Annotated in this window: 52 protein-coding genes (1 of these 52 running past the window's edge); 31 read left to right on the top strand and 21 right to left on the bottom strand. The window is 71.6% G+C overall.

What is annotated here, in order from left to right:
• Positions 1–296, top strand: partial view of a CPBP family intramembrane glutamic endopeptidase gene (locus ISP_RS28045; RefSeq protein ID WP_013227313.1) — the 3' end only. Its footprint begins 337 nt before the window's first position; only the last 296 of its 633 coding nucleotides appear in the window; its start codon lies off the left edge, out of view; the stop codon is at positions 294–296.
• 38 nt (positions 297–334) lie between these two features.
• Here the strand turns inward: ISP_RS28045 and ISP_RS28040 are convergent, their stop codons facing one another.
• Positions 335–1,078, bottom strand: a complete 744-nt coding sequence (locus tag ISP_RS28040; protein ID WP_013227312.1) for a GAF and ANTAR domain-containing protein — start codon at positions 1,076–1,078, stop codon at positions 335–337.
• On the opposite strand from ISP_RS28040, the gene ISP_RS28035 reads away from it, so the two are divergent.
• The gene (locus ISP_RS28035) at positions 1,079–1,888 is read left to right on the top strand and encodes an RHS repeat-associated core domain-containing protein (RefSeq protein WP_013227311.1); all 810 of its coding nucleotides are present in this window, start codon (positions 1,079–1,081) and stop codon (positions 1,886–1,888) included.
• Positions 1,889–1,942: 54 nt separating this feature from the next.
• Positions 1,943–2,197, top strand: a complete 255-nt coding sequence (locus tag ISP_RS28030) for a hypothetical protein (protein ID WP_141748540.1) — start codon at positions 1,943–1,945, stop codon at positions 2,195–2,197.
• A gap of 299 nt (positions 2,198–2,496) precedes the next feature.
• On the opposite strand, the gene ISP_RS28025 is transcribed toward ISP_RS28030, so the two are convergent.
• Positions 2,497–3,180 (bottom strand): response regulator, encoded by a 684-nt coding sequence (locus ISP_RS28025; RefSeq protein ID WP_013227310.1) that lies wholly within the window; start codon positions 3,178–3,180, stop codon positions 2,497–2,499.
• A gap of 73 nt (positions 3,181–3,253) precedes the next feature.
• Positions 3,254–4,462, bottom strand: coding sequence for a sensor histidine kinase (locus ISP_RS28020; protein WP_230468392.1), 1,209 nt, complete (start codon positions 4,460–4,462; stop codon positions 3,254–3,256).
• A gap of 143 nt (positions 4,463–4,605) precedes the next feature.
• On the opposite strand from ISP_RS28020, the gene ISP_RS28015 reads away from it, so the two are divergent.
• Both ISP_RS28015 and ISP_RS28010 read left to right on the top strand, forming a co-directional pair.
• Positions 4,606–5,073: a hypothetical protein gene (locus ISP_RS28015; protein ID WP_230468391.1), complete on the top strand. Its 468-nt coding sequence runs from the start codon at positions 4,606–4,608 to the stop codon at positions 5,071–5,073.
• A complete protein-coding gene (locus ISP_RS28010) occupies positions 5,070–5,507 on the top strand; it encodes a hypothetical protein (protein ID WP_141748541.1) in 438 nt (145 codons plus the stop codon). The genes ISP_RS28015 and ISP_RS28010 overlap by 4 nt, the downstream gene beginning before the upstream one ends.
• Before the next feature lie 1,048 nt (positions 5,508–6,555).
• On the opposite strand, the gene ISP_RS28005 is transcribed toward ISP_RS28010, so the two are convergent.
• Both ISP_RS28005 and ISP_RS28000 read right to left on the bottom strand, forming a co-directional pair.
• A complete protein-coding gene (locus tag ISP_RS28005; protein ID WP_013227307.1) occupies positions 6,556–6,993 on the bottom strand; it encodes a pyridoxamine 5'-phosphate oxidase family protein in 438 nt (145 codons plus the stop codon).
• Positions 6,980–7,132 carry a hypothetical protein gene (locus tag ISP_RS28000; RefSeq protein WP_014467271.1) on the bottom strand — a complete coding sequence of 51 codons (153 nt, stop codon included), beginning with the start codon at positions 7,130–7,132 and terminating at the stop codon, positions 6,980–6,982. The genes ISP_RS28005 and ISP_RS28000 overlap by 14 nt, the downstream gene beginning before the upstream one ends.
• A gap of 320 nt (positions 7,133–7,452) precedes the next feature.
• On the opposite strand from ISP_RS28000, the gene ISP_RS27995 reads away from it, so the two are divergent.
• The 3 genes from ISP_RS27995 (at position 7,453) to ISP_RS27985 (ending at position 8,427) form a co-directional block, all read left to right on the top strand.
• Complete coding sequence (locus ISP_RS27995; RefSeq protein WP_013227306.1) at positions 7,453–7,974, top strand: flavodoxin family protein; 522 nt, start codon at positions 7,453–7,455, stop codon at positions 7,972–7,974.
• 8 nt (positions 7,975–7,982) lie between these two features.
• A complete protein-coding gene (locus tag ISP_RS27990) occupies positions 7,983–8,168 on the top strand; it encodes a hypothetical protein (protein WP_013227305.1) in 186 nt (61 codons plus the stop codon).
• 79 nt (positions 8,169–8,247) lie between these two features.
• Complete coding sequence (locus ISP_RS27985; protein WP_013227304.1) at positions 8,248–8,427, top strand: hypothetical protein; 180 nt, start codon at positions 8,248–8,250, stop codon at positions 8,425–8,427.
• Positions 8,428–8,441: 14 nt separating this feature from the next.
• Here ISP_RS27985 and ISP_RS27980 read toward each other — a convergent pair whose 3' ends face one another.
• A complete protein-coding gene (locus ISP_RS27980; protein ID WP_230468390.1) occupies positions 8,442–8,765 on the bottom strand; it encodes a hypothetical protein in 324 nt (107 codons plus the stop codon).
• 189 nt (positions 8,766–8,954) lie between these two features.
• Between ISP_RS27980 and ISP_RS27975 the strand changes: the two genes are divergently transcribed.
• The gene (locus ISP_RS27975) at positions 8,955–9,839 is read left to right on the top strand and encodes a universal stress protein (protein WP_013227302.1); all 885 of its coding nucleotides are present in this window, start codon (positions 8,955–8,957) and stop codon (positions 9,837–9,839) included.
• Positions 9,840–9,841: 2 nt separating this feature from the next.
• Positions 9,842–10,477, top strand: a complete 636-nt coding sequence (locus ISP_RS27970) for a CBS domain-containing protein (protein ID WP_013227301.1) — start codon at positions 9,842–9,844, stop codon at positions 10,475–10,477.
• Here the strand turns inward: ISP_RS27970 and ISP_RS27965 are convergent.
• Positions 10,453–10,719 carry a hypothetical protein gene (locus ISP_RS27965; RefSeq protein ID WP_034286126.1) on the bottom strand — a complete coding sequence of 89 codons (267 nt, stop codon included), beginning with the start codon at positions 10,717–10,719 and terminating at the stop codon, positions 10,453–10,455. The genes ISP_RS27970 and ISP_RS27965 overlap by 25 nt on opposite strands.
• Between ISP_RS27965 and ISP_RS27960 the strand changes: the two genes are divergently transcribed.
• From ISP_RS27960 to ISP_RS27945, 4 genes are all read left to right on the top strand, one after another.
• Positions 10,718–11,629: a universal stress protein gene (locus ISP_RS27960; RefSeq protein ID WP_013227300.1), complete on the top strand. Its 912-nt coding sequence runs from the start codon at positions 10,718–10,720 to the stop codon at positions 11,627–11,629. The two genes, ISP_RS27965 and ISP_RS27960, sit on opposite strands and share 2 nt — an antisense overlap.
• Positions 11,630–11,792: 163 nt before the next feature.
• The gene (locus ISP_RS27955; protein WP_013227299.1) at positions 11,793–12,404 is read left to right on the top strand and encodes a CBS domain-containing protein; all 612 of its coding nucleotides are present in this window, start codon (positions 11,793–11,795) and stop codon (positions 12,402–12,404) included.
• Positions 12,401–13,306: a universal stress protein gene (locus ISP_RS27950; protein ID WP_013227298.1), complete on the top strand. Its 906-nt coding sequence runs from the start codon at positions 12,401–12,403 to the stop codon at positions 13,304–13,306. The genes ISP_RS27955 and ISP_RS27950 overlap by 4 nt, the downstream gene beginning before the upstream one ends.
• Positions 13,303–15,648: a phosphoketolase family protein gene (locus ISP_RS27945; protein ID WP_013227297.1), complete on the top strand. Its 2,346-nt coding sequence runs from the start codon at positions 13,303–13,305 to the stop codon at positions 15,646–15,648. Before ISP_RS27950 ends, ISP_RS27945 begins: the two co-directional genes overlap by 4 nt.
• 168 nt (positions 15,649–15,816) lie before the next feature.
• On the opposite strand, the gene cydD is transcribed toward ISP_RS27945, so the two are convergent.
• Genes cydD through ISP_RS27930 form a run of 3 tightly spaced genes read right to left on the bottom strand, consistent with a single transcriptional unit; the run spans position 15,817 to position 21,587 of the window.
• A complete protein-coding gene (gene cydD, locus ISP_RS27940; RefSeq protein WP_013227296.1) occupies positions 15,817–19,164 on the bottom strand; it encodes a thiol reductant ABC exporter subunit CydD in 3,348 nt (1,115 codons plus the stop codon).
• On the bottom strand, positions 19,161–20,180 hold the full coding sequence (gene cydB / locus ISP_RS27935; protein ID WP_013227295.1) for a cytochrome d ubiquinol oxidase subunit II: 1,020 nt from the start codon (positions 20,178–20,180) through the stop codon (positions 19,161–19,163). The genes cydD and cydB overlap by 4 nt, the downstream gene beginning before the upstream one ends.
• A gap of 12 nt (positions 20,181–20,192) precedes the next feature.
• The gene (locus tag ISP_RS27930; RefSeq protein ID WP_013227294.1) at positions 20,193–21,587 is read right to left on the bottom strand and encodes a cytochrome ubiquinol oxidase subunit I; all 1,395 of its coding nucleotides are present in this window, start codon (positions 21,585–21,587) and stop codon (positions 20,193–20,195) included.
• Positions 21,588–21,751: 164 nt separating this feature from the next.
• Between ISP_RS27930 and ISP_RS27925 the strand changes: the two genes are divergently transcribed.
• Complete coding sequence (locus tag ISP_RS27925; RefSeq protein WP_034286123.1) at positions 21,752–22,390, top strand: response regulator transcription factor; 639 nt, start codon at positions 21,752–21,754, stop codon at positions 22,388–22,390.
• 55 nt (positions 22,391–22,445) lie between these two features.
• Here the strand turns inward: ISP_RS27925 and ISP_RS27920 are convergent, their stop codons facing one another.
• Positions 22,446–23,438, bottom strand: coding sequence for an Acg family FMN-binding oxidoreductase (locus ISP_RS27920; RefSeq protein ID WP_265049865.1), 993 nt, complete (start codon positions 23,436–23,438; stop codon positions 22,446–22,448).
• 184 nt (positions 23,439–23,622) lie between these two features.
• Between ISP_RS27920 and ISP_RS27915 the strand changes: the two genes are divergently transcribed.
• From ISP_RS27915 to ISP_RS27890, 6 genes are all read left to right on the top strand, one after another.
• A complete protein-coding gene (locus ISP_RS27915) occupies positions 23,623–25,317 on the top strand; it encodes a sensor histidine kinase (RefSeq protein ID WP_049878257.1) in 1,695 nt (564 codons plus the stop codon).
• A 172-nt stretch (positions 25,318–25,489) separates the two neighbouring features.
• On the top strand, positions 25,490–28,117 hold the full coding sequence (locus ISP_RS27910; RefSeq protein ID WP_013227290.1) for a bifunctional acetate--CoA ligase family protein/GNAT family N-acetyltransferase: 2,628 nt from the start codon (positions 25,490–25,492) through the stop codon (positions 28,115–28,117).
• Between the two features lie 14 nt (positions 28,118–28,131).
• Positions 28,132–29,217 carry an acetate/propionate family kinase gene (locus ISP_RS27905; protein WP_013227289.1) on the top strand — a complete coding sequence of 362 codons (1,086 nt, stop codon included), beginning with the start codon at positions 28,132–28,134 and terminating at the stop codon, positions 29,215–29,217.
• Positions 29,218–29,221: 4 nt separating this feature from the next.
• Positions 29,222–29,605 carry a hypothetical protein gene (locus ISP_RS27900; protein WP_013227288.1) on the top strand — a complete coding sequence of 128 codons (384 nt, stop codon included), beginning with the start codon at positions 29,222–29,224 and terminating at the stop codon, positions 29,603–29,605.
• Positions 29,602–30,318: a hypothetical protein gene (locus ISP_RS27895; RefSeq protein WP_013227287.1), complete on the top strand. Its 717-nt coding sequence runs from the start codon at positions 29,602–29,604 to the stop codon at positions 30,316–30,318. Before ISP_RS27900 ends, ISP_RS27895 begins: the two co-directional genes overlap by 4 nt.
• Before the next feature lie 2 nt (positions 30,319–30,320).
• Positions 30,321–32,984, top strand: a complete 2,664-nt coding sequence (locus tag ISP_RS27890; protein WP_013227286.1) for a cation-translocating P-type ATPase — start codon at positions 30,321–30,323, stop codon at positions 32,982–32,984.
• A 62-nt stretch (positions 32,985–33,046) separates the two neighbouring features.
• On the opposite strand, the gene ISP_RS27885 is transcribed toward ISP_RS27890, so the two are convergent.
• Positions 33,047–33,511, bottom strand: a complete 465-nt coding sequence (locus tag ISP_RS27885) for a universal stress protein (RefSeq protein ID WP_013227285.1) — start codon at positions 33,509–33,511, stop codon at positions 33,047–33,049.
• A 161-nt stretch (positions 33,512–33,672) separates the two neighbouring features.
• Here ISP_RS27885 and ISP_RS27880 point away from each other — a divergent pair, with 161 nt between their 5' ends.
• From ISP_RS27880 to ISP_RS27870, 3 genes are all read left to right on the top strand, one after another.
• A complete protein-coding gene (locus tag ISP_RS27880) occupies positions 33,673–34,659 on the top strand; it encodes an Acg family FMN-binding oxidoreductase (protein ID WP_014467269.1) in 987 nt (328 codons plus the stop codon).
• 387 nt (positions 34,660–35,046) lie between these two features.
• Positions 35,047–35,286: a hypothetical protein gene (locus tag ISP_RS27875; protein WP_013227283.1), complete on the top strand. Its 240-nt coding sequence runs from the start codon at positions 35,047–35,049 to the stop codon at positions 35,284–35,286.
• A 6-nt stretch (positions 35,287–35,292) separates the two neighbouring features.
• The gene (locus ISP_RS27870; protein ID WP_013227282.1) at positions 35,293–35,805 is read left to right on the top strand and encodes a universal stress protein; all 513 of its coding nucleotides are present in this window, start codon (positions 35,293–35,295) and stop codon (positions 35,803–35,805) included.
• Here ISP_RS27870 and ISP_RS27865 read toward each other — a convergent pair.
• From ISP_RS27865 to ISP_RS27830, 8 genes are all read right to left on the bottom strand, one after another.
• On the bottom strand, positions 35,714–36,046 hold the full coding sequence (locus tag ISP_RS27865; RefSeq protein ID WP_265049864.1) for a zinc-binding dehydrogenase: 333 nt from the start codon (positions 36,044–36,046) through the stop codon (positions 35,714–35,716). The two genes, ISP_RS27870 and ISP_RS27865, sit on opposite strands and share 92 nt — an antisense overlap.
• Entirely contained in the window at positions 35,976–36,140 is a 165-nt protein-coding gene (locus ISP_RS27860; RefSeq protein ID WP_230468955.1) for an alcohol dehydrogenase catalytic domain-containing protein, read from the bottom strand. The genes ISP_RS27865 and ISP_RS27860 overlap by 71 nt, the downstream gene beginning before the upstream one ends.
• A gap of 249 nt (positions 36,141–36,389) precedes the next feature.
• Complete coding sequence (locus ISP_RS27855; RefSeq protein WP_013227281.1) at positions 36,390–36,986, bottom strand: DoxX family membrane protein; 597 nt, start codon at positions 36,984–36,986, stop codon at positions 36,390–36,392.
• Positions 36,987–37,231: 245 nt separating this feature from the next.
• Complete coding sequence (locus ISP_RS27850) at positions 37,232–38,887, bottom strand: SulP family inorganic anion transporter (protein WP_013227280.1); 1,656 nt, start codon at positions 38,885–38,887, stop codon at positions 37,232–37,234.
• Complete coding sequence (locus tag ISP_RS27845) at positions 38,884–39,294, bottom strand: ArsR/SmtB family transcription factor (RefSeq protein ID WP_013227279.1); 411 nt, start codon at positions 39,292–39,294, stop codon at positions 38,884–38,886. Before ISP_RS27845 ends, ISP_RS27850 begins: the two co-directional genes overlap by 4 nt.
• Positions 39,295–39,403: 109 nt before the next feature.
• The gene (locus ISP_RS27840) at positions 39,404–39,643 is read right to left on the bottom strand and encodes an SHOCT domain-containing protein (RefSeq protein ID WP_014467266.1); all 240 of its coding nucleotides are present in this window, start codon (positions 39,641–39,643) and stop codon (positions 39,404–39,406) included.
• A gap of 13 nt (positions 39,644–39,656) precedes the next feature.
• Positions 39,657–40,667, bottom strand: coding sequence for an Acg family FMN-binding oxidoreductase (locus ISP_RS27835; RefSeq protein WP_013227277.1), 1,011 nt, complete (start codon positions 40,665–40,667; stop codon positions 39,657–39,659).
• A 313-nt stretch (positions 40,668–40,980) separates the two neighbouring features.
• Positions 40,981–43,167, bottom strand: coding sequence for a hypothetical protein (locus ISP_RS27830; RefSeq protein ID WP_013227276.1), 2,187 nt, complete (start codon positions 43,165–43,167; stop codon positions 40,981–40,983).
• A 211-nt stretch (positions 43,168–43,378) separates the two neighbouring features.
• On the opposite strand from ISP_RS27830, the gene ISP_RS27825 reads away from it, so the two are divergent.
• The 5 genes from ISP_RS27825 (at position 43,379) to ISP_RS27805 (ending at position 53,302) form a co-directional block, all read left to right on the top strand.
• Positions 43,379–43,708, top strand: a complete 330-nt coding sequence (locus tag ISP_RS27825) for a trypco2 family protein (RefSeq protein ID WP_013227275.1) — start codon at positions 43,379–43,381, stop codon at positions 43,706–43,708.
• Between the two features lie 247 nt (positions 43,709–43,955).
• A complete protein-coding gene (locus tag ISP_RS27820; RefSeq protein ID WP_413462985.1) occupies positions 43,956–48,854 on the top strand; it encodes an RHS repeat-associated core domain-containing protein in 4,899 nt (1,632 codons plus the stop codon).
• Positions 48,855–49,059: 205 nt separating this feature from the next.
• Positions 49,060–51,276, top strand: coding sequence for an ATP-binding protein (locus ISP_RS27815; protein ID WP_230468389.1), 2,217 nt, complete (start codon positions 49,060–49,062; stop codon positions 51,274–51,276).
• A gap of 84 nt (positions 51,277–51,360) precedes the next feature.
• A complete protein-coding gene (locus ISP_RS27810) occupies positions 51,361–51,933 on the top strand; it encodes an RICIN domain-containing protein (RefSeq protein WP_230468388.1) in 573 nt (190 codons plus the stop codon).
• Positions 51,934–51,967: 34 nt separating this feature from the next.
• The gene (locus ISP_RS27805) at positions 51,968–53,302 is read left to right on the top strand and encodes a TolB family protein (protein WP_230468387.1); all 1,335 of its coding nucleotides are present in this window, start codon (positions 51,968–51,970) and stop codon (positions 53,300–53,302) included.
• 120 nt (positions 53,303–53,422) lie between these two features.
• On the opposite strand, the gene ISP_RS27800 is transcribed toward ISP_RS27805, so the two are convergent.
• Positions 53,423–54,481: an NAD-dependent epimerase/dehydratase family protein gene (locus ISP_RS27800; RefSeq protein ID WP_013227270.1), complete on the bottom strand. Its 1,059-nt coding sequence runs from the start codon at positions 54,479–54,481 to the stop codon at positions 53,423–53,425.
• Between the two features lie 138 nt (positions 54,482–54,619).
• On the opposite strand from ISP_RS27800, the gene ISP_RS27795 reads away from it, so the two are divergent.
• Both ISP_RS27795 and ISP_RS27790 read left to right on the top strand, forming a co-directional pair.
• Positions 54,620–55,570 (top strand): NAD-dependent epimerase/dehydratase family protein, encoded by a 951-nt coding sequence (locus ISP_RS27795; RefSeq protein WP_235204788.1) that lies wholly within the window; start codon positions 54,620–54,622, stop codon positions 55,568–55,570.
• A gap of 55 nt (positions 55,571–55,625) precedes the next feature.
• Positions 55,626–56,351, top strand: a complete 726-nt coding sequence (locus ISP_RS27790) for a class I SAM-dependent methyltransferase (protein WP_013227268.1) — start codon at positions 55,626–55,628, stop codon at positions 56,349–56,351.
• Positions 56,352–56,487 lie beyond the last annotated feature (136 nt).

The following is a 56,487-nucleotide window of genomic DNA, read 5'->3' as shown; positions in this document are numbered from 1 at the left end:
TCGTCCTGCAGGGCGGCATCATGCTCACCGCCGCCTACATCGCCACCCGTGCACTCTGGATGCCGATCGGCATCCATTTCGCCTGGAACGTCGTCGAAGCGGGGTTCGGCACGGCGGTGTCGGGCAAGTCGAGCGAGTTCGGCGGCCTGGTCCACACCGCGTTGGCCGGTCCGCCGGCGCTGACCGGGGGCTCCTTCGGCCCGGAAGCCGGGGTGGCCGGCATCCTGTCCTGCCTCGTCGCCGCGGCGTTCCTGCTGCGCTCGGCGATCCGCAACGGCCGGATCACCGCTCGCTAGGAGGTGGCGGTCTTGTCGAAGCCCGGAATTGCTTGGGGTCACCGGCGGTTCGGGGACGTGACCTCGGCGACGAAGTTTTCGGCGACATCGCGCAGTTTCACGTTCTGCTCCTGCGACGCCTTGACGAGCAGGTTGAAAGCGTCGTCGGACTGGATGCTGTGCAGGGCCATGAGGATGCCCTTGGCCTGGTCGATCACCGCACGGGAGGTGAGAGCGGTGCGGAGTTGTCCCATGGTCTCGCGGGCGGCTTGGTGCCGGCGGGTGCTGCGCAGCGCGGATTCGGCGGCGGCGGTGTAGAGGTCCAGCAGCGCTGCGTCGAGCGCGCCGAAGCTGTTGCCGCCGGTGTCGTACAGGTTGAGCGAACCGTGGTACTGGTGGTCGACGAACAGCGGGGCGGACAGGTAGGCCACGACCGAGCACTCGTCCGCGGCGGCGGCGAACTCGGGCCACCGTTGTGCCGCCTCGGTCACGGTGACGCGTTGGAGTTCGCCGGTCCGGGCGGCCTCCAGGCACGGCCCTCGCCCGGCTTCGTACTGTGCCTGATCGACGCGGTGCGCGCTGTCACCGGTTGCTGTCGCTGTGTAAGGGGCGCCGTCGCGCAGCAGCGTGATGCTGGCGATCTCCGCGTCCGGTACCGCGTGGATGACCTGCCGGCACACTCGCTGCAGGACCACCAGCAGTTCCTCTTCTTCCGCGAAGGTGCCGGCCAGGCGATCGAGTGCGTCGGTGACGTCGTCCACTCTCCGTGCGGCGTCCCGCTCGTACAGCAGGTTGTCTTCCATGTGGTGCTCCAACGAGGTGAGGACTGGGCGTCCCGGACAACAGTAAGTGTCGCCTGCTCCATCCACCGGCTGCGGGAGCTGAACCGCCCCACGACAAGTCGGTGGTCGCTGCGCACCGACGGAACCCCGGACGCCAACGCCGTACCAGGCAACCAGCCCGGCAAGCTCGACTACGGCTGGCTCGGCCAGCACCAGCGCCCCTACGAACACGCCGGCGCCCTCCCCCTCGTCGAAATGGGCGCCCGTCCCTACAGCCCCGCCCTCGGCCGCTTCCTCTCCGTCGACCCCGTCGAAGGCGGCTCCGCCAACGACTACGACTACACCAACGCCGACCCCATCAACGCCACTGACCTCGACGGTGAACGCAGCCATCGCCACCGGCGGCCGGTCTACCGCTCGCGCAGGCACGTTACGCACCGCGCGTATCGCCGGGCATCGCACAGCGTCCGCCGCGTCACAAGCCACGCACGCTATCGCTCAGCGAGCTACAGCCGCAGCACTGGCGGAGCGCCCCCGCTGCCGCTGCCCAATACGTCGTCGGACTGTATTTATGCGTTCTGCAGCCATGGCATGCGCGATCATGGTTCGCACGGCAGCCCGCCGTCGTCCTGGCCGAATTGGGATCATGTCGGTCGGGATGCGGGAATCGGAGCAGCAACCGGGGCATTCATCGGCGGTGTCGGCGGTTGCGTAGTCGGGTTTATTGTGGGCCCACCAGGGTGCATCGCCAACGCCGGTGCCCAAGGAACCTTCTACGGTTTCATGGGCGGGGGTGCCGGGCTGCTGTGGGGCCTGTTCTTCGACAACTGAACTCACCGTGCCCTGTAACATGGCGACTCGGAACTGAACTGCTAGGAGGTGCCGATGAGCGGAAGAAATCTATTCGTCAAGATGTTTTTCAGTGAAAAAGTGAGTCGCCTGGTGCGGACAGTGCCCTGGATCGCGGGGTTTGTCTTCGTCGTCATCCTTGGTCTGTACCGTCCGCTGGTCGGTCTGGCCGCACAGTGGCTCGACCCGTCCGCGGGGGAAATCCATGTGTATCCCTGGGGAATTGTCTCCGCATTGGTGGCTGCTGTGATTGTGGCAGCCGGACTGACCTTCGCCAGGAGAAAGCGATGATTGATGCACCTCGGCCGTGCGCCGCCTTGATCGTTTCGGCTACGAGCAGCATGTCGCTCAGCTCGTGACGTCGGCTCGGATCCCGGTGGCGGACGGGCCGAGCCTCTCCGCGGCGAGCACCTGCAATTCCATGTGAACTTCGCCGCTCAGGCCAGGTGGTACAAGTGCGCGCGCTCCGTGTCGTCGAGCCGCCCGCGAGCGTCGCGACCTCGTTCCTGCGGAGCCCGGCCACCCGGCGTTGGCCGAAGTAACCCCGACGTCAGCTTGACCGGGAACTCGTGGTCGGCGATCGTTCCGCCCTACCGTCTGCGCGGCACGAGTCCGGCCTCGAAGGCGATGATCGCCAGGTGGACGCGGTCCCGGGCCTCGAGCTTGGCGAACAGGCGCGCGACATGAGTCTTCGCCGTCGCCGCGCTGATCACCAGCCGCTCGGCTATCTCGGTGTTCGACAGGCCCTGTCCCACCAGTGCCAGCACCTCGCGCTCCCGGTCGGTGATCTCCGCGAGGAGACCTGAGTCCGCGGCGGGCTCGGTGTCCGGTTCGGGGGCCGCGGGGCCGGCGGTTCCGGCGAAGTCCGCGATCAGCCGCCGGGTCACGCTCGGCGCGATCAACGCGTCGCCGGCCGCCACCACGCGGATCGCGTCGAGGATCGCGTTCAGGGCCATGCTCTTGAGCAGGAATCCGCTGGCCCCGGCGCGCAGTGCGCCGTAGACGTACTCGTCGTCGTCGAAGGTCGTCAGCACCAGCACCTTGGGCGGGTGTGGCTCGGCGGTCGCCCGCCGGGTCGCCTCGATCCCGTCCATGCCCGGCATCCGGATGTCCATCACCACCACGTCCGGCCGCAGCTCACGCACCAGGCGCAGCGCCTCGCGGCCGTCGCCGGCCTCGCCGGCCACCGCCAGATCGTCGGTGTCGCCGATCAGGATCGCGAGCCCGACCAGCATCAGCGGCTGGTCGTCGACCAGTAGCACCCGCACGCTCATGCGCGGACCTCGCTGACGCTCGGTCCGGCCTGAGCGGCCCGCGCAGTGTTGGATGATTCGCTCGCAGGCTCGCTCATGCCGGGAGCCTCGCCGCCACCCGGAAGCCGCCCTCCGGACGCCGGCCCGCGCTGAACTGGCCGGACAGCAACGTCACCCGCTCGCGCATGCCGAGCAGGCCGAAGCCGCTCCCGCCGGGCGCCGTCGAGTGCCTGGGACGGCCCGGCCCGCCGAGACCGTCGTCCCCGTCGTCCACCACCTCGATCGTCACGCCCTCCGGCTCGTACCCGACCGCGACCCGGCACGTCCGCGCCCCGGAATGCCGCACCACGTTCGTCAGCGACTCCTGGATGATCCGGAACGCCGACAGTTCGATCTCCGGCGGCAGCGGACACCGCTCGCCCTGCCAGGTCACGTGGACCCGCACCCCGGCGTCGGCCGTGCGTTCGGCGAGTTGCGGGACGTCGGCCAGGCTGCCGGCCGGCGCCAGCGGAGCGGCCGGCGGCATGGCGTCATCCGGCTCGGCGCGGCGGAGCGCCCCGAGCATGCGCTGCAGCTCGAGCAGCGTCTGGCGGCTGGTGGTCTCGATGCCGATCAGCGCCTGCCGCGCCTGCTGGGGCTTGGTGTCCACGACCCGCGCCGCCGCTCCCGACAGCACCGTGATGATCCCCATGCTGTGCGCGACGCTGTCGTGCAGTTCGCGGGCGATCCGCAGCCGCTCGGTGACGACGGTGCGGGCCGCGGTCTGCTCGTGCAGGGCGTCGAGGTATTCACGGCGTTTGCGGTACACCCCGCCGAAGACCCACGCGACCGCGAACCACAACGCGTACTGCCCGGCCCACTGGGCCGTGTCGCCGACGTTCTCCCCGGGGTAGACGTCGATGTTGTCGACGAACGCGGCCGCGACGGCCGCGACGGAGCCGATGGCGGCAGCCTTCGGCCGCCGGACGGCGAGGTGCCCGCCCAAGACCACGAGCACGACGAACACGGCCTCGGACCGCACGCCGAAGAGGTAGCCGAGGACCGCTTCGCCCAGGATCGCCGCGAAGACCGCCGCCGGCAGACGGCGCATCAGCAGCACCGGAAGGGCGAGCACAGCGCACAGAACCATCATCTGGAGGGGCCCGAGGCCGGGAAACCGGAACAGGCTGTCGTGGCCCGGAACCCGAGCGATCGACCAGCCGAGCGTCACCGCGTAGAAGCAGGCGGTGGCCAGCACCACGGCCTGTGACATCAGCCAGGTCACACGCTTCGATGTCGAGAGACGCTGGAGAAGCTCTTCCATGCGGAGATCGTATGCAGTGGCGTCGGTTCCGCGCGTCGTCCCGGGGATGTACGCGCCGGTACACCCCCGGGCCGACGGCCTGGGGAGCGGTGACATCCACGGGCCGACGCGGCGGATGGCCTTCTGTTCCTAGGTTCGTGACCATGATGAACACACCGATGATCCACGTGCGCTGGTCGGCGGTGCCGGACAGACCCGGTGCCCGACGCCCGCGACGTCTCGGCAGGGCCTTCGCCACCGCGGGCCTGATCATGATCCCGTGGGTTCTCTATCTGTCGATGTCGTTGCCGGAGAAGGCGATGGACAGTCACTGGGCCCTGGCCTGGGTCGGTCTGGACAGTGGCGAGGCACTGGCCTTGTTCGCCACCGGTCGGTTCCTGAAGCGGGCGGACAACCGCTGCACGCTGACCGCCACCGCGGCCGCTGCGCTTCTCCTGACCGACGCCTGGTTCGACGTCACCGCGGCGGCACCCGGGGGCGAGCTGGCTATCGCGATCGTGATGGCAGTGTGCGTGGAAATTCCCGTCGCCATCGTGTGCACCGTCTTGGCCTTGCGACTGATCCGCCACCCATTCCCACGGTCCGAAACCGTTGAACAAGAATCACCGTGAACGCCAATGTCAGCCGGATGCTGAACTGCACCTACCCAACACGCCACACCAAGATCGCGGCGGCGGCCGGGTGGCCGCTATCGGGGGAGGACCTCGGTGCGCACCGCCTGCAGCGTGTCCGGCCGCAGGCCCAGCCGCCGCAGGATCGTCGGCGCGATTTGCGTGGTGCCGACGGGGGTGGTGATCGTGTGGGGGTGGCCGGCGGGCGAGGTCCGACCGAGACGAGCAGGAGGTGGGCGGAGCGATCACCGGCGGACGGGGCCGGCGCGGCCAAGGCGGCGATGGCCGCCGCGACCACGGCCAGCGTGGCGGCTCTCGATCGAGTACTCGGCACGGATCTCTCCTTCGACTACGAGGCGGCCCGGACGGGCGCCGAAGGGCATTCCAGGCCGGGCAAGCAGCGGCCAGGACACACCGAAACGAATTCCGGGTGAACGCCGTGACGCATTCGCCGCAGAGCGCGCAAGCAGGACGACCCGGGCGTTAACCGGAAGCGCGAACCGCAAGACGAGCGCGCTCGGTCAACCGTCCTTTTGCATCACGCCGGCCAGTGCTTCGCGGGCAGCCGGCGGAGGAGAAGGCGGCTCTCCGTGGCGTTGCTCGGCTCGCTCGGACGAGTCCCGGCTCCCGCAGTCGCGTCGCCATCGCCGACGATGCAGACCAGGTCGTCGACGCCCGGACATTCCGCTCGCTCGAATGCGTCGGGCTGTGCTCGTGAATCACCCTCCGGTCGCTCCGGCGGGAATGGGTTTCCGAATCGCCCCGATCTTTGGTACGCGCAGGTGACAGTGGCGGCGAGGTCCCTATTTCGCCTTGGTGGACCGTATACGCTGTCGGCGTTTCGCTGGTGCGACGGACAGAGCGAGGGCGCGGGTGGCCAGACGTCGGGGAAATGGCGCGGTGCCCGCCGTGCTGAGCACCGCTGTCGCCGTGGTCGCGGCGGTGTACTTCGCGCCGCTGGGGGACTGGGTCGCCGCCGACCCGCTGCCCGGCCAGCTGTGGATGAAGAGCCACACCGCGCCGGCGTTGTCCCTTTTCGGCGCGGTAACCCTGTTCGGGGCAGTGCTGGCCTTGCGGCAGCGTAGCGGTCCGCCCGCCACCGGCCTGGCCGCTCATCCGCTGGACGTCGAGGCGGTAGCCGGGCACGAGCCGCGCGTCGCCGGGGCTGAACTCGACCCAGACCGAGCCGGGACGCAGGTCGGGTGCCCGGCAGACCACGACGCCTGTTCGGCCGGTGAACCGTCCGCCGTGTGCGTGCACCCGCAATCCGCTGGGAAAGCCACCCGCTCGGGCGGGTCCGGGGTTCCGATTTCGGTGTGCGGTGCTCATATCGGCTCCCTCTCCGGTGGGAGATGCCGGACGTACTGCCGGCCGTTACGAGCATTCCGTCCGTGGGAGACCACGGTCAGAGGCGGAAGCCCGGTCCGCGTGTGCCGTTCTTCCCGCACGGCCGGGCACGGCGCTGGAGAACGTGCCGCCGGGCTATGGTGCGTCCGATTCCGTCGCGTCGTCCGCGTCGGGGCGAAGGGCGAGCCGGCGGCCCTCGATCCGATCGATGCTGATCCGCAGCAGCCGGTCGCGGGGTGCGGGCGCCCACGAGCGCAGGCCGGCACCGAGTTGGACGGCCAAGGTTTCGACGTCCGTGGTGAGGGTGGCGATCCCGGTCACGATCACGCTCCAGCCGGTGTGGCCGCCGGGGTCGTAGGCGTCGGCTTCGAAGGTGACCGGCCGGCCGTCGAGCCGGTCGGCCCAGGAGTTGCGGCCCGCCCGCAGCCAGATCGCTTCGTCTGCCGTGGTGAAGTTGACCGGCCGGATCGCCGGCCGTCCGTCGTGGACGAAGCCCAGGCGGCCGAGCGGGACGGAGGCGAGCAACGCGCGGCAGCGGGCCGGGCCCAGCGGACGCAGCTCAGGGACGCTCATCGGTCTCGGCGCCGTCCTTGAGCTTGGCCGGCCGTGTCGCGGCGAAGATCGCCGCGGTGGCGATCGCGCCCAGCGTCGCCCCGACCGGTTTGGCCGGCAGCCCGTCCTTCGCCTTCGTGAGCAGTTCGTCAACCTTCATGCCGCGAAGTCTCGACGCGGCGGCGCGGGAGCGGCAGAGCCGATGGTCCCTTCGGCCGGTGACCGACGGCCCCGGCACCGATGGCGTTCGCCGGCGGCGGTGGCGAGCTCGGGCCGATTTGCTGGACACACCTCGAATCCGCGACTCCGAAGCCCGCCATGGCTCACCGCCTCGCATTGACCGACGGGCCTGGAGCACGGACCCCGGGACTTCTTCGCCAACCCGGCGGCGATCGACCTCGACTACTGCGGGATCTGCGTCGCCGAATGTCCCTGCGGTGCCATCGAAATGGTCCCCGAAGAAACCTGAAAGGAGCGGCCATGCGAATCCTCGTCGTGTTCGAGTCGATGTTCGGCGCCACCGAAGCAGTAGCCGAGGCGATCGGGAAGGGACTGGCCGTGGCCGCCCCGGTGGAGGTGGTCAACGTCGACGGCGCGCCGGCCGACCTCACCGGTGTCGACCTGCTCGTCGTCGGAGGGCCCACCCACGTGCACGGCATGAGCCGCCCCGCGACGCGGAAATCGGCCGTGGAGCAGGGGGATCGCCCGACCCGCTCGGAGACCGGCGTGCGCGAGTGGCTGGACTCCCTCGGGCCGGTCCCGCAGGGACTCCCGGTCGCGGCCTTCGATACCCGAATCGACAAGGCACGCCTGCTCACTGGCGCCGCTTCGCTCGGCATCGCGAAGCGGCTGCGCCGGCCCGGGTGCCCGGCGGCGGCGCCCGCCGAGAGCTTCTTCGTGGGCACGACCCCGGCCGACGCCGGCCCCAACCCCGGCGAGCTGGACCGGGCCGAGGCCTGGGGCGCGGCGCTCGGCGCGGCCGCGCGCCGGACCGTCTCCTGAGGCCGATCGTGGACGCCGGGGGAGACACGGTCGGGGTCGAGGAGGAGTTCGTGCTCGTCGACCCGCGCTCAGGAACGACGGCCGCGGCGGCACCGCGGGTCCTGGACCTGCGGGCGGACGAGCCGGGGGTGATGGCCGGGTTCCTGCAGTTCCAGGTCGAGACGGCGACCGCCGTGTGCCGGTCGCTGTCCTAGGTTCACGCAGAGCGGACCCGCCTGCGGCGCCGGGTGGCCGAGGCGCCGGAGCACGCCGGCTGCGCTGGACCTGGGCGCCGTGTCAGCCGGGGACGCCGCCGAGCCACCGCCGGAGCCCCTGGATTCGGCGATCCTGTTCGCGCCGGCGGTCGCGGACATCCACCTGTCCGACGTCCCGCCGGCGCGGGAGTTCCTGGCTTTCGCCGGAAAGCACCACCTGAGCGTCAGCACCGTGCCGTACGTCCTGGCCGTGGGCTGAGCCGAGCCGGATGGTCATGGCCGTCCGGCCGGGGTCCGCACGTGCCGGACGGTCGAGACCACCCACAACGCCGTGACCAGCGCGATCAGCACGGCGAGCGTGACGCCGCTGCCGGTCACGAGCGTGAAGACGGCGGCCAACAGCGCGGCCGCACCGAGCGGGGCACTGAGCCACCGCGCCGCGCCGGTCCACACCCACGAGCCGAGCACGCAGGCGGCCAGGCCCAGTACCAGTGCGGTGGCCGCCATCGCGCGGGGGCCGTGCACCCACAGGGTGCTCCCGTCGGCCAGGTATTCGATGTACAGGGCGATGGTGAACAGGACCGGTACGGTCGCCACCGCGTCTCGCCATTCGCGTTGCATCGCACGACACCTCCTCCCGCTCACCATGCGCCCGCGGCCTGGTCGCCGGGAGCTGTCGAAAGTCCCCGGACGCGGGGACGAACGGCCGCATCCGCCGGGCGTCGCCGCGTCCTACCTTCGGGGCGGATGCGTGGTCCGCGCACCGGAACCCGGAGGAAACACGTCATGAGCGCAACCGGAAACCCGCCGATCGTCGTCGCCGTGGACGGTTCGGAGACCGCCGCGGCGGCCGCGTTGTGGGCGGCCGGGGAAGCGGCCCGCCGGCACGCGTCCCTGCTCGTCTACACCGCCTACGGCTTGGAGGACGCGGCGCTCGGCGGCAAGATCCATCCGCCGTCGGACTGGCTGGCGGTCAAGGAGGCCGAAGCGGACCGGCTGCTGCGGCAGACCCGGGCCACGCTCGAAGCCACCGTGCCGGGGCTGGCCATCGCGACCGAGGCGAGTGACCGCGGCCCGGTTCCCGGCCTGCTCGAAGTTTCGGAGCGAGCCCGGATCCTCGTCACCGGCGAGCCGGTCGGGGCGATCGCGGGCCTGTTCAGCGGCTCACCCGACGTCGACCTCGCCGCGCGGGCGCACTGCCCGGTCGTGGTCGTCCGCGGTGCGGAGAAGCCCGGCGGCCCGGTCGTCGTGGGTGCCGACGGCAGCCCGCTGAGCGAAGCGGCGATCGCCTGGGCCTTCGAGGAGGCTTCGATCCGCAACGCCTCGCTCGTCGCCCTGTACACCTGGCACGACGGTGACACGGCCGGCCTGTTCAGCGACGGCAACGTCGCCATCCAGGGTGAATCCCTTCAGGACTCGGGCCGCCGCCTGCTCGCGCAGCGGCTGGCGGGCTGGCAGGACAAGTACCCGGACGTCCAGGTCGAGCGCCGCGTCGAGCACGACAAGCCCCGCGCCCGTCTCCTCGAACTGAGCCACCATGCGCAGCTGCTCGTCGTCGGCAGCCGTGGCCGAGGTGGTTTCGCCGGACTGGTGCTCGGCTCCACGAGCCAGGCTCTCCTGCACCACGCGGCCTGCCCGGTCATGGTCGTCCGTACCGAGAAAGAGGTCTGAAGATGAACGCCGGCAAGGTGTCCGCGGTCATGACCGCCGACCCGATCACCGTTTCCCCGCAGACGCCGTTCAAGGACATCGCCCAGCTGCTCACCGGCAACGGGATCAGCGCGGTCGGCGTGGTCGACAAGACCGGTGCCCTGGTCGGCGTCGTCTCCGAGGCGGATTTGCTCCCCCATCTGTGGGAGGAGCGCAAGCCCCGGTGGCGCGAGCGCCGGCCGGCCCGCAAGGCTACCGCGTGCGTCGCGAAGGACCTGATGACGAGCCCGGCGGTCACGATCGCCGCCGACGCGACACTCGCCGCGGCCGCCGCGCAGTTCGCGCACAGCGGCGTACGCCGGTTGTTCGTGCTCCGCAACGGGAAAGTAGCGGGCGTGCTGTCGCGCCGTGACCTGGTCGCGGTCTTCACCCGCGGTGACAGCGACCTCGAGCGCGAGGTCAGCGAACGGGTGCTGCGGGATCAGCTCAACCTCGGGCCGGATCGGGTCCGCATCGAGGTGCGGGCCGAGATCGTCACGGTCGTCGGGCGGGTGGAGCGCCGCAGCGACATCGCCCCGGTGACCCGGCTGATCCAGGAACTGTCCGGGGTGGTCGAGGTGCGCAACCGCCTGGACTACGTCTGGAACGACGTGGCTTGAGCAAAGCCGGGGAAGGCCTCCTTGATCGGGATCGCCGCGCACCGCGCCTCGTGGCGACCGGGTACGCCCACCACGCCCGAGAAGTCCACTGTGGACATCTGAGGAGGAACACCATGCACCCACGGCCGGGCGACTGGCTCGTCAGCAACGGGTCGCGGGTCGGCGCACCCGGACAGCGAGGCCGGATCCTCGAGATCCGCCTCGACCGGGTCCGGCAGCTCATCCACGAGGAGGACGGCCATGCCCGGATTCGTTGACGGCGTCGTCGTCGCCGGGATCGACGGCTCGAGCTCCGCGGTGCAGGCTGCCGTGTGGGCCGGTGCGGAAGCCGGCCGCCGCGGGCGTCCGCTGCGGCTGGTGCAGGTCTACGCGCTGCCGCAGGTGAAGGCGCCCGTCGCGTTCGGCACGCACGAGCAAGTCCGGGCCGGGCTGGCCGAGCGAGCCGAAGGCCGGCTGGCCGAAGCACGGGACGCGGTCTTGGCCGAGTACCCCGGCCTCGACGTCACCACCGCGGCTCGGGAGTGGAGCCCGGTCACCGCTCTCGTCCAGGAGTCGCAGCACGCCGAACTGCTCGTGCTCGGCTCACACGGGCTGGGCGGCTTCACCGGTCTGCTCGTCGGCTCGACCGTCGCCGCCGTGGCGGCGCACGCGCACTGCCCGATCGCGGTGGTCCGCGGCCGGACGCCGCACGACGCGCCGCCGGACGCCGGGCCCGTGCTCGTCGGCGCCGACGGTTCGGCCGACAGCGAGGCCGCGCTCGCCTTCGCTTGCGAGGAGGCGCGGCTGCGTGGCACCAGGCTCGTCGCGGTGCACACCTGGAGCGACATCCTCGCCGACGGCATGCTCCGGGCGCATCCGCTGCAGCAGGATCCCGCGGAGATCGCGGTGGTGGAGCGCGTCAAGCCGGCTGAGCAGGTGGTCGGCTGGCAGCGCAAGTACCCGGACCTGACGATCGAGCTCGAGGTCACCCGCGGGCGACCGGTGCGCACGCTGCTGGAGCGCGGCGAGACCGCGCAGCTGATCGTGGTCGGCTGCCGTGGCCGCGGCGGGTTCACCGGGATGCTGCTCGGCTCGACGAGCCAGGCGCTGATCGCGCACTCGCCGTGCCCGGTGGCGGTCGTGCGGCCGCAGCGGACCGGGAGCGGGACATGACCACGCTGCGGACCCGGGCCGCGATGCGCTACGCGGGAGCTTCGTCCTTTGTGGACCTGATCTCGCGAAGGGACGTAAGTCCTCGCGACCGGTGACCGACGCCAGCGGTGACCCGGCCTCCGCCTTCCTAGGTTGGGAGGTGACACGAAAGGCAGGAACCCCGATGCGAGCACGCGACCTGATGACCGCGCCCGTGATCACCGTGCAGCCGTTGACCTCCGCGAAGGAAGCGGCCGAACTGCTGGCCGCTCACGGCTTCACCGCCCTTCCGGTGGTCGACGACGACGATCGGCTGATCGGCATCGTCACGGAAGCCGACCTGATCCGCGGCCGGATCCCGGTGGATCCCCGGCACGCCCACGAGCACCACGAAGCCGCGTCCGCGGGCAAGACCGTGGGGGACCTGATGACCACCCCCGTGACCGCGATGAGCACCGGGACCGACGTCGCCGACCTGTGCCAGGCGCTGGTGGACGCCCGGATCCGCGCGATGCCGATCGTCGACGGCTCGGCCGTCGTCGGCATCGTGACCCGCGGCGACGTCGTGCGGGTGCTCGCCCGCGAGGACGTCGAGATCGCCCGGGACGTCCAGCACCGCCTGGAGATCTACGGCGGCAGCGGCCGCTGGCACGTCGACGTCCGCGACGGGCTCGTGCACATCACCGACCAGTTCGACGACGGCACCGACCGGCACGTCGCCCAGTTGCTGGCGCTCGCCGTGCCCGGCGTCGTCGCCGCCGACACCGCCTACGCGGGCGAGGAGCAGACACGATGACCACCACCGAACCGAGGATCACCGTGGGCGTGGACGGCTCGGCGGGGTCGGCCGCCGCCGTCGCCTGGGCGGCGGACATCGCTTCCCGGCGTCACCTCCAGCTGAAGATCGTGCACGGGCTGCAGATCGCCGGTCTGTACTACGGCGGCGGCATGAGCGGAATCGGCGCAACGACGCTGTTCGAGGCGGTCCAGGCCGAAGGGGAACGCGCCATCGCCGACGCCCGCGCCCTGGCCGCGTCGGTCGACAAGGACTTGGTCATCGTCACCGAGCTGCCCAACGACTCGCCGGTGCCGATGCTGATCGACGAGTCGCGGCACGCGCGGCTGCTGGTCGTCGGCCGGACGGGGACCGGCGGGTTCGCGGACATGCTGCTCGGGGGCACGGCGGCTTCGGTCGTCGGCCATGCCCACTGCCCGGTCGCCGTCGTCCGCGGCCGCCCGGAGAACACGGCCGCCCCGGAAACGGGACCGGTCGTCGTCGGCGTCGACGGCAGCCCGAACAGCGAGCAGGCCATCGCCGTCGCGTTCGAGGAAGCTTCGCTGCGCGGCGTGCCGCTGGTCGCGGTGCACGCTTGGAACGACATCACCTACGAAGACACCCGCGGCACCGCCCGCATCCGCACCCAGCCGGAAACCCTCGAAGAGGGTGAGCAGCGACTGCTGACCGAACGCCTGTCGGGCTGGCAGGAGAAGTACCCCGACGTGGAGATCCGGCGGCAGCTGGTCCGCGACCGGCCGCGGAACGTCTTGCTCGGGGCGAGCGAGACCGCTCAGCTGGTGGTCGTCGGTTGCCGCGGTCGTGGTGGGTTCACCGGGATGCTGCTGGGTTCGACCAGTCAGGCGCTGGTTCACCACGCCTCCTGCCCGGTGCTCGTCGTCCGCCCGGAGCCGGTGAAGTGACCGCGCTCGACGCCCGGCCCGTGGTGCTCGGCAGCACCGAGCTGGCCCAGGTGGATGCGCTCTGGCGGGCCGCGAACTACCTCTCGGCCGGCCAGATCTACCTGATGGCGAACCCGCTGCTGCGCGAGGCGCTGCGACCCGAGCAGATCAAGCCGAGGTTGCTCGGGCACTGGGGGACTTCACCCGGCCTCAACTTCGTCTACGCGCATCTGAATCGCGCGATCCTCACCCACGACCTGAACGCCATGCTCGTCACCGGACCGGGTCACGGCGGCCCGGCCCTGCTGGCCAATACGTGGCTCGAAGGCAGCTACACCGAGGCGTGGCCCGACGTCACGCGCGACGCCGCCGGGATGGCCGAGCTGTTCAGGCAGTTCTCCTTCCCCGGCGGTGTGCCGAGTCATGTGGCGCCGCAGGTGCCCGGCTCGATCCACGAAGGCGGGGAGTCGGGTTACTCGCTCGCGCACGCCTTCGGTGCTGCGTTCGACAACCCCGGCCTGCTGGTGGCGTGCGTGGTCGGTGACGGCGAGGCCGAGACCGGGCCGCTGGCGACGTCCTGGCACGCAAACAAGTTCCTCGACCCGGTCCGCGACGGTGCGGTGCTGCCGATCCTGCACCTCAACGGCTACAAGATCGCCAACCCGACCGTGCTCTCGCGCATCGCCCCGGCCGAGCTGGACGCCCTGCTGCGCGGGTACGGCTACGCGCCGATCTATGTCGAGGGCTACGATCGGGAGTTGATGCACCAGGCGATGGCTGCGGCGCTCGACTCGGCGGTCGCCACGCTCGCCGAGCGGCGTGGCGTGTGGCCGATGATCGTGCTGCGCAGCCCCAAGGGCTGGACCGGTCCGTCCGTTGTGGACGGAAAGCCGGTGGAGGGCACGTGGCGTGCGCACCAGGTGCCGCTGGCCGAAGTCCGGACGAACCCGGACCACCTGCGCCAGCTGGAGGAGTGGCTGCGCTCGTACCGTCCGGAGGAGTTGTTCGACTCCCGCGGCCGTCCGGTCGCGGACGTCACGACGATGATCCCGGCCGGGGAGCGCCGGATGGGCGCGAACCCGCACGCCAACGGCGGCGTGCTGCTGCGCCCGCTGACCCTGCCGGACATCGCGGCCCACGCCGTCGCCGTGCCGAGACCGGGCGCGACGATGGCCGAGCCGACCCGGGTGCTGGGCCGGTTCCTGCGGGACGTCTTCGCGCTCAACGCCGACCGGGCGAACTTCCGCCTGTTCGGCCCCGACGAGACGGCGTCCAACCGGCTGGATGCGGTCTACGACGTCACCGGCAAGCAATGGCAGGCGGCGGTCGAGCCGGTCGACGAGCACCTGTCCGCCGACGGCCGCGTGCTCGAGGTGCTCTCGGAGCACCTGTGCCAGGGCTGGCTCGAGGGCTACCTGCTGTCCGGCCGGCACGGGCTGTTCTCGTGCTACGAAGCTTTCGTCCACATCGTCGACTCGATGGTCAACCAGCACATCAAGTGGCTGCGGGTGCACCGGCGGATCCCGTGGCGGCGCCCGGTGGCGTCGCTGAACTACCTGCTGACTTCGCACGTGTGGCGCCAAGACCACAACGGCTTCTCCCACCAGGATCCCGGCTTCGTCGACCACGTCGCGAACAAGAGCTCCGAGGTCGTGCGGATCTACTTCCCGCCGGACACCAACACCCTGCTGGAAGTCGCCGCGCACTGCCTGCGCAGCCGGGACTACGTGAACGTCGTGGTTGCGGGCAAGAACGACACGCCGAACTGGCTGGACGCCGAGCAGGCGGCGTTGCACTGCTCCCGCGGCGTGAGCATCTGGGAGTGGGCCAGCACGCACACCGGCCGCGAACCGGACGTGGTCCTCGGCTGCGCCGGTGACGCTCCCACGTTGGAGGTGCTGGCCGCGGCGAAGATCCTGCGGGAGGAACTGCCGGAGCTGGCGGTGCGGGTGGTGAACGTGGTCGATCTGATGCGGCTGCAGCCGGAGGCCGAGCACCCGCACGGGCTGTCGGACCGGGAGTTCGACGCGTTGTTCACGCCGGACCGGCCGGTGATCTTCGCCTACCACGGCTATCCGTGGCTGATCCACCGGCTGGCGTACCGCCGGACCAATCACCACGACCTCCACGTGCGCGGTTACACCGAGCACGGGACGACGACCACGCCGTTCGACATGCTGGTGCTCAACCACATGGACCGCTTCCAGCTGGTCATCGACGTGATCGACCGGGTGCCGGGCCTCGTCGCGACGGCCGGGGTGCTGCGGCAGCGGATGACCGAGGCCCAGGGACGGCACGGGCGGTGGATCCGGGCCCACGGCGAGGATCTGCCCGAGATCCGCGACTGGACCTGGGAAGGCTGAGGACCTGATCGCCGCGGTCGTCTTGGCCGCGGCGATCGCTTACCTTTGCCGTCCTCGCCATGGTGTAGTCGCGATTTCCCGCTCAAAGCATCCCCTTATGGCAGCCGAAGTATCCCCACGGTCAGCTACTGAAGGCGGGAAAATGCCTGACAAATCCAGGACGAAACTCTAGGCCGCGCTTACGGAGCGTCCGGCGGTGACCTCCACCGCCGGAAGTGCCGCGAACTCCGCCGGCCGGTGTGTCACGACCAGCGCCGACCGGCCTTCCGTCGCCGCCAGCACATCGGCCGCCAATGCTGCCGCCGTGGGTGCGTCCAGGTGCGCCGTCGGTTCGTCGAGCAGCAAGATCGGCCGGTCCGACAGCAGGGCCCGGGCCACGCCGATGCGCTGGCGTTCGCCGCCCGAGACCGGGGTGCCGTGGGCTCCCAACGTCGTGTCGAGGCCGTCCGGGAGGCGGCAGAGCCACGGTCCCAGCTGGGCCAGCTCCAAGGCGGCCCGCAGGTCGGAGTCGTCGGCGGATGGCCGGGCCAGGCGGAGGTTCTCGCGCAACGTGCTGTCGAACAGGTGGGTTTCCGGTCCACACCAGGCGATCCGCTCCCGCACCGAGTCGTCGTCGCACGTCAACGTGTCGGTGTCGTCCAGCAAGATCCGGCCCGCCGACGGGTCGAGGTAGCGCATCAGCGCTGCGATCACCGTGCTCTTGCCCGCGCCTGAGCGGCCCGTCAAAGCGAGCCGGCGCCCGTGGCCGATGTGGAGGTCCACGTCCTGGACCGCGTCGGCGGTGGCCTGCGGCCAGCGCACCGACAGGCGTTCGGCGGCCAGCTCGACGGCGGCCGGGGCCGGATCCGCGGAGACGCTGTGAGGTGCGGGAACGGCGTCCAGGCCGGCGAGACGACGTGCGGAAGCGGCGGCTCCGAGCAGCCGCTGCGCCGCTTCCGGCAGCCCGGCCACCAGCTCCGCCGTCGCCAGCGGAACCAGAGCGAGTACGGCGAGCGCGGGGCCGGGGATCGTCCCCGCGTGCACCGCCAGGATGCCCAGCGCCAGGCACGCCACGGACGTCAGCCCCACGCCCAGGGTCGCGATTCCGCCGCCCAGTCCACGCCACGCGGCGGACCGGCGCTGGAGTGACGTCACCGCGAAGTCGAGCTCGCGCAGCCGCGCGTGGCGGCCGGCCGCCGCGTCGTGGGTGATCAGGTCCGCCGACGCCTGGAGGAGTTCCGCCGTGCCCGCCGTGAGGTCCGCGCGCAGCCGGGCCGTCTCCCGCTGGGCCCGGCGGCCCGCCATCGCCGCGACGACGGGAGCCAGCCCACCCGCGACCGCGAGACCCACCGCTGCCGCGAGCCCGGCGCCCGGCAGGATCACGCCCAGGGTGACCACGGTCGCCGACAACACCAAGAACGTCGACACGCCCGGGACCAGCCCGCGGACCAGGACGTCCTGCTGGTTGTCCACATCGGACACGAGCCGGTGCAGGAGGTCGCCCCGGCGCAACCGCGCGGTTCCCGCCGGGCCGATGCGGACCAGTTGCGCCCACACGCGCACCCGTAGCTCCGCCAGCGCGCGCAGGGCCACGTCGTGGGACAGCAGCCGTTCGAGGTAGCGGAAGATGCCCTTGGCCAGGCCGAACGTCCGCACCGCGACGATCGCCACCAGCAGGCTCAGCACCGGCGGGTGCAGGGCCGCGCTCGCGATCAGCCAGGACGACGTCGCCGTCAGCGCGACCCCGCAGCCCAGCGCGGCCGTCGCGGCCAGGCAGGCCAGGGCGAGCCGCAGCCGATGGGGCCGGATCGCCTCCCGCAACGGCCGCCACTTCGCGACGTCCACAGTGGATGACTCGACCACCGGAGTGGCTTCCGGTCGGGAGATCGGCCGCGGCGACACGGCGGCGGGGGGCGTGGGAACGGCGATCGGCTCGCCCAGCGATACCACGCGGTCGCAGCGGGCCAGGACGGCCGGGTGGTGGCTGACGATCACGGCGGTCCGCCCGGCGAGCACCTTCGGCAGCCGCTCCAGGATGGCCGCCTCGGTCTCCGCGTCGACGCCCTCGGTCGGTTCGTCCAGCAGGATCAACGGCCGGTCCAGCAGCACCGCCCGGGCCAGCGCGACGCGGCGGCGTTGCCCGGTCGACAGCCCGGCGCCCAGTTCACCGACCACAGTGGACAGCGGCACGTCCAGCGCCGCGGTGTCGGCAGCGGCGAGGACTTCGTCGTCGGTCGCGTCGGGGGAGCCCAGACGGATGTTCCCGGCCACCGTTTCGGCGACCAGGTGCGGCTGCTGCGGCACCCAGGCGATGCGGCGGTGCCAGGTGGCGCGGCCGATGTCGGCCAGGTCGGTGTCGCCGATGAGGATCCGGCCGCCGTCGGGCCGCCGCCAGCCGAGGAGGAGGTCGAGCAGGGTCGATTTGCCCGCACCGCTCGGCCCGGTCACCCCGACCACCTCGCCGGGCGGCACCCGCAGGCTGAACCCGTCCAGGATCGGCCCGGAGCGGCCCTCGACCGTGACGTCTTCGCAGCGCAGCGCTACGCGGGTGAGGTCGGGAACCGTGCGCGTGCCGGTGTCGCCGGTGGGCGTGCCGGCGAGCGCGATGATCTCTTCGGCCGCGGCGAGGCCTTCGGCGCTGTCGTGGAACCGCGCGCCGACCGCGCGCAGCGGCAGGTAGACCTCGGGCGCGAGGATCAGCACTACGAGCGCGGTCTGGAGGTCGAGTTCGCCGGCCAGCAGGCGCAGCCCGATCGACACGGCGACGACGGCGACCGACAGGGTGGCCAGCAGTTCGAGGGCCAGTGCGGACAGGAAAGCGACGCGCAGGGTGCGCAGGGTCTGGGTGCGGTACTTCTCGGTGATCTCCCGCAGCGACCGGATCTGCGCGCGGGCCCGGCCGAACGCGGTCAGCTCGGCGAGCCCGGCGACGAGGTCGAGGAAGTGGTTCCCCAGTACGGAAAGCGTCTTCCACTGCCGCCGGACGTCACGCTGGGTGTAGAGGCCGATGAGGATCATGAAGATCGGGATGAGCGGCACCGTGAAGCCGGCGATCACCGCGGCGACCCAGTCGGCGAGCAGGATGCGCACCCCGACCACCAAGGGCACGACCGAGGCGATCAGCAACTGCGGTAGATATCGGGCGAAGTAGCCTTCCAGGCGGTCGACGCCGCGGGTGGCCAGGGCCGCGACCTCGGCGGGGGACCGGTCCGCTTGCCGCGGTCCGATGCGCAGCGCGGCCGCGATCACGGTCTCCCGCAGTTGCGAGAGGGCGCGGGCGGCGGCGCGGTGCGCGGTCGTCTCGGACAGCCAGGTGATCCCCGCCCTGGCGAGCACCACCAGCAGCAGCATGCCGAGCAGCAGCGTCAGGCTGTGCAGCGGGAAGCCGTCGAGGAACGCCCACGTGATCGTCTTCGCCAGCAGTTCCGCCTGGGCGAGCACCAGCATCGCGGTGAGCACGCCGAGGGCGGCGCAGGCGAGGATGAACGGCCGGACGGCGCTCGCGTGGCGCAGCAACCGCGGGTCGAGGGGCTTCACCGGCCGGCCACGGGCAGGCCGCCGCCGGCGGGGATCGAGGCGCGGCTGATGCGCTTGCGGAACACCCAGTACGTCCAGGCCTGGTAGGCCAGCACGATCGGGGTGAACGCGACGGCCACCCAGGTCATGATCTGCAGCGTGTACGGCGTCGACGAGGCGTTCGTCGTGGTGAGGCTGAACGCGGGGTCGGTGGTCGAGGGCAGGACGTTCGGGTACAGCGACCAGAACAGCGTGAACGTGACGGCGATGATCGCGCCGGCGGTGCTCGCGAAGGCGAACCCGTCCCGCTCGCCGGTGGCGAACAGGACCGCGGCGACGAGCAGGGCCGCGGCGAGCGCCGAGGTGAGCCACGCCCAGCCGCCGTGTTCGATGGCGGTGTAGGTGAGGAAGACGCCGCCGAAGACGATCGCCGTGCCGCCGAGCGCGCGGCCCAGTGTGCGGGCCCGGCCGCGGATCTCCCCGGTGGTCTTCAGGGTGAGGAACACCGCGCCGTGGAAGGAGAACAGGCTGAGCGTGGCCAGGCCGCCGAGCAGGGCGTAGGGGTTGAGCAGGGTGAAGAACGTGCCGGTGAAGTGGTGCCGGGCGTCGAGCGGGACGCCGTGGACGATGTTGCCGAACGCGACACCCCACAGCAGCGCGGGCGCGGCGGAGCCGAACACGATGATCCAGTCCCAGGTGTTGCGCCAGCGCGGGCTGTCGAGCTTGCCGCGGAACTCGAACGCGACCCCGCGCAGGATCAGCGCGACGAGCACCAGGAGCAGGGCCAGGTAGAAGCCGGAGAACAGGCTCGAGTACCAGAGCGGGAAGGCGGCGAAGGTGGCGCCGCCGGCGACGAGCAGCCAGACTTCGTTGCCGTCCCAGACCGGGCCGATCGTGTTGATCAGCACGCGGCGGTCGGTGTCGTCGCGGCCGAGGACGCGCAGCAGGGTGCCGACACCGAAGTCGAAGCCTTCGAGGACGAAGTAGCCGGTCCAGAGGACCGCGATGAGCAGGAACCAGATGTCGGTGAGGGCCATGGCGGTGCTCCGTCAGTAGGCGAAGGCCGCGGGGCGCGGCTCGTCGGACTCGGCTGCGGGTCCTTCCGGTGGCAGCGGACCGGCCTTGGCGTAGCGGACCATCAGGACGCCGTCGACGACCGCAAGGACGCCGTAGAGCAGGGTGAACACGATCAGTGAGGTCAGGACGCTGCTCGCGGGGACCGTGGGGGACACCGAGCCGGCGGTCTTGAGCACGCCGAACACCGACCAGGGCTGACGGCCCATTTCGGTGAAGATCCAGCCGACGCTGTTGGCCAGGAAGGGCAGGGCGAGCCCGGCCGTCGCGACGGGGAAGAACCAGCGGGCGCGCGGGGTGCGGCCGCGGCGGAACAGCCAGAGGCCGACGAGCGAGATCAGCAGGCAGAGGAAGCCGAAGCCGATCATCAGGCGGAACGTCCAGTAGGTGACCGGGACGTCGGGCCGGTATTCGCCGGGGCCGTAGGCCTGCTGTTCCTGGGCCTGGAGGTTGTTGATGCCTTCGACGCGGCCGTCGAAGGTGCCGGTGGCCATGAAGGACAGGACGCCGGGAACCCGGATGCTGAACTTCTCCTGGGAGCCGTCGAGCGAGCCGATGGTGAACAGCGAGAACGACGCGGGCGCGACGGTGTCGTAGAGGGCTTCGGCGGCGGCCATCTTCATCGGCTGCTGCTCGGTCATCAGCCGCGCCTGCAGGTCACCGGTGACGATGACGCCGAGGCTGGCGATCAGCACGGTGACCAGTGCGAGCTTCATCGACGGGCGGAAGACGTCCGCGTTCCTCTGTCGGCGCAGCTGCCAGGCGCTGATGCCGACGACGAACATCCCCGCGGTGAGGAAGCACGCGGTGATGGTGTGCGCGAAGGCGCCGACGGCGGTCGAGTTGGTGAGCACGGCGCCGAAGTCCTTCAGTTCCGCGCGGCCGGTGGTGGGGTTCACGATCGAGCCGACCGGGTGCTGCATCCAGGAGTTGGCGGCGAGGATGAAGTAGGCGGAGAGGACCGTGCCGATGGCGGCGATCCAGATGGTGGCCAGGTGGAGCTTCTTCGGCAGCTTGTCCCAGCCGAAGATCCACAGGCCGAGGAACGTCGACTCGAGGAAGAACGCCAGCAGGCCCTCGATGGCCAGCGGGGCGCCGAAGATGTCGCCGACGAAGGTGCTGTAGTCCGACCAGTTCATCCCGAACTGGAATTCCTGGACGATGCCGGTCGCCACACCCATGGCGAAGTTGATGAGAAACAGCTTTCCCCAGAACTTCGTCATCCGGCGGTACTTGTCGTTCCCGGTGCGCACCCAGGCCGTCTGCATCCCGGCGACCAGGAAGGACAGGCCGATGGTCAGCGGGACGAAGAGGAAGTGGTAGACGGTGGTGATCCCGAACTGCCATCGGGCGAGGTCCAGGGCGCTCATCGGGGTTCTCCTGCTCGTTCGCGGGCTACCCGGTGAGCATCCGGTGCGGCGGCCGTCCCGGTTTAGGGTCCTTGGTCACTTCCGGGACGGTCCCGGGTCCCTGCTGTCGAGGGTCTTGCGGTCGTACCCTGATCTCCGTCAGGTCCGTGACCAGGGAGGTCGGAATGCTCCGCGTTTTTCTCGTCGACGATCACGAGGTGGTTCGTCGTGGGGTGGCCGACCTGCTGGACGAGGACGAACACCTCACCGTGATCGGACAGGCCGGCAGCGTGTCGCAGGCGTTGGCTCGCATCCCGGCGCTCAACCCGGACGTCGCGGTGCTGGACGTGCGGCTGCCGGACGGCAACGGCATCGAGCTGGCCCGGGAGCTGCGGTCGAAGCTGCCCGAGCTCAAGTGCCTGATGCTGACCAGCTACACCGACGAGCAGGCGATGCTCGACGCGGTCATGGCCGGCGCCAGCGGGTTCGTCATCAAGGACATCAAGGGCATGGACCTGGTCTCGGCAGTCCGGGAGGTCGGCGCGGGAAAATCCCTGCTCGACGCGCACGCGGCCGCCGCCTTGATGGCCAAGCTGCGCGACAGCCAGGCCAAGAAGGGACCGCTGGCCGACCTCTCCGACCAGGAAAAGAAGCTGCTGGAGCTGATCGGGGAGGGCTTGACCAACCGCCAGATCTCCGAGCGCATGTTCCTGGCCGAGAAGACGGTCAAGAACTACGTCTCCCGGCTGCTGACCAAGCTGGGCATGGAACGTCGCACCCAAGCGGCCGTTCTCGCCACCGAGCTGCGCAAAGAGAACGGCTGACGCGGTCGTACGGTTTCGGAGCTCCCCGCCTGCGTTTTCCGGTGTTCATCGGGCGCTAAGCATTGAGCTGGTGCGGCTCCAGTAAGACGTCGGCCAAAGAGCGCCGCGGTGTCCAAGGTACGGGCGCACCCTGGCCGAGGCGCAGAACGATCTGCGGCCACAGCCCACCGCCGAGGAGGCTGCGCAGCTCCGTCCTTATTGCGGGCACCTCGACCGGCTGCGAGATGAACGACGCGTCGAGGCCGGCCACGGTCGCGGTGAGCAGGACCCGCTGCATCGCCTGACCGGCGCGGATCCGGTCCATCCGGGTGTCGTCGAACGAGCCGATCACCACGACCAGCGGCTCGGAGTCGTCGGTTCGGCCGCGTGGATGCGAGCCGAAGTCCCGCAGGACCCAGCCACCGTTGTCCGAGGGCATCGCGCCGGCCGCGTACTCCGGGACGCCGTCGCGGCTGTCCCGGTCGCGGGCGGTCCAGTAGCGCCACTCGGCGAGGAAGGCCGGATCGGCGACCTGGGCGTGATGACCCTTGTGCACGAGTTCGCGCAGCTGTTCCAGCTGCCGCGGGTTCAGCCGGGGCAGCCAGGCCTGTTCGACCTCCGCGGCGTGGCGCAGTTCGGCCACGACGGAGGCCGGGATGGTGATCGCTTCGAACGGGGTGCGGTTGGTGTGCCGGCGGGGGATCGCGTCCGCCAGCTCCACGAAGCGCCGGTCCGGCTTGCGGGCCGCGAACGGCCGGACCACCGCGAGCAGCGTGGGGTCGTCGCGCCGGGGGAGCAGTGTCGTGGCCGGGTGGGCGGCGCCCAGTGCGTGGATGGCGGTGCGCAGGTTGAACAGCGCGGCGCCACACGAGAGGAGCAGTTCCCGCTGGTCGGCGTCGGCCGCAGGCAGCGCGCGCTCCGGATCGGCGTGCAACTCGAGGCCCGCAGGAGTGCAGCGGAAGCGCCAAGGTTGCGTATTATGCGTCGACGGAGCGAGTACCGCCGCGCCGATCACGGACTTCACCTGATCGGAGTCCAGTAGGCCGATCGAGGTGATCGGTGGTGTCATGGTTTCCCCCCGGGCACCGCCACGCGGCACACTGTGTGGTTCCTTGAGCTTCTCCCGAGCGTCTCCCGCCGAGGAGGCCTGCGAAAGGGGAAAAGGTCACCAGCGGCGACGGACGATGCGTGAGATTGTGGGCAAGGTGGCGGTGAACGAGTCCGGCCGGCAGCCGGAGTACGGGTCCCGGCGGATGGCGGGCACGCTGTCCGGCCTGCGGCTGCGCGAGGTGCTGCGCGATCTGCAGGACCGGATCGAGCTGCTCATCGGCACCCGGGACAAAATGGACGGTCTGCTCGACGCGGTGCTGGCCGTGGCGTCCGGGCTTGAGCTGGACACCACGCTCCGGCGGATCGTGCTGGCCGCGATAGAACTCGGCGAGGCGAAGTACGGCGCCCTCGGAGTCCTCGCCGACGACGGTTCCATGTCGGAGTTCATCTACGTCGGCATCGAAGACGAGACCCGCCGGCTCATCGGTGACCTGCCGACCGGCCACGGGGTACTGGGCGTCGTGATCGACGAGGCGAAGCCGCTGCGGATGGAGGAGATCTCGTCCCACCCGGCGTCAGTGGGCTTTCCGGCGCACCACCCGCCGATGCACTCGTTCCTCGGGGTCCCGGTCCGCGTCCGCGACGAGGTCTTCGGGCGGCTCTACCTGACCGAGAAGAAGAACGGGGAGCCGTTCACCGACGACGACGAGGTCGTCGTGCAGGCGCTGGCCGCGGCGGCCGGCATCGCGATCGAAAACGCCCACCTCTACGAGCAGGCGCGGGTGCGGCAGCAGTGGCTGGCCGCCACGAGCGAGGTGACCACCGAGCTGCTGGGCGGCACCGACCCGGCCGAGGCGTTGAACCTGATCGCGAGCCGGGCGCTGGAGCTGACCGGTTCGGACGTCACCATGCTGGCACTGCCGAATTCCGGGCGCCTGGACGTCGACGAGGACTGGGGCGACGACGTCGACGACCTCACCGTCACCGTCAGCGCCGGCACCCGGGCCGCGGAGCTGTCGGGTATGCACATCGGCCTCGAGGAGAGCGTGCCCGGTGCGGTGTACCAGGACCGGACACCCCGCAATGTCGGGGAACTCCGGCTCCCTGACCACCGCTTCGGCCCCGCGCTGGTCGTCCCGCTGCGGGCGGGGGACCGGACGACCGGCGTGCTCATCGCGGCCCGGCAGACCGGGGCCGGGTCGTTCGAGTCGGCTCAGCTGCCGGTCCTGGCGTCGTTCGCCGACCAGGCGGCACTCGCGCTGCAGCTGGCGGCGCAGCAGCGGGCCGCCCGCGAGCTGGACGTGCTGGGAGACCGCGACCGGATCGCCCGTGACCTGCACGACCACGTGATCCAGCGGCTGTTCGCCGTCGGGCTGTCGATGCAGAGCACCCAGCGGCGGACGAAGTCCCCGGAGCTGCAGAAGCGGCTCGGGGACAGCATCGAGCAGATGCACGAGATCGTCCAGGAGATCCGCACGGCGATCTTCGACCTGCACGGCGGCGCCGCGGGGGAGACCGGCCTGCGGCTGCGGCACCGGTTGCACGACGCGATCGCCGAGCTGACCGACGACGCGCCGGTGCACCCGACGGTCAGCATGTCCGGCTCGATCGACACGGTGCCGGCCCAGCTGGCCGAGCACGCCGAAGCAGTCGTGCGCGAAGCGGTCAGCAACGCCGTGCGGCACGCGGAGGCCTCGACGCTGTCGGTGTCGGTCGCGGTCAAGGACGACGTGCTGCGGATCGTGGTGGCCGACGACGGCCGTGGGTTGCCCGAGGACGTCTCGCCGAGCGGGCTGGGCAACCTGGGTGACCGCGCCGAAGCAGTCGGCGGCGCGTTCACCCTCGGGCGCGGCCCTGACGGGGGCGTGAAGGTGGAGTGGTCGGCGCCGGTCAGCTGATCGTTGCCTCCGCGGCCGGCGTGCGATAGCGCCGGCCCGCACCTTCGCCCGGCTGGGTTTTCGGTGACGAAGGTCCTCGCGGTTCGGGTAGTCCGGCCGCGTCGCGGGCGCCGGTCCCCGAGGTCTCCTGGTCTTGCGGCGGTCGTCGCCGCGAGGAGGGAGCGGAGAAGCGATGAGCGTGGAGGCGGGCTCCCGGGCCCTGCTCGCGGGCGGTGACGTGGTGCTGGTGCGCCCGTTGCATCCTGCTGACACCGCCGAGGTGCTCGCCCTGCACACCCGGCTCACCCAGCGGGACACCTATTTCCGGTTCTTCGGCGCACCGTCCGGTTTGGACAGACTGGCTGCCGGGATCGCCGCCGACCCGGGCCCCGGACACTACGCGGTGGGTTGCTACCGGCACGGTGAACTCGTCGGGGTAGCGAACTACGAAGTACTGAATGATCCCACCGATGCCGAGGTCGCCCTCGTCGTGGACGCGGCCCTGCGCACGCAGGGCGTCGCGACGCTGCTGATGGAGCACCTCGTCTCGCACGCCCGGAAGTCGGGTCTGAAGCGGTTCCTCGCCGAGGTGCTCGCCGAGAACGCCAAGGTGCTCCACGTCTTCGCCGACCTCGGCCTGCGGTTCGAAGCCGGCATCGGCGGCCCCGAACGGGACGTCGTGATGATCCTCGGCGAAGACGCCGCCTACTTGGACGCCGTGCTGGAGCGCGACCTGGTCGCCGACGCGGCCAGCCTGACCCACCTGTTCAAGCCGTCCTCGATCGCCGTCATCGGCGCGGGACGGCGCCCGGGTTCGGTCGGGCACGCCGTTTTGGCCAACCTCGTCGGGTCCGGCTACCCGGGGCCCGTCGAAGTGGTGAACCCGCACGCCGGGGAAATCCTCGGCGTGCCGAGTGTTCCGTCGGTGGCGGTGCTGAGCCGCACGCCCGAACTGGCCGTGGTGTGCCTGCCCGCCCCGGCCGCCGCGGAGGCGGTCGAAGAGTGCGGGAAACGCGGCGTGCGCGCGGTCGTGATCATCTCCTCGGGCCTGACCGGCACGGTGCACGGCGAGCGGGTCCACGCCGCGGCTCGTGAGTACGGCCTGCGGCTGGTCGGCCCGAACTGCCTCGGCGTCATCTCCACGGACCCGGCCTGTCCCTACGACCTGACCTTCCTGGGCAGCCGCGTGCGGCCCGGCAACATCGGCGTCGTCACCCAGTCCGGCGGAGTCGGCATCGCACTCGCGGAATCCCTCGGCGACCTCGGCCTCGGCATGTCCACGTTGGTCTCCACCGGGGACAAGTACGACGTCAGCGGCAACGACCTGCTGATGTGGTGGGCCGCCGACCGCCGCACCGAACTGGCTGTCCTGTACCTCGAATCCTTCGGCAACCCCCGCAAGTTCAGCCGGCTGGCCCGCCGCCTCGCCCGGACACGCCCGGTCCTGGCCGTCCGGTCCGGCAGTGGTGACACCGCGCAGCGCGCGGCAGCCTCGCACACTGCCGCGGCGGCGACTCCCGCGGTCACACGGGACGCGCTGTTCGAGCAGGCCGGGGTCATCGCCGTGGACACCGTCGCCGAGCTGGTCGATGTGATCGCCGGGTTGTCGTGGCAGCTCCTGCCGGGCGGCCCCAGGGTGGCTGTGCTCAGCAACGCCGGTGGGGCCGGGGTGCTGGCCGCCGACGCCTGCGAGCGCGAAGGCCTGGTCATGGCCGAGCTGTCCGAGCACACTCGCGAGCGGCTCGCGAAGGTGCTCCCGGCCGAAGCCGCGGTCCGGAATCCGGTCGACACGACCGCGGCCGTCTCCGCAGAGGTATTCGCCGACGCGCTGCGTGCTGTGCTGGCCGATGATGGTGTCGACGCGGTGATCGCCGCGACCGTGCCCACCGCGGTCGGTGATCCCGGCACGTCGCTGGCGGCCGTGCTCCCGCCGGAGTACAAGACCGTCTTCGCGGTCCGGCCCGGCCAACGGGCCCGGGTCGCGCCGCTGGTACCCGGCACCGGAGTCACCGCCTGCTACGACGATCCCGCCGCGGCTGCCGCGGTGCTGGCCCGGCTCGTCCGCTACGAGCAGTGGCTGAACCGTCCCGAAGCCGGGAATTCCCTGACTCCGCTGGAAAATCCCGGCGCGCTGCGGGCGTTCGCCGCCGGGCGCGAAGGCTGGCTGCCGCCCGCCGAGGCCGTCGAGCTGCTGCGGCTGGCCGACATCCCGATGGTGGAGACGCACTACGTCGAGGCCGGTGACTCGATGGACGCCGCGGCCGCCGATCTCGATTCGCCGGTCGTGCTGAAGGCCGATGCCGACGGCCTGCTGCACAAGACCGCCGGCGGCGGTGTCCTGCTGAACGTGCACGGCCCCGACCGGATCGTGGAGGCCTTCCGCAGTCTGCGGTCGCGTTTCGGGCCGGCTCTGCGCGGGGTGACGGTGCAGCCGATGGCCGAGCCCGGCCGCGATCTGCTGGTCGGCGTGCGGTCGGACCCGGTTTTCGGGCCCTTGATCGTGTTCGGCCTCGGCGGCGTCGACACCGACCTGATCGCCGACCACGCGGCCCGGCTCGCGCCACTGACCGGCGCGGACGCGGACCTGCTGCTCGACGGCCTGCGCGCGTCGAAGGCGCTCTGGCCGGGGCAGCTGGACCGGGCGGCGGTGCGCGAGGTCCTGCTGAAGGTCAGCCGGCTCGCCGAACTGGTGCCCGGGCTGGCCGAACTGGACCTCAACCCGGTGCGCGTGCGCTCGGACGGCTGCGTCGCGCTCGACGTCCGTGCCCGCCTCGAGCCCTTGGCAGCCGACGACCCGTTCTTGCGCCGCCTGCGCGACTGAATCGGAGGAGAGCCGTGCGTGTCCTGACCCTGAACCCGGGCTCGTCGAGCATGAAGGTCTCGCTCGTCGCCGACGGCACCGCCGTCGGCTGGACGGCGTGGGACCTGGCCGACCCGAATGCGGTCGCTCAGGCGATCCGCCGCTGGTCCGATGTGGACGCCGTCGCCGTCCGGTTCGTGCACGGCGGCGCCCAGAAGGCGCCGGCGAGGGTGGACGACGCCCTGCTGGTGAATCTCGAGCGGCTCACGTCGCTGGCGCCTAATCACCAGCCGCTGTCGCTGGAGGTCACCCGGGCGGTTCGCCGGCTGCTGCGGGAGGTCCCGGTGGTGGCCTGCTTCGACACGGCTTTTCACGCCCGGATGCCCGAAGCCGCGGCCCGGTACCCCCTGCCGCGGTCGTGGACGGCCCAGAACCGCTTGCGCCGCTACGGTTTCCACGGACTGTCGTGCCAATACGCTCTGCATCGCACTGGTGAACTGCTGGGCCGGGCTCCTGACGACCTGCAGATCGTCTGTGCCCACGTCGGTGCCGGGGTGTCGGTGACGGCGATCCGGGACGGCCACGGCGTCGACACGAGCATGGGCTTCACGCCGCTCGAAGGGGCCATGATGGCCACCCGGTCCGGCTCGGTCGACCCGGGCCTGCTGCTGCACGTGATGCAGACGGTGCCGATGAGCGCGGCTGAGATGGCCGACGCGCTGTTCCACCGGTCCGGGCTGGCCGGGATGACCGGCACCAACGGCGACCTGCGCCGGGTGCTGGCCGCGGCGAACCGCGGCGAGCGGGACGCCGAAGTCGCCCTCGAGGTCTACCGGCACCGGCTCCGCCGCGAAATCGGCGCGGCCGCGATGAGCCTGTCGCGGCTGGACGCGGTGGTGTTCACCGGCGGCGTCGCCGAGCACCAGCCGGAGCTGATCACTTCGATCATCGACGGGCTGGGCGTGCTCGCCCTGCGGGCGGGCGAGGTGCCGCACACCGACGTCGACCGGATCGTCACCGCGACCGGTTCGCCGGTGCCCGCCCTGATCGTCCTGCCCCGGGAAGACCTGGAGCTGGCCCGCGGCGCCGAAGAGGCGCTCGCCCGAGTGTCCGTGAGGTGAAGCCATGCACGTCCTGCTGACCGAAGCGTCCTTCGGAGACGCCGACTTCCTCGTCCAGCCCCTGCGTGACGCCGACTGCCTGGTCAGCCGCTGCCACAGCCGCGCGGGGCTCTGCCGCGCGCTCGCGGTGGGCGGCCGCTGCCCGCTGGACGAACCGTTCGCTCAGCCGGACCTGCTCGTCGACGTCCGCGGCCGGGAGCCGGAGCTGACGGCGCGCGAGTTCGGCGTCGTGTGTGCGATCCGCGACCACGTGCCGGTCGCGCTGGTCTCCCCGGACGCGTGCGTCCAGGCGGAAGTCCCACCGGGCCTGGAGCGCCGCGTCACCGTGATCGACGTCGAAGGGCTCCTGGCCACCTGCCGGGCGGCCTCGAGACACCTCGGCGGATGACCTCGCCGGGGTTCCGGTGGGACCGCTCATCCCGGGCCGTGCTCGCCGACGCGCTGGTGTGGCTCGGCCCGAACCGGTGCGTCGCCGAGATCCGGCCGGACGAGATCGTCCTGACCGAGCCGCCTGCCCGGCGCGACCGGGCGGGCACCGCCGCCCTCCTCGAATGCGGAGCCGCCCTGGCCACGGTCTGGACCGTCGTCCGGGTACTGGGCCACGAACCCGAGTTCACCTTTCCGGACGATCCGGATCGCCCGGGCGTCGCGGTCGTCGTCCGGGTCGGGGGAGCGCGGCCGCCGTCCAGCAGTGAATGGGCACGGTACGCGGCGGTGCGCAAGCTCGGCACCGACGACGGGCAGCTGCGGCCGGTCAGCTTGGCCGTCCTGGGCGCGCTGGCCGCGGACGGCTTCTGGCCGGACACGGCCGTCCGGATCGTCCGCCCGGAGTGGGCGCCGATCCTTTCGCACCTCGGCGCCGACGTCAGCGGCCATTCGTCGGTGCTGATCACCACCCCCGGTGACCGCCGCAGCCACCACGTCCTGGCCGGCGCCGCACTGCACTCGACCCGGCTCGCGGCGGCCGTCCGCGGGTTCTCCTCGCGGACCCTGCCGGTCCGCCCGCCCCGGCCGCGCGACGGCGAGAAATCGCTGCTGCCCGGTGTCCCGCAAGCCGTCCTCCTGGTCGGCCTCGCCACCCCGAAGCGAAGGAACTCCTGACGATGACCATGCACCTGAGGACGGCGAGACCCGTCGCTGACACCGCTCCGGAGGTCGACGCGCGCGAGCCCGTTTCGCGTCTGCTGCGGGATCTGCGCACCGATGTCACCGGCCTGACCGCCCGCGAAGCCGCCCGCCGTCTCCAGGTGAGCGGCCCGAACGCGCTGCCGTCCCGCGGCGGGGCGAAATGGCCGCTGGCGCTGCTGCGGCAGCTGATCCACCCGCTCGCCCTGCTGCTGTGGCTCGCGGCGGCCCTCGCCTGGTTCGCCGGGACGACGAACCTCGCGATCGCGATCGTCGGGGTCGTCGTGCTCAACGGCCTGCTGGCGTTCGTCCAGGAGCAGCAGGCGGAGAAGGCCGTGGAAGCGCTCGGCCGGTACCTGCCCGACCGCGCGGCGGTGCTGCGCGACGGCAGCGTCCGGCACGTCCCGGCGACCGAGATCGTGCCCGGGGACGTGCTGGTGCTCGCCGAGGGCGACCGCGTCCCGGCGGATGCCCGGCTGGTGGAAGGCACTCTCGACGTCGACGCGTCGATGCTCACGGGGGAGTCGGCGCCGGTGACGCGGATGGCCGACGTCCACGACGACGCGACGCGGCCGCTGGAGTCGCCGGTGCTCGTCTTCAGCGGCACGGTGTGCGTCGCCGGCGCCGCCCACGCGCTCGTGCACGCCACCGGACGGCACACCGAGATCGGCCGGATCGCCTCGCTCTCGGCCCGGGTGGGGCGCGAGGAAAGCCCCCTCGAACGGCAGGTGCGCCGGGTCGCCTGGCTGATCGCCGGCGTCGCCGTCGTGGTCGGCATCGGGTTCCTGCCGCTGGGCTGGCTGGCCGGGCTGTCGTGGTCGGCCGCGTTCGTGTTCGCGATCGGCCTGCTCGTGGCCAACGTCCCCGAAGGCCTCCTGCCGACGATCACCCTGGCGCTGGCCGCCGGGGTGCGGTCGATGGCCAAGGAGGGCGCGCTGGTCAAGCGGCTGTCCGCGGTGGAGACCCTGGGGTCCACGACGGTCATCTGCACCGACAAGACCGGAACGCTGACCCGCAACGCGATGCACGTCGAAGAGGTCCGGGACGGGCTGGGCGAGCCGCCGGCCGACTCCGGAGTGCTGGCTTCGTCGCTCGCGCGCTGCAGCACCGCCGACCTCGCCTCGGAGAGCGGCGATCCGACGGAACTGGCCCTGCTGGCCTACGCGGCCGGCCACGGGATCGCGCTCGACCCGGCGGTCCGGAAGGCGCTGTACTCGTTCGACCCTCGGCTCAAGCGGATGTCCACGGTGGACTTGGTGGGTGGTTCGCTGTTCGTGGCGACCAAGGGTGCGCCCGAACAGGTGGTGCCGCGGTGCACCTCGGCGCTCGACGCGTCCGGCGCGGAGGTGCCGCTGACGGGAGCACTGCGGGAGCGGATCATCGAGCGTGTCGATGAGATGGCGGGCCGGGCGCTGCGCGTGCTGGCCGTGGCCCGGCGCGAGGTGCCGTCGGTTCCGGGGAGCCGCGACGACGCGGAATCGGACCTGTGCCTGCTCGGGCTGGTCGGCCTGGTCGACCCACCGCGACCGGAGGTGGCCGCCGCGGTCGCGGACTGCCACTCGGCGGGGATCACGGTCCACGTCGTGACGGGGGACAACGGCTTGACGGCCGCGGAGATCGCCCGCCGCGTCGGGATCGGCGCGGACCGGGTGATCAGCGGCGACGAGCTCGCCCGGATGCCGGAACCGGCTCTCGACGAAGCGCTCACCGCCGGCGGCGAGATCGTGTTCTCCCGGGCCGCGCCGGAGGACAAGCTGCGCATCGCCGACGCGTTGCGCGACTGTGGCGAGGTCGTGGCGATGACGGGCGACGGCGTCAACGACGCGCCGGCGTTGCGCCGCGCGGACATCGGCGTGGCGATGGGCGTCGGCGGCACGGACGTGGCCAAGGAAGCGGCGACGGTCGTGCTGACCGATGACAACTTCGCCACGATCGTCGCGGGTGTCCGGGAAGGGCGGCGCGTCTTCGACAACGTCCGGAAGTTCGTGCTGTACATCTTCGCGCACGCGGTGCCGGAAGTGCTGCCGTTCCTGCTGTTCGCGGTGTCGGGCGGGATGATCCCGCTGCCGCTGACGGTGTTGCAGATCCTCGCGATCGACCTGGGCACGGAGACCCTGCCGGCGCTGGCTTTGGGTCGCGAGCCCGCGGAGCCCGGCCTGATGTCCCGCCGGCCGCGACGCCGTTCCGAAGGCGTGGTCACGGGCCGGATGTTGGGGCGGGCGTGGGGAATCATGGGCCTGCTGTCCGGCATCCTGGTGCTGGGAGCGTTCTTCGCGGTGCTGGCGGCGGCGGGCTGGCACCCGGGCGCGGACGTCTCGGCCGGAGCCTCGCTGCACCACGCGTACCTCCAGGCGACGACGGCCAGCTTCGCGGCGATCGTGTTCTGCCAGATCGGCACGGCGTTCGCGTCCCGCACGGAGCGGGTGTCGCTGCGGGCCGTGGGGTTGACGACGAACCGGCTCCTGCTGGGCGGGATCGTGTTCGAGCTCGTCTTCGCGGCGGCGTTGATCTACCTGCCGCCGCTGCAGTCGCTGTTCGGGACGGCGGCGTTGCCGGCGTGGGTGATCGCGCTGATGCTGCCGATGCCGGTCCTGGTGTGGGGCGCGGACGAACTGTTCCGCTGGGCCACCCGTCGGCACTGAACGCGGGAAGCCTCCGGAGCCGGTCAACCGGAGGCTTTCCGCGTGGTGAGGCAGGATTTGGCTCAGGCCGGGAGGAGGCGGTGGGCCGCCTCCGGGGTGATGACCACGACCGGGCAGCGGGAGAACCGGACGCACTCGCGCCCGACGCTGCCCAGCACCAGATCGGTCAGCGCGCCGCCGCGGTGGGTGCCCAGCACCAGCAGGTCCGCGTCGGCCGATGCGGTCACCAGTTCGGTCGCCGGGTCGCCGTGGACCGTGCGGGTTTCGACCGACGCTGTCGTGTCGACGCTCAAGCCGGCGATGTGGTCGTCCAGCGAGTAGTCCGCCTCCGGCACTCGGCCGTGCGGCTGGATCGCGAAGGATGTGCCCGGCAGCAGCGAGTCCCGGGGCCGGACCAGGATCGCGCGGACAACGTCCCCGGCGTGCGCGCCCACCTCGAGCGCCCACCTCAAGGCCGCGTCGCCGCGGGGGGTGCCGTCCGTCCCGACGACGATTGCGCGGCCCGTGTGCGGTTTCGGCGAAGTCATGGCCGGTCTCACTTTCTCTTCGGTGTCACGCGATCGTGAGCCACCCCCGCGAACGCCGGTAGGGGCCGAATTCCGCCGGAGCCGGGGACTTTGTGCTCCGGTGGCCGGGCGGGGCTACCGGTGAAGCTGTGTGTTCGCCCCCCAGTGACCCGGAGCCCGTGATGAGCCGACCACTGCCCGCCGTGTTCGACCAAGCCCTCGCCTCGGCCGTGCGCGCGCCCTCACCGCACAACACCCAGCCCTGGCGGTTCGTCGTCGAGCACGAGGTGATCGAGATCTGGCTGGACCGCGACCGCGTCCTGGACATCGCCGACCCGCACGGGCGCGAAGCCCGGCTCGCCTGCGGTGCGGCCGCGTTCAACCTCGTCATCTGCCTGCGGGCCAACGGGCTCGCCGCGATCGTGCGGATGCTGCCGGACCCGGCCGAGCCGGACCTGGTCGCGGTGATCCGGCTCGACGGCAACCAGAAGGGCACCGCGGCGGAGCGCAAGCTCGCCGAAGCCGTGTTCCGCCGGCACACCAACCGCCGTCCGATGCTGGACAAGGAGGTGCCGTCCGCGGCGCGGACCGCGCTGAAGTCCGCGGCACTGCAGGAAGGTGGGCAGGTCGAGTACCTCAACGTGTCCGGCCGGTACAGCACGGTGGCGTCGCTGGTCCGGCAGGCCGAGACGCTGCAGTCGGACGATCCGGCCTTCCGTGCGGAAGCGGCGTTCTGGACCCACCGGGAGCCCGACAGCCCCGACGGTGTGCCGCGGATCGCGTCCGGGCCGCCCCCGTACGGGCCGGGGGTCGTGACGTTGCGCGCGTCGCACGAAAACGAGAACCTGCCGCCGCGCGAGTACGAGCAGGAGCCCCTGCTCGGCGTGGTCCTGACCCGGGATCGGGGCCCGCACGCGGAGGTCCGGGCCGGGATGGCGATGCAGCGGGTGCTGCTGACCGCGACCGTCGAAGGCCTGGCGACGTCCTTCCTGTCCCAGCCGTTCGAAACCCCGCGGACCCGGGAGGCGCTCGGCCGGATCTTCGCCGGGCTGGGGCAGCCGCACACGCTGCTGCGCATCGGCTACGGCTCGCCGACCCGGCTCACGGCCCGCCGCCCGATCGAGGACGTGCTTACCCACCGCGCCGGGCGGGATGTGCCGGCGAGCTGAGCGTGGCCTCGCCGGATGCCGGTGCGCACGCGCAGCACGTCCTGGAAGGTCACCATGCCGACGACGTGCCCGCCGTCGCGCATCACGCCCGTGCCGGGATCGCCGGGGCGGGACCGGGTCCCGCAGGATGTCCACTTCGGACAGCAGGCCGAGCAGCCGCCCGTCGCCGTCGGCCACCGGCATCGTGGTGAATCCGTGGCCGGCGTTCCGTGGGGTCTCCGACCACCGGCTGCGGTACAGGGTCCTAAGTCCTTTGCGCGTCGTCGGAGGGCCTCGCGAGGAAAGTGGGCCGGTCCCCGCACGCCGGGTCCAATTCCTCTTCGGGCGGCGCCGGAAATCGGTGATCCTGGTCGTAGCCAGGACTTCCGGCCGGAGAGGGCAGGACCCATGAGCACCTCGTCGACTTCGATCGCGCGGATGTGGCGCACCGTGCTGCCCCGCCGCGGGTCGGTGGCGCGGCCCTCGGACCGGTTCCAGGCCGGGCTGTTGATCTTCGTGGCGCTCCTCGCGCTCGCCGCGCTGCCGGTCGCCGCCTCCGTCGGCTCGCAAACCTACGCGCGGCAGCGAGGGGAGTCGGCCCAGCAGGTCAGCGAGCGCAAGCCCGTTCTTGAGAGCAGGAGAAGGTGAATCCCCATGACAATGGCAAGCCAGGGCGACATCGTCGTCGGCGTGGACCATTCGGCGGCGAGCGTGGCCGCGCTGCGCTGGGCGGTGTCGGAGGCCACGCAGAGCGGCCGCCAGGTCGTCGCGCTGCGGGCGTGGTCGTTCGAGCCGGTCGCCGACCTCGGTGCGGCGGTCGCCGGATCGCCGGAGACGGTCGCCGACCGGGAGCGGCGTCAGCTCGAAGAGGTCGTCGGCGAAGTGCGCGCGGAACACCAGGGTGTGGCCGTCCGGGCCGAGCTGGTCGAGCACTCGGCCGCGGTGGCCCTGGAGGAGGCGTCGAAGACCGCGGCGATGCTGGTGCTCGGCAGCCACGGCCGCGGCCGGCTGCTGAAGCTGCTGGTCGGTTCGGTCGCCGAGCACTGCCTGCGTGAGGCGCGCTGCCCGGTGGTGGTCATCCCGGCGCGGACGGTCCCGGAGCCGGAGAAGGAAACGGCGGCGGCGCCGGAACCTGCGGGCAGCTACTACCCCGGACCGCTGCTGTGAAGGAGGGCAAGATGCCCAGCCGCCGCAAAGTGGGTTCGGTCATGTCGACCGAACCCACTTTGCGGCGGGCCGGACACGCCGCTTCTTCGAACGTCTCCGGGACGCCGACTGCTTCGATGGCGACGTCCGCGCCCAACCCGCCGCTGGCCTCGGCCACCGCGGCCGCCGCTTCACCGGGTTGCACCATCAGGTCCGCGCCGAAGGACTTCGCCGCGTCGAGGCGAGCCGGTTCCTTGTCCACCGCGATGTTCGCAGCGCCTGCACGCGGAGATACAGGAGACCAGAACCTTGTCGCCGGTCTTGACGGTGGTCACCGCGGAGCCGGCCTCGACGATGGTGCCGACCGCTTCGTGGCCGAGGATGCGGCCGCGTTCGACCTCGGGGACGTCGCACTTTGAGGATGTGCAGGTCGGTGCCGCAGATGGTGACCGCGTCGATCCGGACGATCGCGTCGGTGGGCGCGGTCAGTTCGGGGTCGTTGTGGTCGGTCCAGCTGCGCCGGCCGGGGCCGTCGTAGACGAGTGCCTTCTTTCTGACAGGCGAAAGGGCGCCCGCCCGTCGGCGGGCGCCCTGGGGCGGTGTGGTCAGCGCAGCCACGTGCGGTCGCCGACGAGGGCGGCCCAGCGCCGGCCGAGTCCCCACGTGTTCCCGGCCGCCGCTGCGGCCAGCACGATCAGGACGAGGGCGTAGATGATGTGGTAGTCGATGACCGGGTTGGTCGAGTGCGTCGCTGCGCCGGTGCTGGTGCTGAGGGCGAACGGCCACTCGGCGGCCCACATCATGAGCATCATCAGCGCACCGGCGGCGGCGCTCAGCCGCAGTCCGATCCCGGCGATCACGGCGATGCCGACGGCGGCCAGGCCGAGCATGAAGAGCGTGTCGGCCCACCAGGTGCCGGCCCAGGCGTGGAACATCGACTCGAAGGGGCCGACGTGCACGCCGCTGAGGAAGCCCTTGGTCGGCGAGCCGCCGCTGATCCAGGCGCCCTTCGCCGGGGTCGCGTAGGCCAGGCCGAACAGCTTGTCCACGAACGCCCACAGGAACACGAACCCGGTCGCGACGCGCAGGACGGCCAGGGACTTCCCGGCGACGGTGGGGCCGGCGGTGAAATCGGGGATCGGCGCCGGTTCGGTACCCCGGCGAACCGAGGTGGTCTTCTTCTCATCCGGTCGGATGGACATGGGGAGCCTCCAGTCTTTTGGTGCTGGGGTCAGTTTCGGCCGGTGCCAGGGGAAGTTCTGGGGCCGAAGGTCCCCGGCCGGGAGGCCCTTGGACGCCGGTTGCCGGGGACCACGCGGAACGGACCGAAGCTCCTCCGAACCGGGGCGGAAGCTTCGCGCCGGGAGCGGCTTCGGCACCGACCGCAGGCTGATCCCGGCCCCCGAACTCCTGGTCGCGCGCCGGCCGCAGGATTCGCCGAACCGGCTCAGCGAGCCTGACCCGGCGCGGCGGTGACGCGCCGGACGTGGGCGCGCGCGTGCGCGGCCGCGTCGTCGAAGCTGGTGAAGAGGTGGCCGCCGGCGCGGAGGGCGCCGGTGGTGGTCAGCAGGTGCTGGTGGTGGTCCTGGACGCCTTTGAGCAGGACCGCGATACCCCGGGCTTCGAGTTCTTCGACGGTCTCGCCCAGTGCTTTCGCGCCGGTGGCGTCGAGGATGTGCAGGCGGGACAACCGCAGGATGACGACGAGGACGTCGTCGGCCGCGGCCGCGATCTCGGCGGCGACGCGTTCCGAAGCGCCCCAGAACATGGCGCCTTCGAAGCGGAAGACGGCGATGTGCTCGTCGCCGTCGGCGGCCGGGCCGGGGAGGGTGTCGCGCCGGGCGCGGGCGGCGTGGGCAAGGTGGCGCAGCGCGAAGAACGCGGCGACGAGCAAACCGATTTCGACCGCGAGGATGAGGTCGGCCGCGACGGTGACGAGCGCGGTCACGGCGAACGTGATCGCGCTGGAACGACTCGCGCGGACGACTTCGCGGATCGCGGCCGGTGGCACCATCCGGAGGCTGGTGACCAGCAGGACGCCGGCGAGGGCGGAGAGGGGGATCCGGGAGACGAGCCCGGTGGCGGCGTAGATCACCGCGAGGATCACGACGGCGTGCACGATGGCGGCGAGCCGCGTGCGCGCCCCGGAGCGGACGTTGACGGCGGTGCGGGCGATCGCGCCGGTCGCGGGCATTCCGCCGAACAGGCCGCTGACGATCGAGGCCAGGCCCTGGCCGACGAGCTCGCGGTCCGGGCGGGTGGGCGCCACCGGCGGGCCGCCGCGGGTCATCGTCGCGGCCACCCGGGCGGACAGCAGGGATTCGATGGCCGCCAGCGCGGCCACGGCGACGACCGCCCCGGCGAGGTCGTGGACCACGCCGAAGCTGAAGTGCGGCAGCGCAGGGGTCAGGCTGCTCGGCAGGTGCCCGATGCGGGGCACGGGAGCGTGCGTGACCTCGGCCGCGACGGTCGCCACGGCCACCGCCACCAGCGAGGCCGGAATCCCGCGGTGCAGCTTCGGCAGGAGGAGCATGGTGGCCACCACGACGGCGACCGTCGCCACCGTCCAGCCCACCACCGCGCCGCCGGCACCCGCGAGCGCGGCTCCCGCGGCCGGCAGCGGGTTCCGGCCGGCGGGTGCGGCGGTCCCGACGGCCGCGGGGATCTGCTGGAGGAAGATGATGCAGGCGATGCCGAGCGTGAAGCCCTCGACGACCGGCCAGGGCAGGTAGCCCACCAGCCTCCCCAGCCGCGCCGCGCCCGCGACGAGCACGACCACGCCGCCGAGGATCGAGACCAGTGCCACCGACGCCGTCCCGTGGACGGCCACGATCGGCGCCAGGACGACGGCCATGGCCCCGGTCGGGCCGGAGACCTGGACCGGCGAGCCGCCGAACACCGCGGCGACGATCCCGGCCACCACGGCGGTGATGAGCCCGGCCGCGGCGCCGGCGCCCGAGCTGATGCCGAAGGCCAGCGCCAGGGGCAGGGCCACGACTCCGACGGTGAGGCCGGCGAGCAGGTCCGCGCGCAGCACCGGCGCGCGCAGGTCGTAGTCGGCCCGGCCGGGGAGCAGCTCCCGGGTGTTCGCGAGGCGGCTCACGCCCTGGCCGCGATCGCGTCGAGAACGGCCTGCGGGCTGGCGCCTGGCAGCGGCGGCAGTTCGCGGGCGGCCTGGAGCCGGCCGGAGTCCGCGCTCAGGCTCGACAGCAGGAAGGCCCGGGCCACCACCAGGAGTTCCGCGACGAGCGGCTGGGCGAGCCAGTACTCGACGGCGTTGCCCGTGCGGGTCGAGGTGACGACGCCGGTGCGGCGCAGCACGGCGAGGTGCTGGGACAGGTGCGACGCTTCGCAGTCGGTCACCTCGAGCAGCCGGGTGACCGGCGTGCCTTCCTCGCCGGCCGCGGCCAGCACCTCGAGCACCTGGATCCGGATCGGGTGGGCCAGGGACTTGAAGAGATCGGCTTTGATCCGGTACAGCGGCTCGGTCGCACGGGCTCGGGTGGGCATCGGCACCTCCTGGTTTGATGATTCTATCAATCCATCAATCCAGGAGGCCGGCGGGTGGTCAGCGGGCCGTCTGAGCCGGTCCGGTGTCCAGCGAGGAAGAGACGTTCGGTCATTTCGCCCGCGTCAGCGCGTCGCGGCGGCGTTCGTATTCTTCCTGGTCGATCTCGCCGCGGGCGAACCGCTCGTCGAGGATCCGCCGGGCGGTACCACCCTGCCCCGGCAGCTGTGGTGCCCGACGTGCGAGGACGACGACGAGGGCGACCAGCGCGGCGAGCACGAGCGCCATCAGCACGACCATGCCGACGCCGCCGAACCAGCCCATGGCTCCGGAGTGATACCAGTACGGCATGACCGGGTCCTTTCTAGCGTGCCTGGAAGTGCTTCGGGGGAGCTTCGAGCGGCTGCAGCACGTCGGCGAGATCGCGGCGTGGGGTCGCGGTCAAGGGGTCGGCGTTGGCGGGCGCCCACCCGATGCGCAGGACCATCTGCGGGAACGACCCGCCGGTGACCCGTTCGGTGACGGTGTCGCGGACGTCGGGGAGTTCGAGCGGCTCGGTGAGCGGGCACGAAGACAGGCCGAACGCGGTGGCGGTCAGCAAAGCGGCGCTGGTCGCCTCGCCGGCGCGCAGCCGCGACATCCGGTCGTCGGAGGCGGTGCTCAGGACCAGTAGCACGGTCTCGTCGTCCTCGGCCTTGGCGTCGGGCGGCTGGGTGAGCAGCGGGTCGGCGAACGAGCGCGTCCGCAACGCACCCGGCGTGTCGTCCGGCGCCGGGGTGTTGCGGGCCGGGACGCCGTCCGGTGCCGCGTGGCGGCCGCTCCAGGCCGCGAGCTCGGTGCGGTAGGCGGGGTTGCGCGCGTGCCGGTCGGCGGCTTGTTCGATCGCGGTGGCCAGGTGGTAGCGCGCCGAGTTCTCGGCGACCTGCAGCAGGGTGCCTTCCAGCGCCGCGGCCTTGGCCATGGCCTCGACGTGCCCGCGCGGCATGGTCCACGAGCTGAGCCGGCGCCGGTCGGTGCGGCGCCGGGGGATCGCAGCGGCCATCGCGACCTCGTCCTGTGACGGCTCGTGCTGCTGCAGCGTGATCGCCGCGAGGTGGTCGGGCTCGTCCGGGTTGGGCAGCCGGTGGACTTCGGCGGTCCAGCCGAGCGCGGCGAAGGCGATCCGGAGGTGGTGCAGGGCCGCGCCGCAGCTGAGGATCAGGTCGCGGCCGTCGGGGTCGGTTTCGCGCAGCTGCCGGTCCGGGTCGGCGTAGAGGTGCAGGGAACTGTGTCCGATCCGCCAGTTCCACGGCTGGGAGTTGTGGACGGACGGCGCGCGGACCGCCATGGCCACCGCGGTCTTGACGGTGTAGTCGTCCGGGAATCCTCGCTCCATCGTCGGCCTGCCTCGGGTTCGGGGTGTTCTTCCGCTATGACCCTGGCACCGCGCGGCGGGCCCGTGGGAGGGCCGGAATGCCTCTGGGCGGAGGACTTTCGGTGCTCGGTCAGCAGGGACGCCGCCGCCCGCAGGATCGACTCCCGCGGTGTCCCGGTCGCGGTGAGCGGGTGCGCTTCCGGCCACGGGTCGGCGTCGGCGCGATCCGGGGAGTGGCGTCGGAAGGGCCGGGCGTTCGGGTGGTTGTCCGTCGCGCCGGCCCGCCGAGCCTGAGGCCGCGCACCGCCCGGCTGGGTGGTGCGCGACCGGGGGATCAGACCTTCTTGGGCAGGAGGTCGTAGAACAGAGGCAGTACCGGGGTGGGCTGTCTGCCTTCGGTCTCGGCGGCGGCCTTGCCCAGCGACTCCAGCGCGGCGCGGAATTGCACGACGACCTGCTCGTCGATCGGCAGGTCAGTACCCCAGACCTCCTTGGCCCTGGTCTGCGCGATCTCGTCGAGCTTCACCTTGGCCTGGCGGAAGAACTGGCCGAGCTCGATGGCCAGGCGGTAGAGGGCCGACTCCGTCCACAGCAAGTCCAGGTCCCGCAGGGTGTTGAAATCCTCGTCACTCCCATCGGACTTCTCCACCGCGCGCAGGGAGGGCACCGACGTGCCCTGGGTGAGGCCGACGGCGGCGAACACCCTGCTGCCGGGCATACCGAGGGTCTCGGCGAGGTTGCCGAGGTCGACGTGCCCGCAATACTTGCCTTCGCCCGCGGGGGCTTGGTGGTCAGAGCGGACCGAGCCGCGGCTGAACGGGCCCCATTCGTTGGAGTCGCGGGGGCCGCTGTTGAAGTTGCGGCCGGAGAACGAGCCGGTGTAGGTGTCCGAGGCCAGGCCGTTCTCGACGAACACCGTCCAGCTGGCCAGGGCCGAGCTGATGACCCGCGCCGCGAGCAGCGCCCGCCGCTCCAGCAGGGCCCGCTTTGCGGGCAGCGCGTCCACCCAGCTCCGCGCTTCCTCCTTGGGGATCAGCCGTTCGATGGCCGTCGTCATCGTCGAGATCAGGTCTTCGACGTCCTTGTGGATGACCTCCTGGAGCTTTGCGGGGAAAGCCGAGCCGGCGTAGACGCGCTCCCACTCGAGCAGCTCGAGGGCGGGGGCGCGGTAGTCGTAGTCCTGGTCGGTGCCCTGCTTGGTCAGCCGGAGGCTGGTCTCACGGTCGGAGACGGTGACCACCTGGGCCGGCCAGCTGATCCCCTTCTTCTCCACCGCGGCCGCGACCTCGGGCATCCGCTCTACGTTGTGCGGCAGGCAGTTCAGCTCGACGCACACGAACGGCTCGACGAAACCCCCGACGCTGTCGCGCAGCCTGTGTTCGGCCGCCTTCTCGTAGAGCTCGCGGAAGTGTGCGAAGTCGACGGTGGCGATCTCGTCGCTGTCGTCGCCGCGCACCAGGCAGAAGCCCATGTTGCGCCAGCTGGAGTCGCCCTCGTTCTGGCCGGCGACGGGGTAGGTGAAGGGGAGGTTGGTGGTGGTGGCCTTCTCGAACGCCGAGGTGAACTCCTTGACGCCCGAGACCCGCACGGCGATGTCCCGGGGCAGGCAGTCCGGCTGCAGGCCCACGCCCTTGGTGCAGGTGACCATGACCTTGCGGGTGCCCCTGTCGGTGCCGGCGACCCGGACGAGGAAGTCGTCGCGGCCGTGCGCGCGGGAGCGGTGCAGGAACACCCCAGGTGGGGTGAGCGCGGTGTCCAGGAACGGTCGCGGCACCCGCTCGTAGACCTGGAACTGGCCCCGCGGTGCGTCGTGCACCAGCTTGGGCTCGATGGCCAGCGCAGGCAATTCGTTCAGCCAGCGCTCCTCGGCGCTGTCCTGTTCCACCCGGAAGTTGCCGCGGTGGCTCTTGTTCACGGGGGAGAACAGGAACAGGCCCCAGAAGCCGGGGTGCACGCGGATGGCACCGTCGTCGTGGAACCGGGTCCTGTCCCGGGCGATGACCTTGCCGAGCGAGACGTGGCTGAGCAGTCGAGCTGCGGCGAGGCCGTTGTCGCCCATGGGCAGTGGGGTGTCGCGGTCGGCGCCGAAACAGTAGAGCCGCAACGCCTTCTCGCGGTTGGACATCGTCTTGGCGCGCGCGGTGCCGGCGCGCAGCACCTCGTCGAACCAGAGCGCCTTGAGGCACTCCTCGTAGTCCAGGACGTTCTTGATGACGGTGCCCGGGTTGTCCTCGAGCCAGAGCACCGCCGCATTGTGGAACAGGTGTGCGTCGGCCTCGGAGGCGACCAGCAGCTCCTGCCGGGCTTCGCGGCCGACCTCGGCACCGGCGACCGCCACGAGAAACTCGCGCCCCTGGTCGAGGTATTCCGCGCGGTACTTCAGGAAAATCTGGGTGGGCTCGTCGACCGCTGCGGTCTTGGTGGTGGGGAAGGACGCGCCATCGGGGTCGAGCAACAGCTTCGCCACCGCTTGGGCGAATTCCTTGTGCTCACTGATCCACTGAGCGAATTTCTCGTACATCGCACCTGCTTCCGAGGTTTCGCAATGTTCTCCCCTAGGGTTCGCGGTGCGCAGCCGGTTCGTTACGGATTGCTGCCGAATGGCGGAACTGACTGCGCACCAGGAATTCCGGTGCGCAGCCGGGATTCACTTCTCCAGCCGGGCGATCGTGGGACTGCCTCAACCACCCGGGGCGGGTGGCAAGTCGTGGGCGAGGTGTAACTGTGGGGGCATGGAGATCGAGTTGGCGGATGCGGTGGCCTCGGTGCGGGATGAGCTGATGGCGGCTGCGGCGCGAGGTGCCGGCAGCGATGTCGAGTTCGTGGTGGGGCCGATCGAGCTGGAGTTCGCGGTGGAGATGCGCCGGGACGCCAAGGTGACGGCGGGGTTCAAGGCGTGGCTGGTTTCCGCCGACGCCGAGGGTGGGGTGGCGCAGGGCCGGACACACAAGGTGAAGCTGACGCTGACCCCGCACGCCCGCGGCGGCGGTGATCTGCTGGTCGCGGGTGATCAGGCTCGGCAGGCCGGCCCGGGTGAGGTGTCCGGGCACGTCGGACGCTGAACGGCTGAGCTGGGGAGGCACCAGTGAGGTCGCCGTCAGCCCCGGACGGCCTGACCAGCCCGGCGATCAGAGCAGCGGCGGGTGGGCAGCTTGAGGGCCTGGCACCGGCGGTGGCACCGTCGTCCCCGGGGAAGATCGGGCAGATCCGAGGGGCGGGCCGGGCAGCCGTACGGTGGTGCCCGGCCCGGCCGTCCGGCCTAACGGATATGATCGCGGATTCGTTTCGATCGTGCAGAGGGGGAGCGTCATCAGCAATCCGTTGGTCGCGCCGACACAGGACTCGACAAAGGCGTATTCGGGCATTTCGCTCTTGGAGTCGGCGAATGACTTGAAGTCGGCGATCGAGAGCGGTGACTGGGCGTCGGTCGCGATGGGTGCGGTCGGGACGGCGTTGGATGCGTTGTCGATGGCGATGGATCCGTTCGGGGCGATCCTCGCTGCCGGGGTCGGGTGGTTGATGGAGCACGTCGGTCCGCTCAAGGAGGCCTTGAACGGTCTGACCGGCAACGCCGATGAGATTGCCGCGCAAGCCGAGACGTGGAAGAACGTCGCGACCGAGCTGGGCAGCATCGGGGAAGACCTGACCGGGATGGTCAAGGCCGACACGGTGTCCTGGACTGGGAACGCGGCGGACACTTACCGGCAGCGCGCGCAGGACACGGTGACGCTGCTGGAGACCGCGCAGAAGGGCTGTGAGGGCGCCTCGAGCGGTGTCAAGACCGCTGGCGAGGTCGTCGCGGCGGTCCGGGCGCTGGTGCGGGACATCATTGCCGAGCTGGTCGGGCATTTGATCAGCTGGGCGTTGCAGGTGGTGTTCACCTTGGGGATCGGGTTGACCTGGGTGGTGCCGCAGGTGATCGGCGCGGTGGCGAAGGTGGCGTCGAAGATCGCGGATTTGGTGAAGCGGTTGGTGACGGCGTTGAAGGCGCTGATTCCGCTGTTGAAGCGGGCGGGTGATCTGTTCGCGGACGCGGCGAAGGCGTTGCGGAAGATCAAGCCGGGCAAGGCTGCGCCGCCGCCGAAGCACGCGGACATCAAGAGTGGGCCGAAGGACATCGGTGGTCCCAATGGGAAGGGCGGCCCGGACGCGCCGCCCCCGAAGACTGATCCGCCGCCGAAGGGTGATGACAGCACGAGCGCGGCGGGTGCGAAGGGTGATCCGCCGCCGAAGACCGATCCGCCGCCCAAGACCGACCCGCCACCGGCGTCGAAGGGTCCTGACGACAACCCCAAGGGCCCGGACCCGACGCCCAACGGCGGCTCGACCACCCCGTCGGGCGCGCCGAAGAGCCCGCCCAAAGACGGCGGCACCCCCAGGGGCGGCCCGGACCCGGCCAAGACCAAGGGACCGGACGAAAAGGTCTGCGAGTTCGACCCGATCGACGTCGCGACCGGCGACGTCCTGCTCACCGAGGTCGACCTCGTCGTCCCCGGTGAGCTCGGCGAGCTGATCACCCGCAACCACGTCTCCTCCTACCGCGACGGCCGGTGGTTCGGCCGCTCGTGGGCGTCGCTGCTGGACGAGCGGCTGACCCTGACCGGCGGTGAACTCCGGTACCACTCGGCCGACGCGATGGTGCTGACCTTCGCCACCCCGCTGCCGGGCACGGCGGTGACGGCGCAGCACGGGCCGCTGCGCCGGCTGCACACGGACGGTGACGACTACGTGGTCACCGACCCCGGCCGCGGGCTCGCCCGGCGATTCGTCCCCGCTCCCGGCGTCCGCGACGAGTGGCTGCTGCGTGAGGTCCGCGCCGACGACGGCGAGTTCGTCCAGCTCCAGCACGACCTCACCGGCGCGCCCTCGGTGCTCACCCACTCCGCCGGCGCCCGCATCGCGTTCGAGACCACCGCGGGCCGGGTGCGGGCGATCCGCGCGGTCGCGCCCGCAGGCGACGTCCTGGTCGCCCGCTACGACTACGACGCCGAGGGCCACCTCGCGCGCCGCGCGAACTCCACGCCGCGCCCGGCGCTGTACGACCACGACGCCGACGGCCGGATCACCGGCTGGACCGATCACAACGGCGCCTGGTACCGCTACGTCTACGACGCCGCGGGCCGCTGCGTGCGCACCGTCGGCGACCAGGGTTACCTCGACGGTTCGCTGAGCTACGCCGACGGCCGCACGACGACCACCGATTCCCTCGGGCACCAGAAGGTCTTCGAGTTCGACGCGGCCGGCAACGTCGTCGCCGAGACGGACAAGCTGGGCGGTGTCACCCGCAGCGAATGGGGCCCGCACAACCTCCTGCTGGCCCGCACCGACCCGTTGGGCCGGCGCACCGAGTTCGAACACGACACCGAGGGGATCCTCCGCGCGGTGACCCGCCCGGACGGCACGCGAGCCGTGTTGACCGAGCGCACCGAATCCACGCTCGAGATCGAGGTGACCGACGGTGGCCGCACGTTCCGGCGCCGGTACGCCGCGCCCGCCCTGCCCGACCCCTACACCGATCCGCTGGGCGTGGCCGACGACGAAGACGTGCCCGACGAAGGCACCGCGGAGGCGTCGGCGGCGGATCCGGACCTGTTCGGCCGGCCGCGGGCGATCCGGAAGCCGGGCAGCCGGACCGTCGTGAGCTGGACGGTCGAAGGTGACCTGCAGGCCGCCGTCGCCGCCGACGGCGCCCGGCAGCGGTGGACCTACGACGGCGAGGGCTGGGAGACGTCGCACACCGACGCGATCAACCGCGTCACCGGTACCGAGCGGGGACCGTTCGGGATCGTCACCGCCATGACCGATCCCGCGGGCGCCCGCACCACCCGCCGCTCGAACACCGAACTTCGGCCGGTCGCCGTCACCAACCCGGCCGGGCAGACGTGGACCTTCGGCTACGACGCCGAGGGCAGGTTGCTGACGCAGACCGACTTCGCCGGCCGGGTCACCCAGTGCGTGTACGACGCGGCCGGGCAGCTGGTCCGCCTGGTGAACGCGGCGGGGGAGACCGTCGAGTACCACCACGACCCGCTCGGCAACGTGATCGAGCGCGTCAGCGCGGCGGGGACCGACGGGTACCGCTACGACCCGGTGGGCCGCCTGGTCGCCGCCACCGGGCCGGACACGGCGATCGAACTCGAGCGTGACGCGGACGGCCGGGTCGTCCGGCAGACCACCGCCGGGCGCACCACGACCTTCGCCTACCCGGACGGGTCGTCCGCCGGCCGGCGCACCCCGTCCGGGGTGGACGTGCACTGGAGCCGGACCGAGGATCGGGCGGACATCCTCGCCGTCGCCGGTGCGACGCTGATCCTGCACCGTGACGACGCGGGCCGCCCGGTCGCGGTCGACGCCGGGTCCAACCGGCTGCTGAGGCAGGAGTTCGACGGCGTCGGGCGCCTTGCCGCGCAACACATCCCCGGTGGCGTGCGGCGCTACCACCGGCGTCCGGACGGCAGCGTGGCGGCTCGCGAAGACCCGGTCGGTGGCGTGCGCTACGACTACGACGCGGTCGGCCGGGTCACCGCCGCGGTCACGCCGACGCTGGCCGAACGGTACGCCTACGATGTTCTCGGCAACCTCGTCGATTCCTCCCCCGGAACCGGCCTCGAAGCCGGGCCGCGGCGTTACGCCGACACCGGCCTGGCCGCGGCCGGCCGGGTCCGCTACGTCCACGACGCCCAGGGCCGGCTGGTCCGGCGGACCGTCGCCGAACCCGGCAGCCCCGAGCTGACCTGGACGTTCACCTGGAACGCGCACGACCACCTGACCGGCGTGCGCACGCCGGACGGGACGTCGTGGCGCTACCGCTACGACGCCCTCGACCGCCGCGTCGCCAAGCAGCGCCTGGACGCGGCCGGTGGCGTCGCCGAGCAGGTCGAGTTCGTCTGGGACGGCAACACGCTGATCGAGGCCCGGCACACCGCCGGCGGTGTTGCGGTCGAGACGCTGACCTGGATCCACCACCCCGACAGCGGTCGCCCGGTCGCCCAGGTCGTCACCGGCCCGGACGGCACGAAGCGGCTGTCGATCTTCGTCACCGACGACGTCGGCACGCCGCTCGAGCTGATCGGCGTCGACGACGGTGCGGTGCACCCGGTCCGCCTCAGCCTGTGGGGCCTGACGCCCCCCGGCGGATCGGCGACGCCGCTGCGGTTCCCCGGCCAGTACCACGACCGCGAAACCGGCCTGTACTACAACGTCTTCCGCTACTACGACCCGGCGAACGCGCGCTACATCTCGCCGGATCCGCTCGGCTTGGAACCCGCGCCGAACCCCATGACCTACGTGGGCGACCCGCTGCTGCAGGCCGACCCGCTCGGCCTCACCGCCGGTGGCGGGTTCGGCGACGACCCCGGCGACCAGCGCCGGTTCTCCGGCCGCAAGATCGCCGGCAAGTGCAAGGCGGCCCTGCAGTCGGCCGTCAAGCCGTTTTCGCCGTACCCGAAGACGAAACCCAAGAAGGGCACGGCTTCCGGGAACACGTCGTCGAGCACGCCGGGTCCGTCGGCGCCGCCCCGCGGGCCGAAGGACCCGGTCAGCGGGCGGACCACGTCACAGGGCGGCGGCACGAGCTCGGGCACGCAGATCCTGGACGGCAGCCCGCGGCCGGGTGGTTCGAAGCCGCAGCCGGGTGAGCTCACCGACGTCAAGAACCTCGAGGACACTCCGCACGCCAACTACAGCAACGAGCTCAAGAACGAGCTCAACAACGTCAAGGGCTACGACCCCAACGGCAGCAACCGGTGGATTCGCGGGCACCTGCAGAACGACAACCTCGGTGGCCCGGGCCTTTCGGAGAACATGACGCCGCTGACGTCGACGGCGAACAAGAATATGTCGGGCACCTTCGAAGGACCGTTGAAGAACGCCAACGTGCGTCTCGAGCAGCTGAAATCCAGCATGCCGAACGACGCGGCGCTCAACCGCGCCGGTTTCGACCCGAGCCAGTACAACAAGGTGCGGCAGGACATCCAGAACCTGCACGTCGAGTACTCGGTGGAGGCGAGCCCGAACGTCAAGTTCCCCAATTCGCCCAACCCGTTCGAACGGTCCATCCGCGACCACGTCGTGCTCAACGCCGAGTACAAGGGGCTGACCCCGGAACTGCAGCAGTACATCTCCTTCGCGAAGGAGAAGAACTTCCTGCCGAGGTTCCCGCCGGTGGGCACCAAGATGGACACGCTGACGGGGGCCATGAGCCCGTAACGGTCGAGAGGCTGGGCCCCGCGTCGGTCGCTGTGGCCGACGTGGGCCAAGCCTTTCGCCCCGGTGCCGGTAGCTCGGCGGTGCTCTGCCTGATTTGTCCGGTCGGGACGACGAGAACGCCCACTTCGCTCAAGAGCCGGCTTTGCCGGTGACGAGTTCCGGAAGGGGACCGCGGCGCTTCCGCAGCCGTCTTTACTATGTGGCGGTGCACCGGGGGCAGATGGCGTTGGCCGAGATGCTGGCAGGGCTGCGGAGCAGCCGCGGTCTCTCGCAGGAGCAGCTGGCGGAACTGAGCGGGATCAGCGTCCGCGCGATCGGGGAGATCGAGCGGGGCGCCACCCGGCGTCCGCAGCGCGAAACACTGCGTGCGCTCATCGGGGCGCTGGGCCTGACGCCGGAGGAGCAGGAGGCGTTCGCCCGGACCGCCCGGACCGCGCCGCCGCCGGACACCCGGCGCAGGCGGACGGCGGTCCGTCCGGCGTTGCCCGCACCGGTCACCTCGATCGTCGGCCGGTCCGGCGATCTCGCCGCGGTGCTGCGGCTGGTCCAGGATCCGCCGGTGCGGCTGGTCACGATCACCGGCACGGGCGGGGTCGGCAAGACCCGCCTCGCTCTCGAGGCCGGCTGGCGGGCGGCGAGCCGGTTCGAATCCGTGCACGGTCTCGACCTGAGCGCCCTGCGGGAGGCCGACGACGTCCCGCAGGCGCTGGCCGAGTCCCTGCGGACGCCCGACCCGGCCACGCTGATCGGCGACGGGCGGTGGTTGCTGGTGCTCGACAGCTTCGAGCACGTGGCCGCGGCGGCCACCACCGTGGCCACGCTGCTGGCCGGGTGCCCGGGGCTGACCGTCCTGGTGACCAGCCGGTCGCCGTTGCGACTGCGGGGGGAACACCTCTGGCCACTCGCCCCACTGTCTACTCCGGACAGTGACGACCCGGCGGGCCTGGCCGGCAACCCGGCCGTCCGGCTGCTGGTCGAACGCACCGCCGCGGTCCGGCCCGGGTTCGCGCTCACCGGGGACAACGCGGTCGCGGTCGCGGCGCTGTGCCGCCGTCTCGACGGCCTGCCGCTCGCACTGGAGCTGGCCGCCGCGCGGCTGCGCACCCAGGCACCGGCCCAGGTGCTCGCCCAGGTCCGCGACCTGCACGGCGACGCGGTGGACCTGGCCGACCGGCACGTGAGCCTGCGCCGCACGGTCGAATGGAGCACGCGCGGGCTCACCGATCCCGACCGGCGGTTGTTCGGCCTGCTGGGCGCGTTCTCCGGCGGCGCCGACCCGGTCGACGTCGAGGCCGTGCTGGGCGCACCGCCGCATTCGCTGGCGACGCTGGCCGCACACAGCCTGGTCACCGTCACCGAACGGGCCGGCTGTCCCCGGATCGGCATGCTGGACACCATCCGCGAGGTCGTCGAGGACCAGCTCACCGGGGCAGGCGATCGCGACGCGCACGCCGGGCACTTCCTGCGCCTGGTCCGCGACGGCGATCCCCGGCTGGGCGACGAGCAGGACAACGTCCGGGCCGCGATCCAGCAAGCCGTCGACGCCGCGCCGACCCTGTTGTGCGTGGAAACCGTGCGCGCACTGACCAAGCACTACGTGGCCCGGGGGCGGTTCGCCGAGGGACGGCGGATGCTCACGGGGGCGGCCGGTGCCGCGCCCACCGAGCAGGCCCGGGCGTGGGCGTGGCACGGCGCCGCGGTCACCGCCAACGAGAGCGGCGAGCCGGAGGTGGCGCTGGCGCTGGCCGCATCCGCCGCCGAGGCGTTCGGCGCCGACCCGGACGGCCGGGCCGCGACGCTGACCCTGATCGGCAACGCCCACAAGTTCGCCGGCCGCTACGACGACGCCGCGGCCGCGTACACCGGCGTGCTGGACCAGGCGAGGACCATGGGGGACGCGCGCCGCGAGACGATCGCGCTGAACAACCTGGGCGCGCTGGCGCACGACCGCGGCGCGTTCGCCGAAGCGATCGACTATCACGCCGCCGCGCTGCGCCGTAAGCGCGAGCTGGGCGACCGGCGCGGCGTCGCGGTGGCTCAGCTCAACCTCGGCGCCGTGCGGAACGACACCGGCGACCACGCCGGCGCGGCCACCCTGCTGACCGAGGCCGCCGCGACGTTCGCCGCTCTCGGCGAACCGGGCTCGGAGGCGTTCGCGCTGGCCCTGCTGGCCCAATCCCAGGCCGGCCTGGCCCGCTGGGACGACGCCACCACCACCGGCCGGCGGGCGCTGGAGCTGGCCCGGCGGGCCGAACACGCCCAGGCGACCGGGCTCGCGCTGCTCGCACTCGGCGAGACGGCCGCCGCCGGCGGCGACGCGGGTGGCGCCGCCCGGCTGTTCCGCGAGGCGCTGACGTTTCCCATCGGCCTGCCGGACCAGGCCCGCGTCCGAGCCCACCCGGCGATGGCCGCGGACCGCTGATCGGCGAGGAAACAGTCGGGTTCTGCCGGCTTTTCCGCCGGTTCCGCCTGGAGCCGGCCGTGGGGTGCTCCCTAGGGTTCGCGCATGCCTCAGCTACCTCGCGTGATCCGCACCGTCGTGCTGGTTCCGCTCGCCACCGCCGCACTCGCGCTGACCGGTGCCGCTCCCGCCCACGCCGACCACAGCCAGCCGCCGCCGGTGAGCGGCGAGGTGCTGGCCTGGCAGCCCCTCAGCAGCAGCCCGGTCATCGGCCTCAAGTGCATGCAGGTCGACAAGGGGCACTTCGACAACTTCGTCCTGGTCGACCAGTTCACCTGCGAATACGGGAACAACCAGCGCTGGCGGATGGGCCAGGCCACCGGCGACCCGAACGTTTTCTGGCTGCAGAACGTGGCCACCGCCAAGTGCCTGGACGACTACGCGTACGGATTGGGCCAGGGCAACCCGATCATCCAGTACGACTGCCTTGTCGGCACGAACCAGCAGTGGCGGATGATCTGGGACGAGCAGAACGGGAACGCGCAGTTCCAGAACGTGAACAGCGGCCTGTGCCTGTCGGTGGACGGCATCATCAACACCAACTATCGCCGTTTCGTGCAGAACCCTTGCTACGGCTTCGTCAACGAACGGTTCCAGCCGGTCCAGCCGACCCGGTGAATCACGATTTCTTTTGATCAGCAGAAAGGCAATGATGAGAAGTCACAGAGTCGGCCGCGCCACAGTCGGACTCGCACTGTGCGCGGCGACCGTCGCGGCGCTGGTACCGGGGGGCACTGCGGACGCCGCGACCGTGGCCGCCACCACGTTGATCAGCGTCGCCGTCGACGGCAAGCCGGGCGCCGGGATGAGCGGGGAGCCGTCGGTGTCCGCCGACGGACGGTATGTGGCCTTCCGTTCCTCGGCCCGGAACCTCGTCGGCGGCGACACCAACGGAGTCGACGACGTGTTCGTGCGGGACCGGGTGGCCGGGGTGACCACCCGGGTCAGCGTCGACCGCAACGGTGCCGAGGGGAACGGCGCCAGCTGGGCACCGTCCATTTCGGCGGACGGCCGGTACGTCGCGTTCGTGTCGGACTCGACGAACCTGGTTCCGGGCGACACCAACGTGTTCCGGGACGTGTTCGTCCACGACCGGTTGATCGGGTGGACGAGCCGGGTCAGCGGCGGGTCGCTGGGCGCCCCGGGCGACGACGACAGTCTCCACCCGGCGATCTCGGCCGACGGGCGGTTCATCGCGTACGACTCGTTCGCCGGCAACCTCGTCGCCGGCGACACGAACCGCGTCCGAGACGTCTTCGAGTACGACCAGCAGTCGGACCGCACCGTCCGCGTCAGCGTCGATTCGAACAGCACGGAGGTCCGGGGCGCGAGCCGGCTGCCGTCGATCTCGGCCGACGGCCGCTACGTCACGTTCGAATCCGACGCCACGACCCTGACCGGCTCCGACACGAACCAGACGACCGACGTGTTCGTGCACGACAAGCTGACCGGGCTGACCGATCGGGTGAGCGTCAACGCCCACGGTGACCAAGGGCAAGGCGCCAGCACCTTCTCCACGATGTCGGCCGACGGGCGTTACATCGCCTACCAGTCGGCCGCGGGGAACCTGCTGCCGAATCCGGGGGACACCAACGGCAAGGTCGACAACTTCCTGGTCGACCGGCAGACGTCGACGGTCACCCGGCTGAACGTCCTGTACACGGGCGGCCAGGACATCGACGGCACCACCGAGGGCGTTCGGCCGTCGATCTCGGCCGACGGCCGTTACACGGCGTTCGACTCCTTCGCGTGGAGACTCGTGCCGTTCGACCGCAACAGCGCCGCCGACGTGTTCGTCCGTGACCGCGACACCGCGACCACGACCCGGGCCAGCGTCGCCGGGAACGGCGCGGAGGGCAACGGAATCTCCGCGACACCGTCGATCTCGGCCGACGGCAAGCACGTCGCGTTCCAGTCCGTCGCCACCAACTTCGCGACCGACACCGACATGTGGACCCCCAACGTGTACCTGCGCGACCTCGGCTGATCATCCGCCTGCGGGGGACGACTCGTAAGGGGCGACGCCGGTTCTCGCCGGCGTCGCCCCTCACGATGGCCGCATACGCCCGCGCACGCCGGCGTGGTTCAGCGCGCGAGAACCTGTCCGCTAAACCGGAATGGGGGCGCGCATCGGGGCCCTGGCGAATTCCGCCATGCCTTCGCCGAACCCGGTCGAGGGCTGCCAGCCCAGCTCCGCCTTGATCCGCCTCGGTGAGGCCACGATGTGGCGCACGTCGCCGATGCGGTACTCGCCGGTGATCACCGGCGGTGGCGTTCCGGCCGCCGCGGCCAGGGCGGCCGCCACCTCCGCGATGCTGCGGGGGTCGCCGGTGGCCACGTTGAAGGCGCGGAATCCCGTGTTCGCCGCCGTCAGGGCCGCCACGTTGGCCGTCGCGATGTCGCGGACGTGGATGAAGTCGCGGCACGGCTTGCCGTCCTCGAAGACGCGGGCCGCCGTGCCGCGCTCCACGGCCGTGCGGAAGACGGCCGTCACACCGGAATACGGGCTTCCGGGGGGCATCTCGGGCCCGTAGACGTTGTGGTACCGCAAGGCGACCGCCTGGCCGCCGGTCTCGCGGGCCCACGCGCCGGCCAGGTGTTCTTGGGCCAGCTTGGTGACCGCGTAGACGTTGCGGGGCGGATCGAGCGGATCGTCCTCTTCGACCGGACTGTCCACGACGGTCAGGCCGCATTCCGGGCAGGTCACCTCGAACCGGCCCGCGTCGAGGGCTTCCTTCGGACGGCGGCCGGGCCGGACCCGGCCGTGCACCGGGCAGTCGTACCGGCTGTCGCCGTAGATCACCACCGAGCTCCCGAGCACCAGCTTGCCGAGGCCCAGTTCGGTCATGGCGGTGACGAGCCGCGCGGTGGCGAGGTCGTTGCACGTCACGTACCGCGCCGCGTCGCGGATTTCCTTGCCCCGGCCGACCATCGCGGCCTGGTGGCACACCGCGTCGACCCCGTGCAGCGCCGAGACCACTGTGGACTCGTCGCGCAGGTCGCCGTGCCGGAACTCGACGCCGTCGGGGAACTCGGGTGGCGACCCGGCCGGGTGCACGTGGGGGAGCAGCGCGTCCAGGACCCGGACCTCGTGCCCGCCGGCCACCAGTGCTTCGACGACGTGCCGGCCGATGAACCCGGCGCCGCCCGTGACCAGAACTCGCATTCCGCCTCCTGCGTCTCGTGGCTTCCCACGGTCTTCGGCGGTGCTCGGCCCGGACTCGAATGCGGCTGGACCCGCGCGCCATACGGTCGTGGCCGTCCGGTCGCGGAGGCGCGGATGCGGGGAGAGGCTGTGGTGCTCATGTCTGGTCGGGTGGTCGCGGACGGCGCTACCGACACGGCGGTGGTGATCGGAAGTGCGGGGTTCATCGGACGCCGGCTTTCGGCGACGCTCGACCTCGCGCGGGTGCGGACGGCGTGCTTCACCCGGCAGTCGAGGTTCCTGTGCGACGGCGAGCTGGCCGCCCCGATCGCCGGCGCCGGGACCGTGTTCTACCTCGCGTCCAGCATCAACCCGGCGCTCGGGGAATCCCACCCGGAGCTGGCCAGGGCCGACCACGTGCTGTTCAGCACCCTGCTCGATCGGCTGCGCCGCCGGGACAACCCGCCGACGGTCGTGCTGACGAGCTCCGGTGGCACCGTCTACGACCCCGCGTTCGCCCCGCCGTACGCGGAAACCTCGCCGCTGAAGCCCTCGGGCGCCTACGGCCGGGCGAAGATCGCCCTCGAAGAGGAACTGCTGAGCCACGCGGGTGAGCTGCCGGCGGTGATCCTCCGGATGTCCAATGTGTACGGCCCGGGCCAGCCGACCGGGCGCGGCCAGGGCGTGCTCGCCCACTGGCTGTCCGCCGCGCTGGATTCCCGGCCGCTGCGGCTGATCGGCGACGTGACCGCGACCCGCGACTACGTCTACGTCGACGACGTCGTCGACGTGATGCGGCGGCTGCGGGGCGCCGGGCCCGCGCAACCCCTGATCCTCAACATCGGCTCCGGCGTGCGCACCTCGCTTTCGGGCCTGCTGGACGTGGTGCGCTCGGTCGTGGCGCTCGACCTGCGGGTGGAGTTCCAGCCGAGCCGGCTGTTCGACCGGCAGGACGTCTGGCTCGACGTCGGCGAGGCCGAGCGGGTGCTGGGCTGGCGGCCCGAGACGTCGCTGAAGGAAGGCGTGGCGGCGACCTGGCGGTCGTGGCTCGCCGGTGCGGCCGTCACCGCCGGGGTCAACGAGCTCCAAACGATTTTCGAGACGATCTGACCAGGCTGTTCCGGAGTAACCCCGACTGCAGAGCGAGGACCGAATGTTAGCTGAAATGCTCGCCCGTTCCGGCAAGGTACTGCTCGACAACGTGCCGCCGGACGGCCGGAAGTACTGGGCGGCGCGGTTCTGGGACCGGGCGGCGGCGGAGCAGCACCCGCTGCTGCGCGAGCACTTCCTCAGCCAGAAGGACACCATCGGCAAGTACCTCGAGAAGTACGGCGCCGACACCGGGCGGGTGCTCGAATTCGCCTGCGGCACCGGGGAGTTCACCGGTCTCGCGGCGACCCGCACCGCGGCGAAGAGCATCACCGCGCTCGACATCTCCCAGCAGGGCCTCGACATCGTGCGCGGCCGCGTGCACCACGAGGACCTCAAGCTCGTGCTGGGCGACTTCTGGGCCGAGCACGACCTCGGCACCGCGGACCTGGTGATGTGCGTCGACGCGATCCACCACCTCGGCGACGTCCGCGAAGTGCTGGAGCGGCTCAAGACGTTCATGGCGCCGGGCGGCATCTTCGTCGGGAACCTCTGGACGGGCGACAACTTCCACGACTTCGAGCGCAAGCGCTACGGCACGCTCAACCACCTCCGCCGCACGGCGGCGTTCTTCAGCACGGCGGTGGTCATCCGCGCCTCGGGTGGCCGGATGAAGACCGGCGCGTACCGGACGCAATTGCTGACCAGCTCGGAAGGCACCGCCATCCTGAACGACGTGTTCACCGAGGTGCTGGAGCTGGACGTGCACCCGCACTTCATGTCGTTCGTGGCCACGGCCTGACGCCGGGGGGGGGGGGGGGGGGGGGGGCCCCCCCCCCCCCCCCCCCCCGCCCCCCCCCCACCCCCCCGCCCCCCCCCCCCCCGGCGGGGGGGGGGGGCCCCGCCCCCGGGCCTGGGCAAGCGGGCCGGCAGCGCAA

Source organism: Amycolatopsis mediterranei (genome assembly GCF_026017845.1).
GTDB lineage: Bacteria > Actinomycetota > Actinomycetes > Mycobacteriales > Pseudonocardiaceae > Amycolatopsis > Amycolatopsis mediterranei.
This window is presented reverse-complemented; position numbering and strand designations above follow the sequence as displayed.

Excerpts from the sequence above, each read along its gene's own strand:
- ISP_RS27810 (WP_230468388.1), top strand. The coding sequence starts at position 51,361 with ATGCCTCAGCTACCTCGCGTGATCCGCACCGTCGTGCTGGTTCCGCTC.
- ISP_RS27975 (WP_013227302.1), top strand. The coding sequence starts at position 8,955 with ATGAGCGCAACCGGAAACCCGCCGATCGTCGTCGCCGTGGACGGTTCG.
- ISP_RS27900 (WP_013227288.1), top strand. The coding sequence starts at position 29,222 with ATGCACGTCCTGCTGACCGAAGCGTCCTTCGGAGACGCCGACTTCCTC.
- cydB (WP_013227295.1), bottom strand. The coding sequence starts at position 20,180 with ATGGCCCTCACCGACATCTGGTTCCTGCTCATCGCGGTCCTCTGGACC.
- ISP_RS27915 (WP_049878257.1), top strand. The coding sequence starts at position 23,623 with ATGGCGGGCACGCTGTCCGGCCTGCGGCTGCGCGAGGTGCTGCGCGAT.
- ISP_RS27845 (WP_013227279.1), bottom strand. The coding sequence starts at position 39,294 with ATGCCCACCCGAGCCCGTGCGACCGAGCCGCTGTACCGGATCAAAGCC.
- ISP_RS27925 (WP_034286123.1), top strand. The coding sequence starts at position 21,752 with ATGCTCCGCGTTTTTCTCGTCGACGATCACGAGGTGGTTCGTCGTGGG.
- ISP_RS28005 (WP_013227307.1), bottom strand. The coding sequence starts at position 6,993 with ATGAGCGTCCCTGAGCTGCGTCCGCTGGGCCCGGCCCGCTGCCGCGCG.
- ISP_RS27840 (WP_014467266.1), bottom strand. The coding sequence starts at position 39,643 with ATGCCGTACTGGTATCACTCCGGAGCCATGGGCTGGTTCGGCGGCGTC.
- ISP_RS27875 (WP_013227283.1), top strand. The coding sequence starts at position 35,047 with ATGAGCACCTCGTCGACTTCGATCGCGCGGATGTGGCGCACCGTGCTG.
- ISP_RS28000 (WP_014467271.1), bottom strand. The coding sequence starts at position 7,132 with ATGAAGGTTGACGAACTGCTCACGAAGGCGAAGGACGGGCTGCCGGCC.
- ISP_RS27825 (WP_013227275.1), top strand. The coding sequence starts at position 43,379 with ATGGAGATCGAGTTGGCGGATGCGGTGGCCTCGGTGCGGGATGAGCTG.
- ISP_RS28020 (WP_230468392.1), bottom strand. The coding sequence starts at position 4,462 with ATGGAAGAGCTTCTCCAGCGTCTCTCGACATCGAAGCGTGTGACCTGG.
- ISP_RS28030 (WP_141748540.1), top strand. The coding sequence starts at position 1,943 with ATGAGCGGAAGAAATCTATTCGTCAAGATGTTTTTCAGTGAAAAAGTG.
- ISP_RS27800 (WP_013227270.1), bottom strand. The coding sequence starts at position 54,481 with ATGCGAGTTCTGGTCACGGGCGGCGCCGGGTTCATCGGCCGGCACGTC.
- ISP_RS27960 (WP_013227300.1), top strand. The coding sequence starts at position 10,718 with ATGCCCGGATTCGTTGACGGCGTCGTCGTCGCCGGGATCGACGGCTCG.
- ISP_RS27870 (WP_013227282.1), top strand. The coding sequence starts at position 35,293 with ATGACAATGGCAAGCCAGGGCGACATCGTCGTCGGCGTGGACCATTCG.
- ISP_RS27995 (WP_013227306.1), top strand. The coding sequence starts at position 7,453 with ATGCGAATCCTCGTCGTGTTCGAGTCGATGTTCGGCGCCACCGAAGCA.
- ISP_RS27970 (WP_013227301.1), top strand. The coding sequence starts at position 9,842 with ATGAACGCCGGCAAGGTGTCCGCGGTCATGACCGCCGACCCGATCACC.
- ISP_RS27805 (WP_230468387.1), top strand. The coding sequence starts at position 51,968 with ATGAGAAGTCACAGAGTCGGCCGCGCCACAGTCGGACTCGCACTGTGC.
- ISP_RS27895 (WP_013227287.1), top strand. The coding sequence starts at position 29,602 with ATGACCTCGCCGGGGTTCCGGTGGGACCGCTCATCCCGGGCCGTGCTC.
- ISP_RS27880 (WP_014467269.1), top strand. The coding sequence starts at position 33,673 with ATGAGCCGACCACTGCCCGCCGTGTTCGACCAAGCCCTCGCCTCGGCC.
- ISP_RS27965 (WP_034286126.1), bottom strand. The coding sequence starts at position 10,719 with ATGGCCGTCCTCCTCGTGGATGAGCTGCCGGACCCGGTCGAGGCGGAT.
- ISP_RS28040 (WP_013227312.1), bottom strand. The coding sequence starts at position 1,078 with ATGGAAGACAACCTGCTGTACGAGCGGGACGCCGCACGGAGAGTGGAC.
- ISP_RS27950 (WP_013227298.1), top strand. The coding sequence starts at position 12,401 with ATGACCACCACCGAACCGAGGATCACCGTGGGCGTGGACGGCTCGGCG.
- ISP_RS28015 (WP_230468391.1), top strand. The coding sequence starts at position 4,606 with ATGATGAACACACCGATGATCCACGTGCGCTGGTCGGCGGTGCCGGAC.
- ISP_RS27910 (WP_013227290.1), top strand. The coding sequence starts at position 25,490 with ATGAGCGTGGAGGCGGGCTCCCGGGCCCTGCTCGCGGGCGGTGACGTG.
- ISP_RS27830 (WP_013227276.1), bottom strand. The coding sequence starts at position 43,167 with ATGTACGAGAAATTCGCTCAGTGGATCAGTGAGCACAAGGAATTCGCC.
- ISP_RS27955 (WP_013227299.1), top strand. The coding sequence starts at position 11,793 with ATGCGAGCACGCGACCTGATGACCGCGCCCGTGATCACCGTGCAGCCG.
- ISP_RS27920 (WP_265049865.1), bottom strand. The coding sequence starts at position 23,438 with ATGACACCACCGATCACCTCGATCGGCCTACTGGACTCCGATCAGGTG.
- ISP_RS27890 (WP_013227286.1), top strand. The coding sequence starts at position 30,321 with ATGACCATGCACCTGAGGACGGCGAGACCCGTCGCTGACACCGCTCCG.
- ISP_RS27835 (WP_013227277.1), bottom strand. The coding sequence starts at position 40,667 with ATGGAGCGAGGATTCCCGGACGACTACACCGTCAAGACCGCGGTGGCC.
- ISP_RS27795 (WP_235204788.1), top strand. The coding sequence starts at position 54,620 with ATGTCTGGTCGGGTGGTCGCGGACGGCGCTACCGACACGGCGGTGGTG.
- ISP_RS27855 (WP_013227281.1), bottom strand. The coding sequence starts at position 36,986 with ATGTCCATCCGACCGGATGAGAAGAAGACCACCTCGGTTCGCCGGGGT.
- ISP_RS27930 (WP_013227294.1), bottom strand. The coding sequence starts at position 21,587 with ATGAGCGCCCTGGACCTCGCCCGATGGCAGTTCGGGATCACCACCGTC.
- ISP_RS28025 (WP_013227310.1), bottom strand. The coding sequence starts at position 3,180 with ATGAGCGTGCGGGTGCTACTGGTCGACGACCAGCCGCTGATGCTGGTC.
- ISP_RS27790 (WP_013227268.1), top strand. The coding sequence starts at position 55,626 with ATGCTCGCCCGTTCCGGCAAGGTACTGCTCGACAACGTGCCGCCGGAC.
- ISP_RS27885 (WP_013227285.1), bottom strand. The coding sequence starts at position 33,511 with ATGACTTCGCCGAAACCGCACACGGGCCGCGCAATCGTCGTCGGGACG.